The following is a 55,897-nucleotide window of genomic DNA, read 5'->3' as shown; positions in this document are numbered from 1 at the left end:
ATGCTCCTCTTCCTGGCCCTGCCGCGCGTGGACACGAAGCCGCATGCCAAGCGCCTGATCCAGCGCTTCGGCAGCTTCGCCCGCGCCATCACCGCGCCCGAGGCCGAGCTGCGCGCCGTGGAGGGCATCGGCGACACCGCCATCGCGGCGCTCCGGCTCGTCCAGGCCACCGCCGTCAAGCTCCTGGCCGCGGAGGTCCGCGACCAACCCGTCCTCAACAACTGGGACCGCCTGATCGCCTATCTCTCTGCCGCCCTCGCGCGCGAACCGGTGGAACAGTTCCGCGTCCTCTTCCTCGACAGCAAGAACCGCCTTCTCGCCGACGAGGCCCAGGCGAAGGGCACGGTGAACCACACCCCCGTCTATCCGCGGGAAGTCATCAAACGCGCCCTCGAGATCGGCGCCACCGCCCTTATCCTCGTCCACAACCACCCATCGGGCGACCCCACCCCGTCGCGGGCCGATATCGAGATGACCGCCGAGATCCGCCAGGGCGCCGCCACCCTCGGCATCGTGGTCCATGACCATCTGATCATCGGCAATGGCCGCCACCTCTCCTTCCGCCGCGAAGGCCTGCTCTAACTCTCCAACCGCGAACCTCCCTGGCAGTCTCCGAACTGCTCGACGGGCACCAGCCAGACAGGGAAGGCCTGCTATCACGGCCACCGCCGGTCCTTCGCGATCTCCGCATGGAAGCGCGGCCTCTAACCCAGGTTATTGGCTTGCCGCCAAGTGGCGACCTAAAGCGCCCCCTTCGCAGTCTGCCCTGGGCAAAACGCGAAAGGCAGGTTCGAACCCCTTTCGGAATTCTGCGCATGGTCTTCCGCAACAGCTTCCTGCAAGACTAGGCGAATGACACGCACGCTCGCCGAAATGCTCCATGATGCGGACGCCGCCGTGCCGCGGATTACCCCGCGCGAGGCCGCACAGCTCATTTCCGACCGCGCCGTCGTCGTCATCGACGTGCGCGAGGCGTCGGAAATCGAGCGCTCCGGGAAAGTGAAGGATGCGCTCCATATTCCGCGCGGCCTCCTCGAGTTCCAGGCCGACCCGGCTTCGGCGTCCCGCCATCCGCTCCTGAGGCCAGACAGGCCCGTGCTGCTGTATTGCGGCAGCGGCGCAAGGGCCGCCCTTGCCGGCCAGACCCTGAAGGAGCTGGGCTATCTCAGCGTGCGCAACCTCGGCGGGTTCGGGGACTGGGTCGCGGCTGGCGGGGAAACAGAAACAGGACAAATCCCCGCGCCCGTCAGTGGCGGTCAGCAGAACGCGGATCTTGCGGCCGCAGCCGCACCGGGACCTCTCGCGCCCGGTGATGATCTCGCCGCGCGTCAGGATCAACTGCTGGACGAGGCCGTGCAGGAAACCTTCCCCGCAAGCGACCCGATCTCGCCCAAGCGGATCACATAGATCACCTCGTCAAAGGCGAAGCCGCAAAAGCGACGAGCCATTCCCAGGTGATGTCGTCCGGCCCGGCACGCCTCCCGCAGCTTGTTGCGGGCGAAACAGGAGATGTGTGCCGGAAATCTCCGCCTATGGCATGATGGTGCAGTCCAACAACGAATCATAATGGAGCAAGTCTTGCCGCCCGGAACCGTCCCGGAGGTGGCCGACATCGCCTATGACGCGGCAACGGGCGGTGCGTCCTGGAACGAGGTCGGCCTCGCCCTGAAGCAGGCCATCGGCGCCCGCACTGCCACGCTCTGGACCGGAGACCCGGCCGAGGGCCGTGTGGAAATCCTCTACGCCGAAAACATCCCCGCGGCGGCGAACCAGGCCTATACCGCCCGCTTCCATCGGCTCGACCCCTGGGTGAAGCGCTGCGCCGCCATCGCCGCCAGCATGCCTGCGGGCGCCCTTCCCCCCGCCATGTTGGGCCAGCAGATCATCGCCGATGATGAGCTTTGCCGCAGCGAATTCTACCAGGAATTCGCCCGGGATCTCGGCCTCCACCACATCGTCTGCACCGTCACGCCACTGGGCGAGGCCGGCATCATGCCCCTCGGCCTGCAACGGCCCGAGGACGCGCCCCCCTTCGGCGAGGCCGAGCGGCAGGTGGTCGATGCGCTCCTCCCGCATTTCCGCCGGGCCCTGCGCCTCCGCCACCGGCTTCAGCAGGCGGCGTTCCGGCCGGCGACCGGCGACGCGCTTGATATTCTGCCCATGCCCGCCCTGGTGGTGAGCGCCGATCTGCGCGTGACCTATGCCAACTCCGCAGCAGAGGCACTGGCCGCTGCCAGCAAGGGCCTGCAACTGATCCGGACCGGCCCCCCGCCCTCATCCGTCCTGCTCGCCGCCATGCACAATGCCGAAGCCGCCGTCCTCGCCCGCCTCGTGCGAGAGGTCGCCCTCCGCATCTCGCCCGGCGGCGGCCTGCGACTGACCGCTCCAGGCAAATCTGGAAAGCCCGGTCGCGGCGGCATTGCCCTCCTCGCCATGCCTCTGCCGGCCCGGCTGGCTACGCCGGCCCAGGATGCGCCCGTCCCACTGACCGGCCAGGTCCTCCTGATGGCGCGGGATCTCAGCCAGCTCAGCCGTCCCCGGCCTGGCCTGCTCGCCGACCTTTTCGGCCTGACGAAGGCGGAGGCGGAAGTCGCCGCCGCCCTCGCCGGTGGCGTGACAGCCGAAGCCGTGGCAGCCCTGCGCGGGGTGGAACTGCCCACGATCCGCAGCCAGGTCCGCATGGTGCTGGAAAAGACCGGCGCCACGAGCCTGCGCGATCTCGAACGCATCCTCGCCGCCCTGGCGAATCACTGAATGCCGCCCGCTTCAGACAGTGAGCAGCGCCATCATCCTCTCCAGATCCCGCAGGCCGTGCGCGCCGGTCTTCTGCAGGATCGACCGGATCTGCGCCCGCACGGTCCCTATCCCGACCCCGCGCTGTGCCGCCACCACCTCGGCCGCAACGCCGCCCGCCAGCGCCGCCGCCACCTCCGCCTCCACCGCACCCAGCCCGAACACCTCCCTCAGGAGTTCCAGAGGCGGCGCCCGTCCGCCTAGGGACCGTGCCAGCAGCAGCACCAGCCCCGGTGGCGGCGGTCCGTCGCGGCCCGCCAGCCGCGACGGAAGTGGCAGCACCACCAAGGCGTGGCATGCCCCATCCTCCGCCGTCACCCGCACACCTCCGCCCGGGGTTACGCCCAGCGCCACCGCACGCACCAGCCGCTCCAGCAATCCCTGCTCCGCGCGGTGCGCGGCCGTCAGCGATGTCGGGCCGACCAGCACTCCGCTCCGATGCTGACGCAGTGCCCCGCCCGGCGTCAGCATGGCCAGCGCCGCAGGATTTGCGTGCAGCAAACGCAACTCCGCATCGAGCACGATGGCTGGCAAGGACAGCGCATCCAGCGCCACCAGCGGCAAGGCCGCGGCGCCGCGTAGCCGGTAGCGCAGCCGCAATGCCCGGCGCAGATGCGGCAGCACGGCATTCAGCAGGTCGCGCTCCCGTTCCGTGAAGGCGGCCTCGTGCTCCGGTCGGTGAATCCCGAGCGAGAAATACCCCACCTCGCCGACTGGCGAGGCATTTCCGACCATGTGGAAAAAGCCGAAATGACGCATGTAGTCGACATAGATCTCACTGCGCCTGAGCGCCGCGGCTGACACCAGCTCCTGCCCGAGCATGGCCGAGGTCGCCGCACCCGCCCCCCGCGCCCGCATCGCCTCGGCCATCCCGAGCGACCAGATATCCTTGCGGTGATAGTGGTCGATATAGGCTTGCCGCGCCGGTTCAGGCACGCCCGCGTCATCGAGGAGTTCCACCTCTCCCCGCGCGGAGTCACCAACCCACAGCGCCGTCGTGCGCCCACCCACAAGTTCAGCCAGTGCGTGCCCCACCATTGGCCACAGCGCGTCGTCCATGGCCGCGTCATAGGCAAGGCCCGCGACATCGAGCATGCGCTCAGAAACCAAATGGGCACCCTCCGGCCAGCCGGCGCCACCCCGATATGATTTCGCTTTCATTATCTCATTATCATATCAGAATCGTACCATGGCGCGCGAACAGGATCCGCGTCGCGGGACGGATTGACCATCCACCCACGCTGCGCCCACCTTTCGCGAATGCGTCTTCCCTCCGTCGCGGTCCTTCCTGTTCTGCTGCTCGCCGGCATGGCGGGCCTGCCCCAGCCAGCCCAGGCCCAGAAGCCTCCGCCGGCTGATGCCCCTGGGGCCCCACCCGCCACGCCTCCGGAAGCAGGTGGCCTCCCAGGCAAGCCACCGCCCCTCTACGACATGCCGGACCCTGCTCCGCGCCGCCCCGGTCCCCCTTCGCGCCCCGAGACCCGGCCACAAGCGCCGCAGCCGCCCCGCGGCGGCGAGCCGACGACCAAGCCCCCGCCCCTCGCCCCCGGCGAGGCCACGCCCCCCAACACGCGGGAGGTCTCCAGCGGCACCGGCTTCATCATTGCCGAGCGCCAGGCCCTGACCAACGAGCACGTCGTCCGCGGCTGCCGCGCCGTCCAGGCCCGCAACGCCCAGGGCCGGGAAGTTCCCGTCAGCGTCCGCGCCCGTGATTCGCGACGCGACCTTGCCCTGCTTGATTTGCGCGAAGCCGCTGGCCCGCCCCTGACCTTCCGCGCCAGCCCGGATATCCGCCGTGGCGATTCCGTCGTGACTTACGGCTTCCCGCTCGCCGGGATGCTTGCCTCAGGCCCGACCCTCACCACCGGCGACATCTCGGCGCTGGCCGGCCTGGCCGATAACCGCATGCATTTCCAGATCAGCGCCCCGGTGCAGCCCGGCAATTCCGGCGGCCCGCTGCTCGACCTGTCGGGCCATGTCGTCGGCATCATCACGAGCAAGCTGAACGCCCAGCGTGTGGCCCAGCGCACCGGCGACATCCCGCAGAACGTGAACTTCGCGGTGAAGGCCGGGGAAGCCCTCGCCTTCCTGCGCGAAAACCGCGTCCAGCCCCGCACGGCCCCCAGCGAAGTCACCCGCAACGCCGCCGAGGTGGGCGAAAAGGTGCATCCCTCCGTGTTGTTCCTGCGCTGTCTGGCCTGATGGCCGCAGGGGGCCCCCACCTCCCCGGCCTCCCGGATGAGACCCTTGGCTGAGCCGCGGCAATGACCCGGCTTCCGCCTCAGGTTCCCGGAATGGCCTTGGCCCGGGGCTATAAGGCCGCCGGGGAGGCTTGCCCCTCGGCGCGTTCCGACTGAACCGCAAACAAGCCAAAGACCCGTCCAACCGCCCGTTAGAGGATTCAGCTAGACGGGATCTTTCCGGGATAGCCGGTCCGTTACGCTCCGCGAGCGGCGGCGGCGATCTCCGCCGCGAAGGCCCGCGCATCCCCGACCGAGCCGCCACGGGTCGGCATCGTCACCTGCACCCGGAGGAAGCGGCCCGCTGCCGCGCCGACACAAACTTGCCGCTCCACCTGGGTCCGCCCGAAGCGGCCCTGCAGCAGCGCACAGCTCAACTCGCCGCCGCGCGCCGGCACCGGGTCGCGGTCAGCCACCGACAGCTCCCGCCCGGTCCGCTCCGTCGGAAGCGCCGTTCCCTCGCGTACGGCCCGCTCCACCTCCGGCGGCAGATCCGCCTCGGTCACATTGGGCCGCCCAAGGTCGTAGACGAAGACATAGGCCACAGCCACGCGCCGGGGCGTCGCGTATTCCACGACCTTCCCCGCGCCAGGATCGCCAGGCGCCACGTCCTGCACGGCGCCCCGCTCGAATCCGGCGGCGGCGGCCGGCAGCCGCGCCAGCACCTCCTCCACGGGCGGCCGCGCGCGCGCGCGCGCCGCGGCCTCATCCTCGGGGGTGACGCAGCCGGCCAGCAACGCCGGCAGCGCCACGAGTGCGAGGCGGCCCAGCGCCGCCCCGCAAGTCCAGGTCACCCTCAACCCGCCGCCCTCAATGGGCCGGATGGGGCGCCGGCAGCGGCAGCCCAAGGGTCAGCGTGGCGTTGGCGATCACAAGGCCCTCCCACAGCAATTGCAGGCCGATCCATGCGATCAGCGCCACGCCCAGATACGCGATCCACTTGTAGCGATCCAGCACCCGCGCCAGCAAACCGCCCAGCAGGCCCATCATAACGATCGAGACCACCAGGCCGATGATCAGCAGCGTCATGTCGTTGCGCGCGACCGCCGCCACCGCCAGCACGTTGTCGAGCGACATCGAAACATCGGCCACGACGATTTGCCAGAGCGCCGCCATCAGCGTCTTGTCGTGATGCGCAACGCCCTCCGTCCCCTCCTCCTTTTGCGAATGCCGCAACTCGGAGAGGAAGTTCCAGGCGATGTAGAGCAGCGCCAGGCCGCCCACGAGATCGATCCACCACAGCGCCAGAAGCTGCTGCGCGATCAGCGAGAAGACAATCCGAAGCACCGCGGCCGCCGCGATGCCGAACATAACGGCCTTGTTGCGCTGGCTCTCCGGCAGCCCGGCCGCCGCCAGCCCGATGACCACCGCATTGTCGCCCGACAGAATGATGTTGAGCCACATGATCTGCAGCAGCTCTGGGATCGCGTTCGCCAGGAAGTCCATGAACGTCTCCGGTCAGGCCTCCGCAGCGCCAACGGGCGCCGCGCAGGCTCGGCTTGATAGGGAACCGGGCGCAGCCCCGCGATATGGGGGCACGCGCCCGCGCACGGACCCTAGCCGCCACCCCCCGGACGCAAAAGCGCCGCCCGGTCTCCCGGGCGGCGCCAAATGTGTTAAATTACATCATCTTAATCGCTCCGCCACATAGTAGCGGAAGAGGCCTCAATGAGCTGATGCTGCGGGCGCGGAAGGCGTGCCGTTGAAGAAGTTCAGCACCTCGCCCGAACCCGCATAGATCATCTCCACCGCCACATAGAGGATAACCAGCAGGCCCACCCAGGCGATCCAGCGATGCTTCTCGAGAAGCCGCGCGATGAAGGTCGCCGCGACACCCATCAGCACGACGGAGATCGCCAGGCCAATGACAAGCACGTCCAGGTGCTCCTTCGCCGCGCCGGCCACCGCCAGCACGTTGTCGAGCGACATGGAAACGTCCGCGACCAGGATCTGGATGATGGCCTGAGTCAGCGTCTTCCGCTTCCCGCCACCATCCACCGCATCCGCGCCGTGCCCGCCCGCCAGCGCCTCGGCGCCCGCATGCTGCTCATGCGGCTGCCGGAGCTCGCGATACATCTTCCAGCAGACCCAGAGCAGCAGCAGCCCGCCGAACAGGGTCAGGCCGATGATGGCCAGAAGCTGCGTCGTGATGGCCGCGAAGCCGATCCGCATGATCGTCGCGGCACCGATGCCCCACAGAATCGCCTTGCGGCGCTGGTCCGGCGGCAAGCCAGCCGCGGCCATGCCGACCACGATGGCGTTGTCGCCCGCGAGCACGAGGTCGATCAGCAGGACCTGCCCGAGGGCGATGAACCAATCCGCTCCCATCGGCGATCTGTCTCCTTTCCGGCCCCGGAGGCTGGGCACCGGTCATAAATGAACGCGTCCCCATCTCCTGGATGGGAACGCCGGCCGCGCCCTCGCGGCTGTCCGCGCATAAACAATCGGCAATGCCTCGGCAACCATCCTCCCTGCCAGAGCCCGGTCACGGCCATTGCGACCCCGCGCAACAAACCGTGGGAAGACCAGATCCGCCCCGTCACGGCCGCAGGATGGCGGCGGGGCGATTCTCGATTCCGACCGCCCTGCCGGCCCGACTCAGGCCTGGCCCGTTCCTGCCATGGGCCAAGGGCTGGTTGACGCGGCCCCGCCCCCCGGATACCGCCCCGACGCCCCGCCCCCAACCGCCGCCCGCCCCAGGAGGCCCATAATGGTCCCGCGCTACACCCGCCCCGAGATGGCCGCGATCTGGTCCCCCGAGGCCCGCTTCCGCATCTGGTTCGAAATCGAGGCGCTGGCCGCCGAAGCGATGGCGAATCTCGGCACCATTCCCCGCGAATCCGCCGAGGCCATCCGGCGCGAGGGCGACCGCCGCATCGCCGCCATCTCCCAGGCCGACCTGGACCGCATCGACGAGATCGAGCGCGTCACCCGCCACGACGTCATCGCCTTCCTCACCTGGCTCGGCGAAACCCGGCCGGACGGCTCCGGCATGGGCGAGCATGCCCGCTTCATGCACCAGGGCATGACCAGCTCCGATGTCCTGGACACCGCGCTGAACCTCCAGCTCGTGAAGGCCGCCGACCTCCTCATCGCCGATATGGACGCCCTGCTGGCCGCCCTCCGCCGCCGCGCCGAGGAACACGCGCTCACCCCGACCATCGGGCGCTCCCACGGCATCCATGCCGAGCCGACGACCTTTGGCATCAAGCTCGCCGGCCACTGGGCCGAATTCGCCCGCTGCCGCCAGCGCCTCGTCGCGGCGCGCGAGGAAGTGGCGACATGCGCCATCTCCGGCCCTGTCGGCACCTTCGCCAGCGTGAACCCACAGGTCGAAGCCTTCGTCGCCGAACGCCTGGGCCTGCGCCCCGAGCCCGTCTCCACCCAGGTCATCCCGCGCGACCGCCACGCCGCCTATTTCTGCGCCCTGGCCGTCGCCGCCTCCGCTATCGAGCGCCTGGCCACAGAAGTCCGCCACCTCCAGCGCAGCGAGGTCCGCGAGGCCGAGGAATACTTCCATCCCGGCCAGAAGGGCTCCTCCGCGATGCCCCACAAGCGGAACCCGGTCCTCTCCGAGAACCTGACCGGCCTCGCCCGCCTCGTCCGCGGCTACGCCATGCCCGCGCTGGAGAACGTCGCCCTCTGGCACGAGCGCGACATCTCCCACTCCTCGGTGGAACGCGTGATCGGCCCCGACGCCACCATCGCCCTCGACTTCGCCCTGATGCGCGCCGCCGGCATGATGGAGAAGCTGACGGTCTATCCCGAGCGCATGAAGGCGAATCTCGAGAGCCTCGGCGGCGTCGTGCACAGCCAGAAGGTGCTCCTCGCCCTCACCCAGGCCGGCATGAGCCGCGAGGACGCCTATGCCACCGTCCAGCGCAACGCCATGGCCACCTGGGAGAACCTCGGCAAGCCGGAAAGCCGCACCTTCCGCGACAACCTCCTCGCCGATCCCAAAGTCACGGCCCTCATCAAGCCCGAGGAACTGGACGACGTGATGGACCCGCAGCGCGACTTCACCCATGTGCGCGCCACCCTAGCCCGCGTCTTCGCCAGCGCTGCCTGACGAATTCCCGCCCGGGCGCCCCCGCGCCCGGGCAGGCCCCGCCGACCTCCCGCAAGCTTGACCACCAGCCGCCGCAATGCGGCGCCCCCCGCCTCCGTTCTGCCCTCTTGAATGCCCATCTTCAGGCGTTCCCGGCCGGTCCACCGGCCGAAGAAGGAGCCAGGAAATGTTCCGTCCCACACCTCGCGGCCTGCGCGCCGCCCTCGCCGCCGGCGCGGTGCTGGGCGCCCTCGCCGCGATTCCCGCCCAGGCGGCGCCCGCCGCCCCGGTCCTGACCGTGTCTCCGGCCAGCCCGCTGGCCCAACCGGTCCAGTATTATTACGCACCGCCGCCGGCCTATTACGTGCCGCCGCCCCCGCCGCCGCCCGGCTACTACTACCGGCCGCGCTGGCGCCATCGGCGGCCGCCGCCGGTCTATTACGTCCCGCCGCCGCCCCCACCGCGCTACTACGCGCCGCGTCCGGGCGTCGGCATCTACCTGGGCTACTGATCCGGCGGTCCGGCGCCCCCTCCTCGTAACGTCCACTCTGGCCAGCGCCGCCCCCATCCGTCACCCTGGGCGCGGCGCAGCGTGGAGAAGCCGATGCGGGTGATCGTCGTGGGGGCAGGTATCCTCGGGGCCAGCACCGCCTGGCACCTCGCGCGGGCCGGCGCGGAAGTCGTGGTGCTCGACCCCTTCCTCCCCGGCCGTGCCACCGCAGCCGGCGCCGGCATCATCTGCCCCTGGCCCTCCGCCCGCACCGACCAGGGCTGGTACGCCATCGCCGCCGCCGCCGCCCGCCATTATCCCGCCCTGATCGCCAACCTCGCCGAGGAAGGCGAGACCGACACCGGCTATGCCCGCAGCGGCGCCCTCGTCCTCCCGGGCCCGGAAGGCGACCTCGACGCCGCCGAATCCCGCCTCCGCGCCCGCCTTCCCCAGGCCCCCGAGGCCGGCACCCCGCAACGCCTCGCACCCGCGGAGGCACGCGCGCTCTTCCCGCCCCTCGCCCCCGATCTGCCTGCCCTGTACATCCCCGGCGGCGCCCGGGTGGATGGCCGCCGCCTTGCCGCCGCCTTCCTCCGTGCGGCCCAGCGCCGCGGCGCCACCCTGCACGAGGCCGCCGTCACCGACCTGACCGCGCGCGGCACCCGCATCACCGGCGCGCAGACGCAAAGCGGCGTCATCGAGGCCGACGAGATCCTCCTCTGCGCCGGCGCCTGGGCCCCACCCCTCCTCGCCCCGCTCGGCCTGGCCCTTCCCGTCCAACCCCAACGCGGCCAGATCCTGCACCTCATCCTGCCCGGCCAGGACACCGCCGCCTGGCCCGTCCTCCTCCCCCAATCCAGCCACTACCTCCTGGCTTTCGAGGATTCCCGCGTCGTCGTCGGCGCCACGCGCGAAACCGGCTCCGGCTTCGATCTGCGCCTGACCGCCGGCGGCGTCATGGAGGTGCTCCGCAACGCCCTGTCCATCGCCCCTGGCCTCGCCGAGGCCACGCTGCACGAGACGCGCATCGGCATGCGTCCCATGGGCCCGGCCCTCTCCCCCATGCTCGGCCGCGCACCCGGCTTTGAGGGCCTGACCATCGGCAACGGCCTTGGCCCCAGCGGCCTCACCATCGGCCCCTTCGCCGGCTCGCTGCTGGCGGAACTCCTCCTGGGCGGCGCCTCCGCCTTTCCGCTCGCCGCCTACCCGCCCTTCCCGGCCTGAAAATGCGAAAAGGGCGGCCCCCGGAGGGGCCGCCCCATTCTTCAGCCGATCAGCGAAGGCTCAGACGCCGCCACGACGCGTCGGGTTAGCGCCCGTCGTGTTGGTGCCCAGCGTCTTGTCCGCCGCGCGCCCCGCAGCCGTGCCCGGAGGATTGGCCGGGGTACCGTCGGACTGGCTGGGGAAGGCCCCGGAGACATTCGTCTCCGCCGCCTGATCAAAGGCGCGGGTTGCCGCCGTGCCCGGCGGGTTGGACGAGCTGTCCACGCCGGAGGCGGTGCCCATCCCGGTCCCGGTGCCCATGCCCGCACCGGTCATGCCGGAGCCGGCGCCCATGCCGGAGGACCCGCCCATCCCCGAGGAGCCGCCGATGGTAGAGGCGGTGCCGACACGATCCCGCTCCGCATGGCTCATCTCATTCTCCGGATGCGCGCCGGAGATGTTGGTGCCCGCGACATTGTCCACGGCGCGGCTGGCCGCGGTGCCCGGAGGATTGCCCGGCGTGCCGTCCGGCGCGCCGCCTGTGCGGCCCTTCGGATATACCGTCGTCTCCGCGCGGCTCACCTCGTTCTCGGGATGCGCGCCAGAGACGTTGGTGCCCGCGACCTTGTCCACGCCGCGGCTGGCCATCGTACCCGGAGGATTGCCCGGCGTGCCATCCGGCGTGCCCCCCATGGTCGAACCCATGCCGCCCATGGCCGCGCCCGTGCTGCCCATGGTCGAGCCGGTGGTGCCCTCCTGGTAGCCGCTCCAGCCGGAGGAACGGTAATCCGTCTCCCGGGTGGTGGCGTCGACGGGGTTGTAGCGCGCCAGGATCGACTCCGCCTCGCCCGCGCGGCTCTCATCCACCCGCACGGTCACCAGGCTGCCGCCACGGCGCACGCCCTCGGAATAGACATGCGCGTCGCGCTCCTCCACGCCCGCGCCGACCAGGCTGCCCAGCAGGCCGCCCGCCGCCGCGCCGGCACCCGCGCCGGCCAGCGCCGCCACCAGCCACCCGGCCGCGACGATCGGGCCAATGCCCGGAATGGCCAGGGCGCCAATGCCGGCCAGCACGCCCGCGCCGCCGCCCAGCACCGTGCCGATCGTCGCGCCCGTACCGGCGCCGCTCGCCGCCTCATCATGGTCCGCCACGGTACCCGAGGTGTCGGCCACATCCGTGGTGGAGCGGAGGCCACCGGCCGAGCCCGCGCCCTCATTCGCCACGATGCTGATGTCGTCCCGCGTGAAGCCCGCAGCCTCCAGCGCATTCACGGCGGAACTAGCATCGGCATAACTGTCGTACAGGCGGGCAATGGTCCGCATAGCCATGAAATCTCTCCTTATGATTCGTTCAGGTCAGGACGATGGTCTGGCTCAGCGGGCCGGGGCGTTGCCCGTCACGACATTGCCCTGATAGTCCAGGCCCACCTCGGCCGTCTGGCCGCCGCGCATCGCGCGCCCGCGCCACACGCCGGACTCGTCCTTCTTCAACTCCTGCACACCGGTGAAGCCCGCAGCCTCGATCCGGCTCCGCGCCTGGCCCTCGGTGAAGGAATTGGCGCCCGCCGCCGGCGTCGTGGTCGTCCGTGGCGCATCGCCGGGATTGTCCGTGCGCACGGCCGCCTGGTTGTCACGGCCCGCGCCGCTGCCCGCGCGATCGCCCGAGGCGGAACGGTCGGTCTGGCCGGCCGCATTTCCGGCCGCGCCGCCGGTCATGCCGGAGCGGTCGGTCTGGATGGTCGAAGTCCCCGGGGTGCTGCCCAGCGGGGCACCCTGTGTCGCCGTGCCCGCACGGGACTGGGAGGCCGCGGGGCCAGTCGTGGTGCCCGGCGCGGCGGAGCCGCCGGAGGGCTGGGTCGCCGGCGCCATGGTGAAGCCGGAGCCCCCCGTGGTTCCCTGCGAGCCGGGATTCGCATTGTTTCCCTGCTGCGCCAGGGCCGGCGTGGCCAGGGCCGCGGCCAGAGCGAGGGCAGCAACACTCGTGCGCATAGCGGTCTCTCCCAAGTGATTCGTGAAGCGCTTGACAGTCGGAGAACGCGGCGTATCCGCATCCTGCTTTGGGTTAACGCGCCGGAACCGCCCCAGGTTGTCCGGGGCGCACGCACCCGTGAGTCCAGGCCATGCCGCAACCCCTGCCCTGGCCCCGGGGCCGCCCTGCATCCGGGGCGGTGGCCCTGCCCCGCCCCCCCTGCTATACGCAGATCTCAATCGCCGCCGTGAACCGGACCAACTGGCCCGGATTCCGGCGGCCGCACGAATTTCGGAGCCCCCCATGGCCCGCAGGCGACAGCTCTACGAAGGCAAGGCAAAGGTCCTGTTCGAGGGACCGGAGCCCGGCACCCTCGTTCAGTACTTCAAGGACGATGCCTCCGCCGGCAACGGCACGAAAAAGGGGATCATCACCGGCAAGGGCGTGCTCAACAATCGCATCAGTGAATACCTGATGATGAAGCTGGGCGAGATCGGGGTCCCCACCCATTTCATCCGCCGACTCAACATGCGTGAGCAGCTGATCCGCGAGGTGGAAATCATTCCGCTTGAGGTGGTGGTCCGCAACATCGCTGCCGGCGGCCTCTCCACCCGGCTCGGCATCCAGGAAGGCACCCGCCTCCCGCGCAGCATCGTCGAGTACTATTACAAGAACGATGGCCTCCAGGATCCGCTGGTGAGCGAGGAGCACATCACCTGCTTCGGCTGGGCCAGCACGCAGGATCTCGACGACATCGTCGCCCTCGCCCTCCGGGTGAACGACTTCCTCACCGGCCTCTTCCTCGGCGTCGGCATCTCCCTCGTGGACTTCAAGCTCGAATTCGGCCGCCTCTACGAGAATGACGAGATGCGTATCGTCCTGGCCGACGAGATCTCGCCCGATAATTGCCGCCTCTGGGATGCCAAGACCGGCGAGAAGATGGACAAGGACCGTTTCCGCCGCGATCTCGGCAAGGTCGAGGAGGGCTACCAGGAGGTCGCCCGCCGCCTCGGCATCCTGCCCGAGGCCGGTATCCGCGACCTCAAGGGCCCGGAGCTCATGCAGTGACCGCCAAGACCACCAAGGCACGTGTGTTCGTGATGCCGAAGAACGGCGTCCTCGACCCCCAGGGCAAGGCCATCGGCCATGCCCTCGGCACCCTCGGCTTCGAGGGCATCGGCGAGGTCCGCACCGGCAAGATCATCGAGCTGGAATTGGCGGAAACCGACCCCGTCGCGGCCAAGGCCGCGGCCGAGGAGATGGCACGCAAGCTTCTCGCCAATACGGTGATCGAATCCTTCCGCGTCGAAATCGCCTGACGGCCCGGCAGGCCGTTACAGCGCCATGATCAAGCTCAGCCTCGTCATCATGACCGTGCTCACGGTCCTGATCGCGATGCTCCTCTCATGGCGCGAGCGCCGCATGGCCGTCGCCCGCCCTGCGCCGCCCCCCATGACGGCACGCGGTCGCCGCGCCCAGCGGGCCCCCGGCCTCATGGCCCGGGGCAAGGCGAATCTCGATCGCTGGATCACCGCCGCAGCCATCGCGGCCATGCTCACCATCGCCGTGCTTGGCGGCCTCCACTGGATCAGGGTGTTCCAACAATGAACGCGACCATCCTCCTCTTCCCCGGCACGAACCGGGAGCGCGACATGGCCATCGCCCTGCAGCGGGCCACCGGGAAGAAGCCCAGCATCACCTTCCACCGCGAAACCGAGCTGCCGAAGGGGACCGACCTCGTCGTCCTGCCCGGCGGCTTCTCGCATGGCGACTACCTGCGCTGCGGCGCCATGGCCGCCCAGTCCCCTATCATGGCCGCCGTGCGCGACTTCGCGGCCAAGGGCGGCCATGTCCTCGGCGTCTGCAACGGCTTCCAGATTCTCTGCGAGGCCCAGCTTCTTCCCGGCGCCCTCCTCCAGAATGCCGGCCTCCGCTTCCTCTCCATGGACACGGTGCTCCGGGTCGAGCGTGCCGGCACGCCCTTCACCAGCCGCTGGCAGCAGGGCCAGACCTTCCGCGCCCCCATGGCCCATGGCGACGGCAACTACTTCGCCGATGACGAAACCCTGGACCGGCTGGAAGGCGAAGGCCTCGTCGCCTTCCGCTACGCGGACAAGAACCGCAACGGCGCCGCCCGGGACATCGCCGGGATCCTTTCCCCGAACCTCCGCATCTGCGGCCTCATGCCGCATCCCGAGGACATGGTGGACCCGCTGATGGGCGGCGAGGACGGCCTTCCCCTCTTCCAGAGCCTCGCCGAGACCCTCGTCGCCGCCTGACGCGCGAGAGCGCCCTCACCTTTCCGGACGGTCCCGCCCGGAAGCGATTTGTTCCAGGGCCTGAACGGGGGAGGCACGTTCCTCCCCCATGCCGGCCAAAACCTCGCTCCCGCCGCGGACTGTCCCGCGCGCCAGGGCCTTCGCCAGGAACTCCTCCGCCGGCATCGGCCGGCCAAAAAGGTAGCCCTGCCCCTCGAGGCAGCCGGCTGAAGCCAGGAATTCCACCTGCGCCTCCGTCTCGACGCCCTCCGCGATCACCTCCAACCCCAGGCTGCGCGCCAGCACCAGCACCGCCTCCACGATGGCCGCGTCATGCGCCGCCTCCGGCAGGCCGGAGATGAAGCTGCGGTCAATCTTCAACCGCGTCAGCGGAAAGTTCCGCAGCGTGGTCAGCGAGGCAAAGCCCGTCCCGAAATCGTCGAAGGCGATCCCGACGCCCCGCGCCCGCAGCGCCCGCAGCGGCGCCAGCGTCTCCTCCTTGTCCTGGCGCAGCGCGATATTCTCCGTCAGCTCCAGTTCCAGCATCTCCGGCGGCAGTCCCCAGCGCTCCAGCGCCGCCTCGATCACCTCCGCCAGATCGCTTCCCTTCAGCTGCTCGCCGAACAGGTTCACGCCAAGACGCAGGCGCAGCCCGGCCTTCCGCCATACCGCCGCCTGACGGCAGGCCTCGTCGACGATCCATTCGCCCACCGCACGCGCGTCGCGGCTGCACTCCAACGCCTCCAGGAACAGGCCAGGGCCCAGAAGCCCGGCTGTCGGGTGCCGCCAGCGAAGCAGCGCCTCCGCCCCCACCAGCGCCCCGTCCTCAAGCCGGACCTGCGGCTGGTAATGCAGTTCGAACTCCCCCTTCTCAGCGGCCCGCCCCAGCTCATCCTCCAACTGCCGCCGGGCCTCATAGGCCGCGCGGTCCGCGTATCTGTAGCTCCGGCACACCCCACCCCTGGCGCCCTTGGCCCGGGAAAGGGCCAGATCGGCATTGGCGAGCAACGCTTGGGGATCGGCCGCCTGACCCGGCGGAACGCAGACGAGACCAGCGCTGGCCGTGATCCGGAACTGCCGGCCCCGCACCGGGAAGGGCCTCTCCTCCACCACGGCCAGCATGTCCTCCGCGATCGCCTCGCCCGCCGCGGGCCCCTTCCCCCCGAATAGCAGCGCCGCGAACTCATCGCCGCCCAGCCGCGCCAGCCGTCCCCGCTCGCCCAGCCGGCCGGCCAGCCGGGATGCGGCGTCACGCAGCACCTCATCCCCGGCGTGGTGGCCCAGCGTGTCGTTCACATGCTTGAAGCCATCCAGGTCGAGCAGCACCAGGGCCGTGGGCATGCGCCCCTCCACCCCTTGGGCGGCCATCTCGTCGAAGCCACGCCGGTTCGGCAAACCCGTCAGCGGATCGTGATAGGCCAGGTGCCGCAGCGCCTCCTGAGCCCGGACCTCGTCGGTCACTTCGCGCATGAAGAGGGTGACGCCGCCATCCGGCGAGGGAAAGATATTCGCCTCGAAATGCCCGGCCAGCGGTGCATAGAAGAAGGTAACCTGGACCGGAACCCGCTCGTCCATGGCCCGGTGGAACGCCCTCCAGGCCGGTCCGCCCTCCAGGTCGGGAAAGGCGTCCCAGGCGCTCCGGCCAAGTAGATCGTAACGCTTCATCCGCGCCTGGGCACGGCGGTTCAGATAGGTCACGCGCCAATCCCGGTCGAAGGCCCACACGGCGTCGGTCGTGCTCTCCAGCATGTCGGTCAGGCGCCGCTCGCGCTCGGCCACCGCCTCGGCCATGGCGTCGAAGGCCCGGCCGAGCTGGCCGATCTCCGAACCCTGGTCGATCTGCCCGGCCCGCGCCGTCAGGTCGCCCTGGCGCCAACGCCCGGCCACCGCCGTCAGCCGCGCGATGGGCCTCCGGATGAAGCGGGACGCGAAGAACCAGGCCACCAACAGCGCCACGGCCAGCACAACGGCCGAAATCGCCAGCGCCCTGGCGCCCCTCCGGCGGGCATCCCCCATGAACTGCTCGTGGTTTAGCCCAAACGCGACGAGGAAGGACGCTCCGGGGCCGGCCGTCGTAGGAACATAGGCCACCACGTGGCGGACACCGTCGATCCACTCCGTATCGGCCACACCGGACCGGACGGCCCGAAGGATCGGAAGCAAGCGTTCGGGAAGTCCCTGCCCGACACGCTTCCCGGACGGCAGGTCGACCAGCACGGTCCCGTCCGGGTCCGTGACGGTCAGCGTCGCGCCCGGCGGCATCTCGGTCCGAGCCAGGTCCGCCGCCAGCCGCTCCAGATCCAGCCCGGCCGTGAGCACGCCAGCAAGCCGCCCGTCCCGGTCATGAATCGGCATGGAGAAGCTCAACACGCGCCGGCCCGTGGAGCGGCCCAGCAGATAGCCGCTGACGATGAACCCCTCGGCCTCCACCGCGCGCCGGAACGCCGCGCTGTCCGAAACATCGACATCGGGCGTGCCGCTGCTGCTGCACCAGATCCGCCCATCCGGTCCGGCCACCCCGATCAGCGTATAGGCCGGAAACTGCTCACGCAGACGCCGCATCGTCGGGCCGCAGCGCGCTGCGTCCCTATCCCGGATGATGGGCAGCATCGACAAGGCTGTGAGCAGTTGGCTCGCGCCCTCGACGATACGCCTCTGCTCCGCGGCCGCCAACTCGGCCTGGCGCAAGGCCCGGCTCGGAACTTCGGAAAGAATCTCCTGCCGATCCTCTGCGGCACGCCAAGCCTCAAGCATGGCCGAGGGCAGGACGCTCAACGCCGCCAGGATCATCAGGCGGAAAAGAAAGCTCACGGGCGCGTCCTCGGATTGGCCGTCCCTCCGGCACTAAGACTGCACATGACGGAAAGGTTTCCGCCGTCAACCAGCAACGCCCCGGCACATCCTGCCGCCGGGACCCCTGGCAGTGTCATGCGGCATCAACCCCGCGTCAGGCTCGCGGGGCGCACGTCCATGTCAGCCGGACACCCCCGACCCAGCCTGCCCGGTGAGTGGCGTCCAACCGGTTCTCATGCCACGCTCATTCCCAACACCGCCTGGAGCGGTGACATCCGGGAGTCCCGAAATGAAGCGTCGAGCCCTCCTCGCCGGCCTGCCAGCCGCCGCCCTTCCGCTGGCAAGCGCGCAGTCGCAGAGCAGCCGGCAGTCCAGTTATCCCGACCGCCCGATTCAGATGATCGTCGCCTATCCGCCCGGTGGCGGCACCGACATCGCTGCCCGCACCCTCGCCCAGTTCATGGAGCGTGAGCTCGGCGGCAGCATCGTCATCCTGAACCGCGCCGGCGCCGGCGGAGAGATCGGCTTCGGCGAGCTCGCCCGCTCCCGCCCCGACGGCTACACGATCGGCTTCATCAACACGCCCAACATCGTCACCATGCCGATCGAGCGCCGGACCTCCTACAAGCTCGACGACTTCGCCCCGATCGCCAATGTCGTGGATGATCCCGGCGGCTTCTTCGTCGCCAAGGAAAGCCCGCTCCACAACCTCGCCGATCTCGTCGCCTATGCGAAGGCGAACCCGGAAAAGGCCACCTATGCCACCACGGGCGTCGGATCCGACGACCACCTCGCCGCCCTCGCCTTCTGCCGCCAGGCGGGCATTCGAATGACCCACGTGCCCTATAACGGCGCGTCGCAGACCCGGAACGCGCTCCTCACCCGCGAAGTCACCCTCGCCTCGGTGAATATGAGCGAGGGCCTGCCCGACCAGCAGCAGGGCACCGCCCGCGCCCTCGGCCAGATGGGCGCCAAGCGCTGGGAAGGCATGCCCGATATCCCGACCTTCCGTGAGCAGGGCTTCGACATCATCCAGAGCTCCATGCGTGGCCTCGGCGCCCCCGCCGGCGTTCCGCCCGAGATCCTCAACCGCTTGGCCGACGTCGTCCGTCGCACGGTCGAGAACCCGGAATTCCGCCGCGTTGCTGCCCAGCAATCCCTGCCGCTACGCTATCTCGGCCCCGACGAACTCCGGACGGAGCTGGTCAACCTTCGCACCGAGTTCGAGAAACTCTGGGCCCAGCACCCCTGGCGGGATTGATCCGGTCGGCGGTTCCGGTTCGTCCATCCCGCATGAACCGGAACCAACCTCCACACCCCCGGCGATCACCCGGCTCGCAGCGATAGCCGCGCTATGGCATCGCCTCGGCTGAGGCAGCCTTGCGCGCGAGCGGCACCTCGATGTCACAAACCAGGCCCGTCGGTTCCCAGGCGAGCGACAACCTGCCGCTAAGCTGCTTCCGCACCGTGCCTTCCAACACCCGCGAGCCGAAGCCCCGCCGATCCGGCGGGCCTGGCACCGCCGGCCCGCCAGCCTCGGCCCAGCGCAGCCGCAGCGTTCCCGGCGGCCCGCCCTCCAGCCCCCACGATACCCTGACACAGCCCGTCGGCACGGAGAGCGCGCCGTGCTTCACCGCGTTGGTGGCGAGTTCATGCATGGCCATCGCCAGTGGCTGCGTGGCATCGGCCGGCAGAACCACTGACGGCCCCGTCAGCTCGACTTGCGATCCCTCCCCGGTGTCGAGGAATGCGGCCATCTCACCGCGCAGAAGGGAGTGCAGGTCCGAGCCCGCCCAGCGATCGCCAGCCAGCAGCGTTTGCGCCCGCGCCAGCGCGCTCACACGCCCCTCAATGGTTCGCACGAATTGCGGAAGGTCTGGCGCCTTGGTCAGGCGGAGCGCCGCCTGAACCACGGCGAGCGCGTTCTTGGCCCGGTGGTCCACTTCACGCGACAGAAGCGCCCTCCGCTCCTCATCCGCCCTGCGCTGGGTGATATCCAGGAACAGGGCAGCGAAGCGCCCCGGTTCCGTTCGGTAGGCGAAGACCTCGTACCAGCGGCCGATCGAGGCGATCCGCTCCTGGACGTGCACGGGCTTGCCGGTCCGGACCACATCCTCATAGGTCCGTATCCAGAACTCCTCGATATCGCCGAAAAGTTCCTTCGCCGTACGGCCGGTGCTCTCGGGAACGGGAAGGCCAGTCAGCCGCTTCCAGGCCGCATTCAGCTCGATGTACCGGAAGTCCACGGCACGTCCGTCAGGGGCATAGACCATCTCGCACAGTGCGAACCCCTCATGCATGTTCTCGAAGATGGCGCGCCAGCGGGCCTCGCTCTCGCGCAGTGTCGCCTCAGCACGCGCCCGCTCGACCGCCGCCCAGGTCTGCTCAGCAACCTCCCGCACCAGGGCGAGATCCTCTTCGGACCACCGCCGAGGTTCGGGATGGGCAGCGTAGAGATAGGCGGTCAGGCGTCCTGCCTTGACGAGTGGCACGATGATGAAGGCGCGAAGAGAGATCGCGGCATAGGCGGCGATTGCATCTGGCGAGGAGGTCCGGGCGTCCTCCCACACGTCGTGCACGACGACAGTCCGGCCTGCCGCCATGTCGGCCGCCATCGCCGGGCCGTAATCCTCCAGCCGGTACCGGCCGGCCCGAAAGCTCGGCATGCGCCCGTCATGGAACTCTCCCCCGGTGGTGGCGTGCCCGTCGGCGCAGACCTCGGCATAGCCGACCTGCGCTGCGTCCAGGTGCCGCCCCAGCGCCTCAGCCGCCCTGGCCATGACGTCCCTCGGGTCGGACAGATCGCGCAGCTCATTCTCAAGCCCAAGCCGGAAGGCCTGCCGGCGATCGGCCAGCACCTTGGCCGTCGTCTCCAGGCATGGGCAGAAGACGCCGGCCACCTGTCCCGTCTCGTCGCGCACCGGCGTGTAGGAGAAGGCGAAATGCGTCTCCTCCGGGCGGCCATGCCGGTGCATGATCAGCGTGATCTCATCCATCTGTATCGGCTCGCCGGCGTAGCAGCGGGCCATGATGGGCTCGACCTCCTCCCAGATCTCCGACCACACCTGGTCAAAGGGCTGCCCGAGCGCCCCGGATGCTTCAGCCCCAGGATCTCCGCATAGCTGTCATTGTAGAGCATGATGCGCCGGGGCCCCCAGCCGATGAACATCGCCTGCTTCGAGGCGAGCAGCACGCCCACCAGCGTCTTGAGCGGCTGAGCCCAGCTCTCGGGCACCCCCAGCGGTGAGGCCGACCAATCAAAGGCACGCATCCGCGCGCCCATCTCGCCGCCGCCGGCAAGGACGCCAGGCATCACGACGCCAGGCATCACGACGCCAGGCTGGGCTTCAGCCTCGATCGGGTCCATTTCGGACTTAGCCTTTGCGCTCAGCCGAACCCACGCGCACCTCCACGAGCCACAAGGCAACGCCGACCACCCCACCAGCGCTGCAAAAGCGCCCCAATGCGTTACGGGAGGCGCTGTTCAGGCATGGCCGCGGGGCGTCGCCCCCGCCGGCACGCCGCCAGCCCCTCACCGCCGCTCCCCCGCCATCCGCGCCCGCACGCCGCCATCCACCCCCGTGCCCTCGGGCGTGGGCTCATGCACCGAACCCGCGGTGATCGGCCCCGGCGGCGCCCTCTCGATCTGGGACCGCTGCACCAGCTCCGCGGCAAAATACTCCGCCGCTCCGGGCCAGATCTGGCTCCCCAGCACCGCCGCCTGCGCCTTCAATCCCACCGCATATTCCTTCACCGGATAGACGGAGCCCCGGATGATCGCCTCCACCACCTCCTCCGGCCCATCCATGGTCGCGACCTCCGAGACGCGCCCGGTATAGTTCCCGGCATGCTCCCAGAAGGGCGTGTCCACCGCCCAGGGCAGCACCGACGCCACCTTGATCGTGGACATCCGCGCCAGCCGCATCTCCTGGTTCAGCGCCGCGCCCAGCGCCAGCAGCGCCGCCTTCGTCGAGGCATAGCTCGCGTGATAGGCCATCGGCACATGCCCCTCGACCGAGGAGATGTTCACCAGCACCCCGCCGCCCTGCTGCCGGAACTGCCGGATCGCCGCATGGCTCCCGAACATCGCGCCTTTCAGGTTCACATCCACGATCCGCGCGTGATCCGCCACCGGGATCTCCTCGAACCGGCCGATCGACGCCACGGCCGCGTTGTTGATCCAGACATCGATCCGCCCGAAGCGCTCCACCGCAGCCCGCGCCAGCCGCTCCACCGCCTCGGCATCGGCCACATCCACCGGCACCACCAGGGCCTGGCCGCCCCCGGCCCGCACCTCGGCCGCCACTTCCTCCAGCACCGCGGCCCGCCGCGCCGCCAGCACCACATTTGCCCCCAGCGCCCCCAGCCGGACCGCAACCCCGCGCCCGAACCCGCTCGACGCGCCTGTCACGACATAAACCTTGCCCGCCACCCGTCGCTGGTAGTCGCCGGTGAAGGGCGACGGCCCCGCGCAGCCCGAAACCAGCCCGCCAACCAACGCCAGCATCGCGAAGGGCAGCATATGAAAGGGCGGCATGACCCAGGCCTCCGGCAGAATTCAGACGTGCCGCCACTCGAAACGGACGCTACCCGCATAACCCGCAACCTCGCGCCGCGTTCCACCGCACAGACCGATCGGGCCGCAAAACACCCCACGCTCCCCAACACAGCCCCGTGGGAAGTCACATAGGCCAAGGACCGCCTAGCCCTTGCGCAGCGCAGCATCCTCCCCGGACGGGGGCTTCTTCACGCCCTTATTCCCGGAGCCCTTCGCGGAGCGGGTGATCGTCAGCACCGGCGCCGGCAGCGGCATTGCCCTGTGACAGCAACCGCGCGCCGGGATGAGCGAGGCATCCACGAACCCCATCCCCCGCGCAGAAAGGCTTCTACGTCGAGGCCAACAAGCATCCCGTGACCACGGCGGTGATCCTGGGCGTCGCAACCCTTCTCCTGAGCAACGCCCTGCATCGCCGCTTCGGGTGGTCTGCTTCCACCACGGGGGAAGGCACAGCTGCCTCCCCCCGAACCCTCCACCTCACCGCATGGGCGGCGCGTATTGCAGCCCACCCTTGGTCCACAAATTGTTAATCCCGCGCTGCACGCCCAGCGGCGTGATGTTGCGGTCCCACATCTCACCGAAATTGCCGACCTGCCGGATAATCTGCACGGCCCAGTCCGGCTCAACCCCCAGCGATTTCCCCAGATCCCCCGTGGCGCCCATGAAGCGCTGGATTTCCGGGTTCGGATTGCCCCGGAACGACTCCCAGTTCTTGCTCGTGATCCCCAGCTCCTCCGCCGCCACCTGCGCGAAATGGGCCCAGCGCACGATGTCGAAGAACTTCCAGTCCCCTTTCCGGACCATTGTCCCCAGCGGCTCCTTCGAGATGATCTCCGGTAGCAGAAGATACTGATCGGCATTCGCCCCCTGCGCATACCGGAATGAGGCCAGCGACGACGCATCCGTCGTGAAGGCATCGCACCGCCCGGCGATGAAGGCCGCCCGCAGCTCCTCCAGATTCTCAATCACCAGCGGCTGGAACCGCATACCATGCAGACGGAAATAGTCCGTCAGGTTCAGCTCCGTCGTGGATCCCGGCTGCACGCACACCGTCGCGCCATCCAGCCCCCGCACCGAGGCCACGCCAGACGCCGTCTTCACCATGAACCCAGTGCCGTCATAGAAATTGATGCTCGCAAATTCGAGCCCCAGCGCTGCCTCGCGCCCCAGCGTCCAGGTCGTATTCCGCACAAGCATGTCCACTTCACCCGACTGCAGCGCGGTAAACCGCGTCTGCGTCGTCGTGTTGATGAACCGGACCTTGTTCGCATCTCCCAGGATCGCAGCCGCCACGCTCCGGCATCCATCCGCATCCAGCCCGCGCATCACCCCCTGGCTGTCCGGCAGGCTGAACCCCGCCACACCGCCGGCCACCCCGCAGAGCACTGAACCCCGCGCCCGGATCGCCCCTATCGTGTCCGAGCCCGGCGATTGCGCCCAGGCACCCCCCGCCAGCCCCAGCCCCAGCGCAACGCCTGCCATCGCGCGCCCAAGCACGCCGCGCATTCCCTGAATCATCACGCCATCCCCGCCTGTCGTTATCGGATGCGCGTGACCGGCCGCCGTCCCCGGGCCATGTCCCCAGCCCTACACTCCGAAGGCTACCGGCAGGAATCATGCCCCGGCAAGCGCCGCCGCCTCCCGCCGGCCGGCCCTCCAGTGCCGTCCAGAACAGACCCAAAATGAGATTAAGAACGGATTAAAAATAATTCGTTTGGCCCTGAATGAGTGACGCAAATTGATGCAACCTGCGCGTTGTTGGACGGCCGCCTGCTTCCAGGCCGCTGCACCATCGGTGCGACTCAAAAAATCAAACAAGGAACGCCATGCCCACCCCAACCAACGGTAAGGACAGGCTCACCTACGGCGACGAAGACGACCGCTTCGACGCATTGGACGGCAACGATGTCGTCTACGCAGGTGCAGGCGCCGACTTCTTCACCGGAGGCAACGGTAAGGACCGCCTCTACGGCGAAGCCGGCGGCGACGTCATCTTCGGCGGCCTCGGCAGTGACAAGATCTACGGCGGCGAGGGCGACGACTACCTCGTCGGCGGCTTCGAGGGCGAGAACCAGTTCAACATCGACCCCGGCAAGGACGAGATCCACGGCGGTCTCGGCAACGACACCATCTTCGGCGGCGGCGGCAAGGACCGGCTCTACGGCGACGAAGGCAACGACCAGATCAATGGCTGGCTCGGCGACGACACCGCCTATGGCGGCACCGGCGACGACAGCATCGAGGGTGGCGACGGCAAGGACACCCTCCACGGCGAGGCCGGCAACGACACGATCGACGGCGGCAACGGCGATGACCGCCTCTATGGCGGCGACGGCGTTGACATCATCTATGGCGACGCGCGCATCGGCGGCGGACGCGGCGGCAACGACACCATCGATGGCGGCGACGGCATCGACTACGCGGTCTTCCGTGGCAACTCCACCGACTTCCAGATCACCATATCCTCCAGCGGCGTCACCACTGTTCGTGACCTGCGCCAGCCCTCCAGCGAATACGACATCGTCGACGGCAAGGACCGCCTGGTGAACGTCGAGCGCCTCGTCTTCGAGGATAAGACGATCACCCTCTCCGACCCTGACACGGATGCCACCTTCGCCGGCGCCAATGTCGTCGCCCCCGGCGAGCTCGCGGATGGCAGCTTCACCGCCAGCGCATCGATCGACCTGCCGGACGACGTGGACATCTGGAAGGTCTCCCTAACCGAGGGCCAGACCATCAAGGCCTTCACCACCTCGGATCCGATCAACCAGCCCCGCACCAACATCTCGGTCTATGACGCCAACGGCCAGTTCCTCGCCCTGAACTGGGACGACAACCGCGACGACCCGGACGAGGGCTACCCCGACCTGACCCTGACCTTCACGGCAAAGGCAACCGGCGACTACTACTTCGCCGTCGCGGGTTACGCCCACATCCCGACTGGCAGCGACGACCCGACCGCCCCGAACTACACCGGCTTCTCCGGCCAGAGCGGGGACTACATCTTCAACATCACGGCCTGACAAGAAGAAGGGCCGCCGGTTCCCCGGCGGCCCACCACCCCGGGCGCCAGTGGCGCCCCGGGCGCCCGCGGCGCCCTCAGCGCCGCACGAACTTGAAGAAGCGGCTCTCCTTCCCGTCCGCCGTCTTGTCCTGGTGCAGGAAAGCCAGCTTCCGGTCCTCGAAGGTCTGGAAGAACTCGTCCCAGGAGATCTCCTCCAGCTTGTCCTCCTTGGGCCCGAAATCGACGCGCAGAATTCCCTCCCCGTCGTCTCCCTCAGTCCCCGCCACCACGCTCGGCCGCCCGCCGCGCGCCTCGATCCATTCCTTGATGACCTTGTGGTCGGTGGTGGTGTCGCCCTGGCTCATTGCTGCCCTCCTTTCTCAACCCTGTGTCATGGGAGAGTTGCCCAGGCGGGGAACACAGGCACCAGGGCGGCGTTGCGTCACAAGGATGCGCGACATTCATCTGCGGCGTGCTGCCAACTCGGGTCGAAAGCAGATTTTGGAGCGATGCCTGAGCGACTTCTTCTGGGTCAGAATCGCTCCCGACAGGCGACTTGCCTCGATCCGACCCGGAGAGTGACTCACTCCCGCTGCGGCCCACATCGCATCCGCGGCTCATGAGGCGATGAGCGAGGCGCCCGCAGGGCGTTCCCGGAAGCTTTGCGGCCAGGAAGGCGGTCGGAAAGCCCGGGCGGGCAGCGCGAATTCGGGGCCAGCCGATCCGGACTGCTCCGCGTTAAGGAGCAAAGCCCGGGCATCCCGCCCCGGGTGTTCCGCGGGCTAACCCCGGACTGCCGCACGGAAGGGCACCGTTGGAACCCTATATCCTCGTCCTCGCTGGCCTCGGCGGCCTCATCCTCCTCACGGCTTGGCTGCCGATGCTGCTGAAGGAGGCTCCGCTCTCGCTGCCCATTGCCTGCGTGATCATCGGCGCAGCGATCTTTGGGCTGCTGCCCATTCCGGGAGGGCCGCCGGACCCCGCAGAGTACCGCTCGGTGACGGAGCGGATGACGGAGCTCGTCGTCATCATCTCCCTCATGGGGGCTGGGCTGAAAATTGACCGGCCCTTCGCTCTGCGGCGTTGGAACATCACCTGGCGCCTTCTGGGACCGGGGATGGTGCTGACGATCGTGCTGCTGACGGTCGCCGCGCATCTGCTGCTTGGCCTTGGAGCAGCGGCCGCCCTTCTCCTGGCGGCCTGCCTCGCGCCGACCGACCCGGTGCTGGCCAGCGACGTTCAGGTCGGGCCGCCGCGCTCCGGGGAGGAGGATGAGGTCCGCTTCGCCCTGACCTCCGAGGCCGGGCTCAACGACGGGCTGGCTTTCCCCTTCGTGTTGCTGGCCGTCATGCTTGCGGGCGGGGACCGCGGCGGCGAGGGCTGGTGGAGCTGGTTCACCTATGCCGTGCTCTGGAAGATCGCGGCGGGCACGGCGGCTGGCTACCTGCTTGGCCGCGGCCTGGCCTGGGCGATGTTCCACATGCCGAACCGGGCCAATCTGTCCCGCACCGGGGCGGGTTTCGTCGCGCTGGGAGTCACGCTGCTGGTGTATGGGGCGACGGAGCTCGTCGGCGGTTACGGTTTCTTCGCCGTCTTCGTCGCCGCCCTCGTGCTCCGCGCCTCGGAGCCCGGGCACGAGTACCACAAGAAGCTGCACGACTTTGCCGAGGAGCTGGAACGCCTCCTGATGATGGCACTGCTCGTGCTGCTTGGTGGCGCCGTGGCGGCAGGCGGGCTGCTGGCGGCGGTGGACATCCGGGTTGTCGTCTTCGCGGTTGTCGCAATCTTCGTTGTCCGTCCGCTGGCCGGCTGGATTGCCCTGTGGGGCACCGGCCGTCCAACCGAGGAGCGGGCAACCATTGCCTTCTTCGGAATTCGCGGCCTCGGTTCCTTCTACTATCTTGCCTTCGCCCTGGGTCATGCGGAGTTCCAGGCCGCCGGAACCCTCTGGGCAACGGTCGCCACCGTTGTCCTCATCTCGGTCTTCCTGCACGGCACGACGGTAACACCGGCGATGACCGCGCTCGACCGGCGCCGCGAGCGGCAGTTGGACCTGCCTCTGCAGGATCAGGCCTGACCGAGGCCGATGCCTGCCGGCCTGCACCTCCGGAAAAGATCGGAGGAAGCAGGCAAAGGAGAGATAGTCATAAGATTCTTGACTTATAAAGGAATTTATTTCTAAATTGCCTCATGTTCCTCCCCCGCGCGCCGCGCTTAACCCCGCCCCGCCCCTGGTCCCCCCTCACCGATCTCCAGTTCCACGCCCTCCTTCCCTATCTCCTCTCTCGCGCCCCGCAAGGCCGCCACATCGCTGATCTCCGCGCCCGTATGGACGCCATCTTCCGCACCACTTCCGCCCACGCCCCCTGGCGCGAAACCCCGCCCGCCTACGGCAAGCCTGACACCATCGCCCGCCATTACCGCCGCCTTACCCACGCCGGACTCTGGGAACGTCTTCTTATCGGCCTGGCCGATTGCGAGCCCGACCACCCCCTCCGCCAGATCGAACACCTGATCGTCCGTGCCTGCCGCCGCGCTCACCGCATTCTGGGAATCGGCTTCCTCGTCCTCATCCGCCGGATCGGCCTCCGCTCCGCCCTGAACGGCCCGCCCTGGCTCCTCCCCGATCCCGATTTGTCCGAACGCCTCTCGCGCCTTCCTATCCCTCTGAAAATCCCGGCAACCCCGGCCGGGCAACGTGAAAGAACCGATTATCTTCGCGCCCTGAAGCACCTTTTCAGGGCCGCTGAGGGCCGCGCCCGCATTCCCCGCTCCGTCCGCCAGGCCTGGCCGTGACCGCACCCATGCAACAGCCGCCCACCCCCACCCCAGAAAGGCCCCTCGACAAGCTGCGTCCCCCTGCTCAAAAACCGCCCATGCCGAACCCGCCCTTCGAAACCCCCGCTGCCCTGCTGGACGAGCCCAAGGCTCGCCAACTCGCCAAGGAATTCGGCCTGAAGGGCGATGAGTTCGACCGAGTCCTCACTATCCTCGGCCGGAACCCCTCCCTCACCGAGCTCGGCATCTTCTCGGTGATGTGGTCGGAACACTGCTCCTATAAGTCCAGCCGCGTCTGGCTGAAGGAACTTCCCACCAAGGCCCCCTGGGTCATTCATGGCCCCGGCGAGAATGCCGGCGTGATCGATATCGGCGATGGCCTGGCCGCCATCTTCAAGATGGAAAGCCACAACCACCCGAGCTTCATCGAGCCCTACCAGGGCGCGGCCACCGGCGTCGGCGGCATCCTGCGCGATGTCTTCACCATGGGCGCCCGCCCCATCGCCAACCTCAATGCCCTCCGCTTCGGCGATGTGAACCACCCCCGCACCAGGCAGATCCTGGATGGCGTGGTCCGCGGCATCGGCGGCTACGGCAACTGCGTCGGCGTCCCCACCGTGGGCGGAGAGGTGAACTTCCACCCGGCCTACAATGGCAACCCCCTGGTCAATGCGATGACAGTCGGCATCGCCCGCAAGGACCGGATCTTCCTCAGCGCGGCGGCGGGCGTCGGCAACCCCGTCGTCTATGTCGGCTCCAAGACCGGGCGTGACGGCATCCACGGCGCCACCATGGCCAGCGCTGAATTCTCCGAGGATGCGGAGGAAAAGCGCCCCACCGTCCAGATCGGCGATCCCTTCGCCGAAAAGCTCCTCATCGAGGCCTGCCTGGAGCTGATGGAAACCGACGCCATCGTCGCCATCCAGGACATGGGCGCCGCCGGCCTCACCTCCTCCTCGGTCGAAATGGCCGGCAAGGGCGGTGTCGGCATCGAGCTGAACATGGATGCCGTGCCCCAGCGCGAGGAGGGCATGACCGCCTATGAGATGATGCTCTCCGAGAGCCAGGAGCGCATGCTCATGGTCCTCAAGCCCGGCCAGGAACACGTCGCGCAAGCCATCTTCGAGAAGTGGGAGCTGGACTTCGCCGTCATCGGCCACCTCACCGATACCGGCCGCATCACCCTCCGCCACAAGGGCGTGCTGGAAGCCGACATCCCTCTCGCCCCGCTGGAATCCGAGGCCCCGCTCTACCGCCGCCCCACGGCGGAAACCCCGAAGCAACCGGTGCTGGATGCCGCCAGCATCCCCGACACGACCGGCATCGGCCCCGCCCTGCTGAAGCTGGTCGCCTCCCCCGATCTCTGCTCCCGCCGCTGGATCTGGGACCAGTATGACAGCACCGTCGGCGGCCAGACCGTCCGCCGCCCCGGCGCGGCGGATGCGGCCATCGTGAGGCTGGAAGACAGCCCCCGCGCCCTGGCCATGACCACCGACGTCACCCCCCGCTACTGCGCGGCGGATCCAGAGGTCGGCGGCGCCCAGGCCGTGGCCGAGACCTGGCGCAACATCACCGCCACCGGCGCGAAGCCCCTGGCGATCACCGACAACATGAATTTCGGCAACCCCGAGCGCCCGGAGATCATGGGCCAGTTCGCCGCCTGCATCCGCGGCATGAAGGCGGCCTGCGAGGCGTTGGACTACCCCGTCGTCTCCGGCAACGTCTCCCTCTACAACGAGACGCGCGGCAACGTGGCCAACCCCGTCTCCATCCTCCCCACCCCCGCCATCGGCGGCGTCGGTGTGATCGAGGATGCCAGCAAGGCCGTCGGCATCGCCCCCATGTCCGGCCGCGAACTCGTCCTGGTCGGCGAGACGAAGGGCCATCTCGGCCAGTCCCTCTGGCTCCGGGAAATCGCCGGCCGCGAGGAAGGCGCCCCCCCGCCCGTGGACCTTGCCGCAGAGCGCCGCAACGGCGACTTCGTGCGGGAGAAGATCCTCTCCGGCGCCATCACTGCCTGCCATGACTGCGCCGATGGCGGCCTCCTCGTCGCCCTGGCCGAAATGGCGCTGGCCGCGAATTGCGGCATGAACATCGAGGCCCCGCCCCCCGGCATCCCCGCCCACGCCTTCTGGTACGGCGAGGATCAGGCCCGTTATGTCTGCGCCACCCCCGACGCCCCGGCCCTCCTGGCAGCCGCGAAGCAGGCCGGCATCCCCGCCATGCGCATTGCCCAGCTCGCCGGCACGACCAAGGCCTTGGCGCTGCCCGGCCATCCCGCCATATCCTTGGACGAGCTGCGCACCGCGCATGAGGGCACCCTTCCCGCCCTCATGGCCGAGCGCTGAGGAGACCCACGATGGCGATGCCCGCCGCCGAGATCGAAGCCCTGATCCGCGCCGCCCTTCCCGACGCCCAGGTCACGATCGAGGATTTGGCCGGGGACGGCGATCACTACGCCGCCACCGTCATCTCCTCGGCGTTCAAGGGGCTTCCCCGCGTCCGCCAGCACCAACTCGTCTATGCGGCCCTGCAGGGGCGCATGGGCGGCGAGTTGCACGCCCTTGCCCTGCAGACCTCGGCACCCGAGTGACAGGAATCCCCGCCATGTCCGACAATCCCGTCTTCCAGCAGATCCAGTCCGAGATCGACGCCAGCCCCGTCACCCTCTTCATGAAGGGCACGCCGGTCTTCCCCCAATGCGGCTTCTCCGCCCGCGTGGTGCAGATCCTCTCCCACATGGGCGTCCCTTTCCGGGGCGTGAACGTGCTGGAGAACATGGAGATCCGCGAGGGGATCAAGGCCTTCTCCAACTGGCCGACGATCCCCCAGCTCTATGTGAAGGGCGAGTTCGTCGGCGGCTGCGACATCGTGACCGAGATGTTCCAGTCCGGCGAACTGGCCACGCTGCTCTCCGAAAAGGGCGTGCCGCACACCCAGGCGGCCTGATCCCGGTCCAGCCTTGAGTCCGAAGGACATCCCGGGCGGCGGCCCGCCGCCTGGGAGCCTCGCGGACGCCTCCTGGAAGCTCGCGCTGTCCGTCACCCTGCTGATGCAGACGGTGGCGGCCTTCCTGAACCAGTGCGTGCCCGTGCTCGCCCCGCTGCTCACCGGCAGCGCCGGCCTGCCGCCCGAGGCGGCCGGCCACCTGGCGGCGCTCGGCATGCTCGGATCGCTGGTATTCCTCATCATGGGCGGGCCGATCCTGGCCCGGCTCGGCCCTGTGCGGACCCTCCAGGGCGGCGCCCTGGTCGCGGCTGCCGGCATGGCCGTGGCCGCGCTCGGTGGCATGGTCGCACTGGGCACGGCGGCTTTCCTGATCGGTGTCGGCTACGGCCCCACCCCGCCGGCCGGCAGCCGCATCCTGGCCGCCACCGCCCCACCGCGCCACCGCTCCCTCATCTTCTCCGTCAAGCAGGCCGGGGCACCGCTGGGCGGCGTGCTGGCGGGCCTGCTGATCGCGCCCGCCGCCACCGCCTTTGGCTGGCCCGCCGCGCTGGCCCTGGCCATCGGCATCGCGCTCGCCTGCGCAGCATTGATCCAGCCCAGCCGCGCCTCGCTGGACGTGGAGCGGGAGCCCGGGCGGGATATCGGACTGCGGGCCCTGCTGGGACGGGGCAACATCATCGGCCCGTTCGCGGCGCTCCGCCTGCATCCGCTGCTTCCACCCCTGACCCTGCTCGCCTGCTCCCTTGCAACCGTGCAGGGCTGCTTCTTCGCCTTTGCGGTGACCTGGCTGACCGAGACACGGGGGATGAGCCTCGTGCAGGCGGGCGTTGTCTTCGCGGCCATGCAGCTGGGCGGGGTGCTGGCGCGCATCGTGCTGGGCTGGATGGCGGACCGCAGCGGCCATGCGGCGATGAACCTGGTAGGCCAGGGCCTGGGCGGAGCGGCGGCCGTGACGCTCTTCGTCCTGCTGCCGCCACTGGGCTTCGGCTGGACAGCGCTGCTGGGCCTGGTGGCGGGGTCACTGGTCGCAAGCTGGAACGGGATCTATCAGGCGGAGGTGTCGCGGCTCTCGCCGCCTGGGCGGATCGCAGAGGCGACCGCAGGCTCCACGACGCTGTGCTTCCTAGGATACTTGATCCCGCCGGGGATCTTCGCAGTGCTGGTGACACTAACGGGAAGCTGGCTGCTTCCACAGTTGCTGGCGGCGGGGCAGCTGGTGGTGGTGGCGCTGGCCGTGCTGCCACGGCTCAGGCGAGCGGATTAGAGCCGCCACTAGCGCGGAACCGCCCGGCAGCGTGGCGGTGCAGCGCAAAGCGAGATACTTCGGTCAGGCCCGAAACATCACTCCGTTGGATCACGGGAGACTACGCAGGAACAGCGTAGCGGATCGCCCCATGATCACCTCGGCCCCAGCCCTCCCCGGCTTCGCTTCAATGGAACATCCTGCATCTGCGCATTGCGGACGCCGCGTCGGTCCGGCGCAAGAGGGCGCCTTTGCGCGGGCGCTGCGCTGGATCGAGGACCACCGGCGTCTGGCGGCGATGGACGACCGCCTGCTGCGCGACATTGGGCTGACGCGCGAAGACCTGTGCCGCGGGCGGCCATTCGGCTCACCTGGGCCATCCTGCCCGGCTACGCCGGCAACAGCTTCGGCCGGTCTCTCCGATCGCCGCAGCGGCCTGGTCCGCCTCGGGCTCTTCCAGGCACGCGGCTGGCAGCTCAAGCTCTACGCCCCGGCCGCCGGAGCCGCTGGCCTTTGCCGCGAGGACCTCGCTGCTGCGATGCGTGCATTTCGTGCCGTCCTTGCCGAGCCGCGGCCCGAGCCCGCTGCGGGCTTTGCCATGCTCGATTCTGCGCCGGACATGGCGAGCGGCAGTGGCTCCCTTGTGCTGACAGCGTCTTGGTGGGAGGGCGCGGTGCTTCAGCGGGCCAGTCTGCTGCTGCCGGGGAATGAGCCACCGCGGCGCTTGCCTGACCACGCGAGCAGTGCCGCTGAAGTCCTGCTCGCGGCCCGTGAGTGCCGTGCCTGGCATCATCATGTCCTGCAGGCGTCGCATCCCTCTTTCGCCGCCTATCTTGCGGAAGACTGCGCGTGATCGCCGTCAGGTGCCGCTGCTCTCGGCCGCCATCACCGCAGCCTTTCACCTGCGGCGCCTTCACCGCGGGACGTCTTGACGCCCGGAGCACCCGCCTGCCTGCCTGATCCGAGCCCTGCGCTGATTCCTTTCCTTCTGTGGAAATGTTGCCGATACTGACGGGGAGGAAACAGTCCGGGAAAAATCCCATGTTCGTCACCCGCCGCCATGCGCTCGGCCTGGGCGCTGCCGCGCTGGCCATGCCTGCTCTTGCCCAACGGGCCTTCCCCGACAAGGCCATCCGCATGCTGGTACCCTGGGCTCCGGGCGGCACCACGGATGTGCAGATGCGGGCCTTCTGCGAGCAGGCCGGGAAACGGCTTGGCCAGCCCGTGGTGGTCGAGAACAAGCCGGGCGCCGGAGGCATCCTCGGCGCACAGGCGCTGCTGAACGAACGGCCGGACGGCTACACGCTGGCGCAGATGCCGATCAGCGTGTTCCGCGTGCCCTATATGAGCCAGCGCCCGCCTTTCGATCCGCTGACCGACTTCACCTATGTCTCCCACCTGACCGGCTATTTGTTCGGCGTGGTGGTGAGGGCGGATGCGCCCTGGCCCGATTTCAGGTCTTTCCTGGCGGATGCCAAGGCAAATCCGGGCAAGTTCAATTACGGCACGCCGGGTGTCGGTACATCCCTGCACATCACCATGGAGCAGATCGCCGGCAAGCAGGAGATCAGCTGGGTGCATGTGCCCTTCCGCGGCGTGGCGGAGAACATGCAGGCGCTGCTGGGCGGCCAAATCCACGCCACGGCCGACAGTTCCGGCTGGGGGCCACTGGTGGAGGAAGGGCGGCTGCGTCTGCTGGTAACCTGGGGGCCGGAGCGGGCCAAGCGCTATCCGCAGGTGCCGACGCTGAAGGAGCTGGGGATCGATATCGTCTCCACCTCTCCCTATGGCGTGGCCGGGCCGAAGGGGATGGATCCCGGCGTGGTGGGGACGTTGGACACGGCCTTCAAGGCGGCGGTGGCCGATCCCGCCCATATGGCCGTGCTGGATAAGTTCGACATGCCCCCGATGCATATGGGGCCGGAGGAGTACACCAACTTCGTCCGCAGGACGGTGGAGGATGAATCCGCGATGGTCCGGCGGATGGGGCTGAGGATTTAGGTGCCCCCAGCCCGAAGACAGAGATGAGAGAAGCCAGGGGGAGGATGCCTTCTCCCCCGGCCTTTTCCTCTCAGCGCATCGGCAGGGCGTAGAGCAGCCCGCCATGGGTCCAGAGATTGTTCGGGCCGCGGGCGAGGCCGACCTGGGTCTTGGGCCCCATATGGCGCTCATACAACTCGCCGTAATTGCCGACGGCCTTGATGATATTCACCACCCAGCTCGGGTCCAGCTTCAGCGAAGCGCCGAGTTCCGGCGTGACGCCGAGCAGGCGGCGCGTGTCGGGATTGGTGGTGGTGCGCTTCACCTCGTCCACATTGGCCTGGGTGACGCCGCTCTCCTCCGCCTGGATCACGGCGTTCACGTACCAGCGCACCACGTCGTACCACTCGTCATCGCCGCGGCGGACATAGGGGCCGTAGGGCTCCTTGGAGAAGCGCTCGTCCAGGATCTTCCATTCGGACGGGTTAGGCATGGTGGAGCGGACGGCGGCGAGCTGGGAGGCGTCGGTGCCGAAGGCATCGCAGCGATTGGCCTGGAGCGCGTCGGAAGCCTGGTCGTTGCGCTGGAAGAGGACGGGGGTGAATTGCAGGTTCTGGCTGCGGAAGTAATCGGCCGTCACCTGCTCGTTCGTGGTGCCCTGGATCAGGCAGATGGTGGCGCCGCCCATCTCGGACGCCTTGTTGATGTTGGCGTTGGCACGGACCATGAAGCCGTGGCCATCATAGAAATAGGGCGTGATAGCGCGTAGGCCGAGGGTGACGTCGCGCAGCATCGTCTCCGTGCTGGTGCGGAAGAGCACATCGATCTCGCCGGAGCTGAGCGCAGTGAAGCGCGTGGAGGAGCTGAGTGGGGTGAAGCGCACCTTGCTCGGGTCGTTGAAGAGCGCGACGGCGAGGCCACGGCAAAGATCGGCGTCGAGGCCTTGCCACACGCCCCGGGAGTCCGGGATGGCGAAGCCGGCAACGCCGGTGTGGATGCCGCAATAGAGCTGCCCGCGGGCGCGGATGGCGTCGAGGGTGGCGCCGGCTTGGGCCGGGCGGGTGCCCGCGCTGAACAGGGCCGCCGCCACCGCGACGGTAGCCAGGATTGCACGCTTGAGCATGTTGTCTGCCTTCCCTGATTGGTGGGGGCAAGCGTGCGGAGGGCCCAGGGGACCGTCAACGAGGTGTGCGGGCCGGATTGCGGCCGCGAAACAGGCTGGCGCGCAAGGGAGAGGCATCCGGGCGCCGATTGCACAAGATCAGGTCGCTTCGCGGAGGCCCAGGGCCGCTGCCTCTCCTCTCTGGCGCAGTGGCAGGCCTGGCGCGCGGGAGGAGATTCGCCCGGCGCTCAGGCGGGCATGGGCAGGTCGCGCCGGCGCTGCCAGGTGACGGCGACGATCAGGGCGAACATCACGGCGGCGGAGAGGGCGGCCGGGATGTTCACCCCGTTCACCCCGAGATTGGCCGCGACCACGCCGATGAAGGCCCAGGCGACGGCGACGGAGAACCAGAGGGCATCCTGGCGGAGCAGCCAGGCGATGGCCGCGGCCGCGCCGCCGGCGGCGAGCAGGATCACCACGGCGGCGAGCGTCGCGGCGAAGCCGTTTTCCGGCAGGATGTTGGCAGCGCGGGCGGCGCTGGAGAGGTTCACGAAGCTGGCCGCCGTCAGCCAGCCCGCCAGCAGGCCGGTGAGCGGGGCAACGATCCAGTGCGGGCCGAGGCCGGGCTCCCGCGCGCTGCGGGCGAGGAAGAGGGCCGTGATGGCACAGGCGGTGCCGATGAGGATGATCACCAGCAGGCCGAAGCCAACCTGGCCGGAAAGCTGGGAGACAAGTTGCCAGAGGGTGTTGGCGGCGAAGGCGCCGGCCAGCGGCCACCCCGTGCGGCGGGCCAGGGTGCTGTCCCGGTTGGCCGGAAGGAATTGCCAGATCCCGTAGGCGACGCTGAGCACGAAGATCAGGGCCCAGATGGAAAAAGCATAGCCTGCGGGCACGACCGGGGTGCGGGAAGCCGCGGAAACGGCAGCCATGGAGGAGCCGAGACCGAGGAATGGAAGAAAGGCCACCAGGATCTGCGCCCAGGGCAGGAGCAGACAGAGGAGGCGGCGGAGATGGTCCTGCGGCACGTTCGGCGTCTCCCGGAAACAGGAACGGCCGGAGGGTGGTCCCCTCCGGCCGTCCGGGCAACGCCTTGGATCAGGCTGGGTTTATCAGCGCGAATAGAACTCGACGACCAGGTTCGGTTCCATCTGCACGGGATAGGGCACATCCGACAGCTTGGGGGCGCGCACGAAGCTGCCCTTCATCTGGCGATGGTCAACCTGGATGTACTCGGGGACGTCGCGCTCACCGGACTGCGCGGCGTCGAGCACGGCGGTCAGGCCCTTCGACTTCTCCTTCACCTCGATGATGTCGCCATCCTTGACGAGGTAGGAGGGGATGTTCACGCGGCGGCCATTCACGGTGACATGGCCGTGATTGACGAACTGGCGCGCGGCGAAGGGGGTGATCGCGAACTTCATGCGGTAGATGACCGCATCCAGCCGGCGCTCCAGCAGCTCGATCAGGTTCTCGGAGGTGTCGCCCTTCCGGCGCACGGCCTCGTCGTAATACTTGCGGAACTGCTTCTCGCCGATATTGCCGTAGTAGCCCTTGAGCTTCTGCTTGGCCATCAGCTGGATGCCGAAGTCGGTGGGCTTGTTCTTGCGGCGCTGGCCGTGCTGGCCGGGGCCGTATTCACGCTTGGCGATCGGGGACTTGGCACGGCCCCACAGGTTCACGCCAAGGCGGCGGTTGATCTTGTACTTGCTTTCCGCGCGCTTCGTCATGCGGCGGGTCCTTTCGTCATCTGTCCGGGCTGGCGCCGTTCCGGCTGTTGCCCGTGGTGTTGTCCCGGTAGTCCTCGGCCAGAAGGCTGAAGCGGGCGCGCGCCTCGGATGGGGCTTTCGCCCCTGGGCACGTCCACGTTCCCGGGAAGAGGGGCGGCGGATAGGGGATGTGGCGCGTCTTGTCAAACCTCGCGGGGACCCGTAACGGGCGCGGCATGGGATTGCGCGCGGATATCCTCGTTCTCGGGCTGACGGCCGGGGTGATCGGAGCCCTGGTGGGCGGGCTGATGCTCGCCGTGGGGCTGGGCATGGTGACGCAGAAGGTCCATCTGGGCTGGGTGCTGGTGCTTCCGGCGGCGCCGGTGGCGGGCTGGATCGGCAAGGGGCTGGGGCAGCGGCTGGTGAAGAGGCTGGAGCGCGAGGGGCGGATCTAGGGCAGATCGCCGGAGGGCGGCCCCGTCCGGAAGCGTAAATCTACCCTGGCGATCTTCCTTCCCTCTCTCACCGGCACTCCAGGGTGAGATGGGCCAGTTCGTGCACGGGCTGCAGGCGCGCGCGGAGCTTGTCGGGCTCGGACGCGCCCGGGCCGGTGACGCTGATGATCGCGGCATGGGCCTCGGGGCCGATGCGCCAGACATGCAGGTCGGTGATCCGGACATCCCCGGGCCGTTCCATATACTGCCGCAACTCGGCCTCCAGCGCGGGGTCGGCGGTGTCGAGCAGGATGGCGGCCGTGTCGCGCATCAGGCTCCAGGACCAGCGGGCGATGACGAGGGCGCCGAGGATACCCATAGCGGGATCGAGCCAGACCCATCCGGTGTAGCGGCCGCCGAACAGGGCGGCGATGGCGAGGATGGAGGTCAGCGCATCGGCCAGGACATGCACATAGGCGGAGCGGAGATTGTTGTCCCAGCGCGTGCCGTGATGGGCATGGTCATGCCCGTGGTGATCGTGATGACCGTGACCGTGACCGTGGTGATGGTGGTGGTGGCCGCCTGAGAGCAGCAGCGCGCTGACGAGGTTCACGACGAGGCCGAGCACGGCGACGAGCGCGGCCTGGCCGAAGGCGACCTCCGTAGGGGCCAGGAGGCGGCCGACGGATTCGACTGCGATGCCGAGGGCGACGAGGCCAAGGACCAGGGCGGAGGCGAAGCCGGCGAGGTCGCCGATCTTTCCCGTGCCGAAGGTGAAGCGGCGGTCCGCGACGTGGCGGCGGGCATAGGCATAGGCCGCGGCGGCAATGGCCAGGGCGCCAGCATGGGTGGCCATGTGGAAGCCATCCGCGAGCAGCGCCATGGAGCCGAAGATGGAGCCGGCGGCGATTTCGCCGACCATCATCACAGCGGTGAGGGCGACGACCCAGCGGGTGCGGCGGGCATTTTCGTCATGCGCGGTGCCGAGGAAGTCGTGATCGTGATGCAGGGCGTCGTGATGCGCGTGCGGGGTCATGGGCCGGCCTATACGATCTGGAGTAGCGGCGGATGAAGGCGAGCAGTTGCCGGTCACCTCCGCCCCCCCCGGCGTCCGACGGGCCAGGATGGGCGACGTGCTCACGGAGAAGGTCCTCCGCGATCTCGTCCAACGGGCCGTGCAGCGCGCCATGCACGGCCGCCACGTGGTGGCGCAGGGCAGGTTCAGCTCGCCCGGGGCGCCTTCCGGCCGCAGGTGGGCCCGGCCTGCCGATGCAGGTCAGGCTGTTCGCTTCTGCGGGGCCGGCTCCGGCTGAAGGCCGCCGGCGGCGCCGAGGCATTGCATGGCGAATTCCGCAATGGCGGCGTCGTATTGCTCGCTCCTCTCCAGGAAGCCGGGATGGCCGGCCGGCGCGACCTGGACGAGCCGCGCGTCGGGGATGGCCGCTTCCATGGTGCGGCTCGCTTCGGGAAGGGTGAGCTTGTCGGAATCGCTGGTGATGATGAGCGTCGGGAGGTTGATGCGCGGCAGCGTCGCCGTCTCGTCCCAGCGCAGCATGGCCAGCATACCCTTGGCGATGACTGCCGGGGACATCTTGGCCGTGAAGCGCGTCGCGAAATCAAGCTGGCCGCGGCTTTCCCGGCCGCTGAAGGAGGTCCAGTTCGTCGTCCGGTGCGAGGATCCGCTGAGATAGCTCTGCCAGTTCATCAGCCAGACCAGGGGCGAGAGCCAGATGGTCAGATGCATCAGTGGCTCGATGACCGGCTTCTGGAGCGCACGCAGCAGGGCGCCGGCCATGACCGTGTTCAGCGGCTGGGTGTGGGTGGTGTTGACGAGCACGATGCCCGCCACCTCGCGGCCCAGCATCTCCGGAAAGAGGCGACAGAAGGTCAGAATCGTCATGCCGCCGATACTGTGCCCGACCAGCACCACGGGGCGCCCCTCCCCCGTGCGCTCCAGCACGGCGCGGAGGTCCTGCGCCATGCGCTCAAGGCTGTATTTTCCATCTGCGGGCTGGGTGGAGAGGCCGAGGCCGGGCAGGTCCCAGAGCACCAGGCGGAAGCGGTCCGCGAGGTGCTTCTTCTCGTAATACCAGGCGGTGGCGTCGAGGTCCCAGCCATGGGTCATCAGCAGGGTCGGCTGGCCGGGGCTGCCGTACAGCTCGACCTGGAGGGCGCTGCCATGCGGGCCGTTGACGCGGAGCTGCTGGCCGGTGCGCTCTGATTTCGGCTCATCCTCAGCCCCATGCCGGAACAGGAGGACGAGGTAGCGGCCGGCGACGGAGTAGAGGAGCATCGCAAGGCCGAGCACGAGCCATGCCGTCGCAACCAGCTCCCCGACATACCAGGCCCAGACGACATAGGCCCCGCCGCCAAGAAGGGCGAGCGACACCAGACCGGTGAGCCAAAGCAGGAGGAAAGGCAGCGGCAGAAACATGTCTGGATGTCTTCCTCCCGGCAGATCGGCGCGACCCGGCGCGGGTCGCGGTCGCGCCTCTGCAACGAGGTATGTAGGGGAAAGTTCCTCCTTTCTCGGGCCCGGCCGGAGGTTTGGCGCAGGAGCACCGGTCGGCGGGGCGGGAGAGGGTTGCTGATGCCATCCGCGGTTGCGGCCGCCCCTCGGGCAAGCGGCCAGTTGGGGCCAGGATATTCCTGGCCCCGTGCCTGCTGTCCCCGCGCCTCAGAACAGGGCGGAGGGCGCCACTGTGGAGCCCGTGCCGCCCTGGATCTTGAGCGGCTGCACCGCGAAGGCGAATTCATGCTGGCCACGCCGCGCCAGCAGGTCGAGCTTCATGTTCTCCAGCAGATGGACGCCATGGACCGCGAGCGCGAGCTGGTGCACGGGCAGGCTGGCATCGGGCATGGTTTTGGAGGGCGCGCACTCGACCGGCCAGTTGTCGGAGCCCATCAGCATCGGATTCTGCCGCAGTATCCACTCGGCGGCCGCGACGCCCAGGCCGGGGCAGGACGCGACGTAGCGCGCATTCTCCCTTCCCCAGAGCAGGCCCCAGCCGGTGTGGATGATCACCGCGTCGCCTTCCTCGATCCGCGTGTTCTGGCGGCTGAGCGCGGCCTGGAGGTCGTCGGGGGTGATTTCGTAGCTGTCGGGCAGCGTGGGCACGCCCTTGAGGGCGGCGACATCGATCAGGATGCCGCGGGTGAGGATCGTGCCGACGGTGTCGACCCCCATCTCGGTAAAGCCGCCCCGGCTCATGATCCGGGGGATGTTGACGCAGTTATAGCCTTCATCGCCGATGGTTTGGTGCGGGAAGGCGTCTAGCTGCGTGCCGACCTGGCCGATTTCGGCCACCACCAGCTCCTCGTTGGAACCGCGGCGATTGGCCTCCGGGTTCATGAAGGTCTGCTTCAGGTGGACGTCGAAGCGGCGGGTGCCGAAGAAGGGCATGCGCTGGTTCAGCGTCTGGCCGCATTCCACGATCTCGCCGGTGCGGATCAGGCTGGCGGCGCGCTTGGCCCGTTCCGGCGTCATGAGGTTCATCGAGCCACGCCGGTCGGCGGCGCCCCAGCGGGAGGGGCAGCGGTCGGCGCTGGCTGGCGGGCTCCATCTCTGGGGCGTCTGGCCCTGGGGCGTTTGGGCGACGGCGGTGGCAAGCAGGCCATGCCCGCCGATGCAGGCGCAGGCTGCGCCGAACAGGGCGCGTCGGCGTGAAAGGAAATTCATCGGACTGGACCTCCTGCGGCACGCTCTCCGGCCGCGGGGCGCGACTTCGGACGGGCCTGCCGGGAGAATGGACTTCAGCCGAACAGGGTGGCCACCAGATTCTGTCGGCGATGCAATTTCCGTATGTCCCTGCGGGCCCCGCCATCATGCGCCGGATCCATCGCAGGCCCCGTTCCCCGAAGGCTGCCATGCCCGGGGCGGGCCTGTTCCCCGCGATCCGCTCTAGCCGTCGATCTGCGGGTCCACTGCGGCCGGCCCGCCACGCGCGACGCGGCCGCGGGAGAGTTCCGTCACCACGCCATGCAGGGTGCGGAGTTCCTGCTCCGTCACCTCGCCGCGTTGGAAGAGGTGGCGGAGATTGCGGACCATGCCCGGGCGCTTGGGCAGGTTATCGAGGAAGCCGCAGGCGTCGAGCTCCTTCACCAGCCGGCCCAGGAAGCCCTCCAGCTCGCCCTTGGTGGCGACGCGGGTTTCGTTGGTCATGAGGGCGCGGGGTGGGGTGGGCTCCTCGGCCATCCACCACTCATAGGACAGGATCATCACGGCCTGGGCGAGATTCAGGCTCATATGGGCGGGGTTGAGCGGGTAGCGGACCAGCGTGTCGGCGCGCGCCATATCCTCGTTATCCAGCCCGGCGCGTTCGGGGCCGAAGAGGATGGCGGCGCGGAGGCCCCGGGAGTTGATCTCGCGCAGGTCCTCGGCGGCAGCCCGGGCCGTGCGGACAGGGATAATGACGTGCCGCGGGCGCGGGCAGGTGGCGAAGACGCGCTGGCAGTCGGCCAAGGCGTCATCGACCGTATCGTGGATGGTGGCGGCATCCAGGATGCGGTCGGCGCCAGAGGCGGCGCGGTAGGCGACCTCCTGCGGCCAGCCATCGCGCGGGGCGACGATGCGCAGGTGGAAAAGGCCGCCATTCGCCATGGCGCGGGCCACTGTGCCGATGTTCTGCGCCATTTGCGGCCGGACGAGGACCACGATGGGGCTCTCGCCGGGCGGGGGTTCCAGGGCGGCGCCGCCCTCTTTGCCGGTCATGCGCGGGGGATGCTCCCTGGCGGCTTCTTGGACAAGGGCTGAGTGCGGGCCCCTGCCCTGCCCGCGCAGCAGGCGGGCGTCAGGCGCCCGGACTGGGCGGCACCGCACCCGGGCCGGGGAGTGACCGGCCCGGCCAAGCGGCGCAACCCAGATACCCAGCGGTTGCCGGACGGCCCAGGCAGGCTCCGCCTTTGAATAGGCTCCGTGCGGCACCATGTTGCAGTGCAGCATAGCAACCCGGCACACGCCGTCGGGCAAGGAACGCATTCATGAAGCCCAAGCTTGATCTTTCGGCACTCCTCCGGGCCCAGCGGCACTGGCGCAAGGCGGCGCAGCAGGCCGGCCGCGAATCCCAAAGCGACGGGCAGCTGGCGGAGGTGACGGGCTTCGGATCCAACCCCGGAAACCTGCGGATGCTGGCCCATGTCCCGCCTGGCCTGCCGAAGGGTGCGCCGCTGGTCGTGGCGCTGCACGGATGCACCCAGACCGCCTCGGGATATGACCGGGGATGCGGCTGGTCCGACATGGCGGATCGGAGCGGCTTCGCGCTGCTGATGCCGGAGCAACAGCGGGCGAACAACGCGCATCTCTGCTTCAACTGGTTCGAGCCCGGCGACACCGCGCGCGATGCGGGCGAGGCGCTCTCAATCCGCCAGATGGTCGCGCATATGGTGCGAGAGCACGGGCTGGATCCGGCCCGCGTCTTTATCAGCGGGCTTTCGGCTGGCGGGGCCATGACCTCGGTGATGCTGGCAACCTATCCCGAGGTCTTCGCCGCCGGGGCGGTCGTGGCGGGCCTACCCTACGGAGCTGGGCATGGGGTGGCTGATGCGCTGCGGGTGATGGGCCGGCCTGACTCCCTGCCGGCGCGGGTTCGCGGGGATGCGGTGCGGGCGGCGAGCGCGCATCGGGGCCCCTGGCCTCGTGTCGCGGTCTGGCATGGTGATGCCGACCACACGGTCCAGATCGCCAATGCCGAGGAAACCGTGAAGCAGTGGCTGGACCTGCACGGGCTGGACGGCGTGATGCCTGTCGAGGGATCGGGGCGCGCGGGCCATATGCATCGGCGCTGGAAGGGCGCGGATGGCGTGGCGCGGGTGGAGAGCCATCGCATCGCGGGCATGGGCCATGGCGTTCCGCTGCATCCGGGACGGGATGCGGGGCAGTGCGGCGAGGCCGCCGCCTATCTGCTGGATGTGGGTGTCTCCTCCACCCATGGGATCCTGGCCTTCTGGGGGCTGGAGACAGCGGGTGCCGCCGAGCCGGAGGTGGAGATCATCTCCCCGGCGGCCGCCAGGGCCTCCGACCAGAACAAGGCAAGGGCTCAGGCATCCGACACGGCTTCGCCTGGGGGAGCTGCTCCGGGCATGGGAATGGGACCGGAGGGGGGGCCGGGCGCGGTGATCGCCAGGGCGCTCCGGGCGGCCGGACTGATGGGGCGCTGAACGGCCGCTGTGGAAACGGGCGTGGCGGGAGACCGCTCAGCGCCCGATCCACAGTGTCGTTTCCACGGTGCCCCAGACGGCCACGGCCATGACGGCGGCAAGCGCCAGGGATGCCACCATGGCCAGGAGCAGGAGCACCCCGTCCTCCTCCAGATAGGCGATGGCCATCAGTACGACGAGCAGCGCTGGCGGGACGTTGCTCAGCGGGAGGGGTACCAGGAGGCAGGCGCCGAGGACCATGACAGCGAGGCCCACCGCGCGCTTCGTGAGCCGGAAGGGCGTCTGCCATCGGGGCCGGACGAAGCGCTCGATGAAGCGGAGCACCGGAATGGCCCGCCTGATCAGGGCGTTGAACCGGGCCGTGGCTATCGGGCGGCCAGCGATGCGCCGAGGAAAGCTTGGGGTTGGGCGGCCCAAGGCCATCTGGAAGGCTGGGATCGCCAGAAGAAGGCCGGCAACCGCGGACACGCCAGGAAGCAGGCCGGCCGTTCCGAGAAGCAGTAGGACGATCCCGAAGGAACGCTCCTTCAGGCTCTCCAGAAGCCAGCCCAGCGTCACGCCGTCGGCCAGAGCCTCGCTCCTCAGGCGTTGCAGCACCGCGGAGGTGGCTTCATGCGGGAGCGGCGCGTCTCGCCCCAGGTCCATCGCAAGGCGCGGCGGCTACGGGCTGTCCTCGTGGGATGCGGCCAGCGCGATCTCCATCGCCTCCATCTCGGGCAAGGTTTTCAGTTCACCGCTGGCGACCATGGCATGCATGCGCCCCAGAAGGTTAGCAGCAGCCTCTGCGATCCGCTCATAGTCGCGCCGGGCCCCATCGCGTTCGCGGCGCAGCCGCTCTACATCATTCGGCTGGTTCGTGATCACGGTGGTGCATTCCCCTGCTGCATGGTGCCGGACGCTGGCCGGGACCTTCCATGCCCCGGCCCACATCAACGCGAAAGATCAGTTTCCGACGGGGGAGCGGCAATGCCGCGCCTGCCATTCTGGGCGTAGCATAGACATGGTGACGAGAGCGACGCGCGTGCCGTCCGTCCGCAGGCGGGCTTCGCGGAGCTGGCCTTCCTCGGTGAAGCCCTGCGCGGCATAGACGTGGCGAGCGCGGGGGTTGTCGGCAAAGACGTAAAGCCAGACGCGGTGGGCATGCGGGCAGCCGAAGGCCTGGTCGATGACCGCGCTGAAGAAGGGCGCGCCGAGGCCCCTGCCCGGCTCCGCCATGGCAATGCGCTTGAGGCAGTGATTGCCATGGGCGTCGTCGCGCTCCGACAGCATCGCGAAGCCGGCGGGGGCGCCGCCGGGGCCGAGCGCGATGAAATAGGCATAGGACGGGTTCGGCAGGGCCGCGGCGTGCTGCTCCTCCGACCAGCGCTGGATGAAGGCGTCGTGGCCGGGGATGCGCTCCACCGAGAGGATGAAGGGAATGTCGGCGGCCGTCGCGGGGCGCAGGGTGGTGGTCACGCCCTGCGCCAGGTGGTCGTCCCCTTGCCGTCCTCGAGCACGACTCCCCGGGCGGCGAGATCGGCGCGGATGCGGTCGGCCTCGGCCCAGTCCTTCGCGGCGCGGGCGGCGAGGCGGGCCTGGATGGCGGCCTCGATCTCCGCGTCGTCATCCCCAGCCCCACCCTGGCGCCACGCCTTCGGGTCGGACGGCAGGAGGCCGATGGCGGCGGCGGCCTGTCGCAGCGCGGCGCCGGCCTGGCCGGGCTTCGGGTTCCAACCGCGATCGGCGCGGGACAGCACGGCGGTCATGGAACCGCCGACCTGCATGACATTCTCCAGCGCGCGCAGGTCGCGCAGGCGAGCGATGACGAGCGGCGTGTTCAGATCGTCGGCGAGCGGTTCCAGCGCCCATTCGACCATGTTGGCGACGGTCTCATCATCCGCCTCGGGTTCCGGGAGGTCGCGCACGAGAAGGGCGTAGTGGTCGTCCAGCTCAGCGCGCGCCTCGTCCAGCCGCTCGGCGGTGTAGTCGAGGGCGGCGCGGTAATGGGTCTTGAGCAGGAGCAGGCGGAAGGCCTCGCCGGCCCAGGGGCCACGCTGGAGGATGTCGCGCACAGTCATGAAGTTGCCGAGGGATTTCGACATCTTCTCGCCATTCACCAGCAGCATGCCGTTATGCATCCAGAGATGCGCGAAGCGGCTGCCGGGGAAGGCGCAGCAGGACTGCGCCACCTCGTTCTCATGGTGCGGGAAGAGAAGGTCGGCGCCGCCGCCGTGAATGTCGAACTCCTCGCCTAGATGCTTCCAGGACATGGCGGAGCATTCGATGTGCCAGCCCGGGCGGCCACGGCCCCAGGGGGAATCCCAGCCAGGCGTGTCGGCGTCGCTGGGCTTCCAGAGGACGAAGTCGCCGGGGTCGCGCTTATAGGGCGCGACCTCCACGCGTGCGCCGGCCAGCAGCTCGTCCGGCGCACGGCCGGAGAGGTGGCCGTAATCGGGATAGGAGGCGACGGAGAAGAGGACGTGGCCTTCGGCGGCATAGGCGTTGCCGTTGGCGATCAGCCGCTCGATCAGCGCGATCATCTCGGGGATGCTGCCGGTGGCGCGCGGTTCCACATCGGGCGGCAGGCAGTTCAGCGCGGCCATATCCGCGTGGAAATCGGCCGTGGTGCGCGCGGTGATCGCGGAGATCGGCTCGCCGCTCTCGCGGGAGCGCGCGTTGATCTTGTCGTCCACGTCGGTGATGTTGCGGACATAGGTGACGCGCGGGAATTCGCGGCGCAGCAGGCGCGCTAGCACGTCGAAGACGACGACGGGGCGCGCATTGCCGAGATGGGCGAGGTCATAGACCGTCGGGCCGCAGACATAGAGGCGCACATGGTCCGGGTCGATCGGCTTGAACTCGACCTTGTGGTGATGTGCGCTGTCGTGGAACTGGAGTTGCATGGTCATCCGCCGAAGGAGCGTTGCAGGCGCGTCGCGGCGCGGGTGCGGCCGATCAGCGGCAGGAAGGTCTTGAGGTCCGGGCCGTGCTCCTCGCCCGTCAGGGCGCGGCGCAGCGGAAGGAAAAGGGCCTTGCCCTTCTTGTCCGTCGCCGCGCTGACGGCGCCGGTCCAGGCGGACCAGGTGGTGCTGTCCCAGGGGTCAGGGGGCAGGGCTTCGAGCGCGGCCTTGAGGAGCCCGGATTCCTCGGGCTGCTCCGGTACAGTAATGTCGCCGCGCACCACCTCGAACCAGTCGCGCGCCTCGGCCAGCAGGTCGAGATTGCCGCGAATGGCCAGCCAGAATTCCTCGTCTGCGCCTTCGGGCAGGCGGTCCTTCACCTGATCGAAGCTCAGCCCGTGCAGGTACTTCCTGTTGAGGGCGAGAAGCTGCTTCGTGTCGAAGCGCGCGGGGGAGTGGGAGACGCGAGTGATGTCCCAATCCGCGATCAGGTCCCGCGGCGTGGCGGCGACAGGATCGCGCGAGCTGCCGAGGGCGGCGAGATAGCCGGTGATGGCGGCGGGCTCGATGCCGTCGCGCCGGAACTGGCGGAGCGAGATGCTGCCGAGGCGCTTGGAGAGCTGGCCGCCCTCCGCATCCATCAGCAGTGGCATATGCGCGAAGTGGATCCGGTTTGGCCGGCCGCTCAGCGCCTCGATGATGTCGATCTGGATGCCGGTGTTGGTGACGTGGTCCTCACCCCGGATGATGTGGGTGATCCCCGTCTCCAGGTCATCGACGACGCTGGTGAAGGTATAGAGGAAGGAGCCGTCGGCGCGGATCAGCACAGGATCCGAGAGGCTGGGCAGCTTCACATTGCGCTCGCCCAGCACGCCGTCGCGCCAAGTGACGGTGCGGGTGTTGAGCTTGAAGCGGTAATAGGGCGTCTTGCCATTGGCCAGGGCGCGTTCGAGCTGCTCCTGCGTCATCTTCAGCGAGCCGCGGTCGTAGATGGGCGCGCGGCCCTGCTTGCGGCGCTGCTCGCGCTTGAAGTTCAGCTCCTCCTCGCTCTCGAAGCAGGGGTAGAGCAGACCCTTCTTCTTCAGCACTTCGGCAGCGGCCGCGTAGCGGTCCAGGCGGTCGGACTGGCGGAAGAACTCGTCCCAGTCCAGGCCGAGCCAGCGGAGGTCCTCCTCAATGCCCTGGGCATATTCAGGCTTGCTGCGCTCCGTGTCCGTGTCGTCCAGGCGCAGGATGAAGGTGCCGCCGCGCTTGCGGGCCTCCAGCCAGTTGGCCAGGGCCGGGCGCGCGTTGCCGACATGCAGCCAGCCCGTGGGGCTGGGGGCGAAGCGGACCTTCATTCGCCCTCTCCCTCCCCTTCCCCGGCCGTATCGTCATCCTCATTGGCGAGGTGCTTGCGGGGATCGAGGGCGCGCCAGTCGCGCTCGGATTTGGTGCGGGTGGGCTTGGCGGCGAAATTCCGGATCTCGGCGGCGCTGGTCCAATGCTCGCCATCCAGATCCAGGGCCTCGGCGTCCTCGCCGAAGGCGAACCAGGCGGCAAGGACGGCATCGGCGTCCATGCCGGGGGCGCGGCAGCGCTCGACGCTGTCGCGCACATAGCGGCGGGCGAAGGTGGCGGCGTCGGCGACGGTGGCGAAGCCGCGGATCTCCTCCACGGGCTCGTCACCATTGCCGCCGGAGAGATCCCTGATCCGGACGAAGGGGCCGGTCGGGGCTGGGTGCGGGGATGTCGTCGTCATGGCGCCGGAATTCCGTCGGGGTTGAGGGGCGCCGGTCAGGTCCTGAAAGCGCGGGGGGCGATGTTCAGACCGGGCGGTGAGTGGCGGCGCTTGTAATCCGCGCGGGCGAGACTTTGCCAGAGGGCGGGGCCATGTCCGGCGGGGGTGGCTTTGTTCATCTGGGGCGTCCCGGCCGGCTGGTCGAGTGGGAGGGCGACCTGTTCGGGTCCAAGAAGGCCGGGCGGCCGATGGGCATTGCGCCAAACCGCAAGGGCGCGGTGCTGCGCCGGGGAGAGGTGGCGCAGGGGGGCGAAGGCGGTGGGGGTGGTGCCCGGCCCGGTGAGGATCGGAAGGGCTTTGGTTGCTTCCGCGAGGGCCTGGATCACAGCCTGGGAGAGCGCGGCCACGAGGCAGGACGCAGCCTGCGGGACGGCGGCGGCCAGGGCATCTCCGGCGGGAGCGAGGTCGAGGGACTCCGTGGCGAGGGCCAGTTCGCGGGCGGCCTCGGCGGCGGAGGTATCGTGCTGGTGATGGAGGGCGCGCAGGGCCGCGGGGCCGAAGGCATCGGCGGCGAGTGTCGCGGCCAGGAGGCTTTCGGGCGTGGCGGCGAGCGGGAGGAGGAAGGCCCCTGCCCCATGGCGCGCGGCGTGGTCGCGCAGGGCGAGGAGGAGGGCGCGCCAGAGCTGCTCCTCTGACGGCATGGCGGGCGGGGTGGGACGGGGCACGCAGCGCCAGGTGGCGCCGTCCTGCGTCCATTCGGTGAGGGTAAGGGACTCGGCGAAGGGTGGAAGCTGGAGGGCCGGGCTGCGGTCGGCGTTGAGGATCAGGGCGGCGCCGTCATGGACGTCCTCCTCCTCGGCGCCCAGGCGGTTGAGGAGGAGGAGGGGAAGGTCATTCTCCACGACGCGGGACAGGGCGGCCTGCAGGCGGCGTTCCTCGCCGCCTGTCTCGAACGGAAGGGAGTCGAGGGCGATCAGGATCTCGGCGCCGGTTTCGGCGAGGGTTTCGGCCGTGGCGGGGCCGCGCCAGTCGCGCCCGGCCATCAGGCCGAGGCGGATGCCTCGGAACGCGACGGGGCCTGGAACGGGGCCGGGGTCAAAGCCCGGGCGGGGTTCATGAGCGGCGCGGCGGGCGCGGATGGAGCCGCCCTCCAGCAGGGCCAGGGCGTCGTGCAGGTGGAGGCCGTCGCGCCAGGGGGCACCCAGGATAAGGGCGGGGCCGATGCCCGAAGTCTCAGCGGCAAGGTCCATGAGGGCGGCATCGCAGGCCGCGGCAAAGTCAGGATCGGCCGCCAGGGTGGCGGGGACGGCACCGGAGAGAGAATGCTCGGGGGTGAGCAGGAGGTCGGCGCCGTGGGAGGCCGCCTGGGCGCGTAGGGCGCGCAGGCGGGCGGCATTGGCCTCGATATCGGCCATGCGCGGGTTCGTCTGGGCGAGGGCGATGCGCAGGGCGGACATGGGGCGCGAAACTTAGACGACGCGCGCGGCACGGCAAGCCGCGCGCGGCCTGCGGTTCAGCCGGACCGCTTCGCCGCGTCGCGCAGGAGGAACTCGCGACCGATCTTCACGCGCGGCACGCCGTCATAGGAGACGATGTCGGCGGTGGCGTAGGTCTCGCTCCAGCTGTCCGGGATGAAGCTGCCTGTGCCGATGACGTCGATCGGGGCCTTGGCTTCGGCCATGACCCGGCACTTCGCCACGCCGAAGCCGGAGGAGGCGATGATGCGAACCTTGGGGAAGCCGGCTTCGTCCAGCGCCTCGCGCATGCGCCAGATCGCGGCGGCGGAGACGCCGGTCCCGACGAGGTGGCGCAACTCGGACTCGCTGCGGTAGCGACGGATGGCGCCGGGAACATGGCGTTCCAGCACCGCATAGGATTCGGCGGGGTCGAGGCCTTCCAGGAAGCGGCCGCCATGCGTGTCCAGCCGGACGCTCAGGCGGCCCTGGGCGGCGAGATCGGGGAAGCGGCGGCAGACTTCCAGCCCGTCCGTCACCTCACGCCCGAAATAGTCGGTGAGAACGGTGAGGTTCTCCTCCGGAAAGGTCTCGTGGAACATCTCGGCGGCACGCAGGGTAGAGCCGGCATAGCCGATCAGGGCATGGGGCATGGTGCCGCCGCCCTGCTTCGCGCCGTAGTAATGGGCCGTGGCGTCGTTGGCGTTGCCGATAAATCCCCGGGCGCCCTCTTCCTTCGCGGCCTTGCCGCCGACGGCCGAGGCATAGGCCATCATCTCCTGCATCTCGGCACCGGCGCAGTGGCGGGCTTCCATGGCCAGGAAGGTCACATGCGGCAGTTCCAGGCACATCTGGTAGGCGTTGTGCGCGGCGACGCAGGCGGCGCCAAGCTTCTGCAGGAGCAGGGTTTCGAGATCGGCGAGATGGATAAAGGAACCGGTGACGTAGAGAATGGGGTCACCGGCGCCGACCCAGGTGCCCTCGGGATGCATGAGCTGAATCTCGATCTCCGCGCCGCGCTCCGCAGCGACGGTGCGGAGCCAGTCGGTCATCAGTCGCGGGGCGGAGACGACGGGGCGGCGCAGGAAGATGGCATAGGTGACGCGCGCGTCGCCGAAGCGCTGCACGATCATCTTGGTGCGCTTGAAGTAGACGTCGGTGCGCGCTGCGATGTCGGCTTCGAGCGACTTGTCCATCGTCATGTCCTGCCCCGCGCCTACTGGGCGGCCTGGAGGTGGATCGAGGCGGCGCGGCGGGCCTTCAGCTCCTCCGCGACGAGGAAGGCCAGTTCCAGCGATTGCTCCGCGTTCAGGCGGGGGTCACAGAAGGTGGCGTAGTTCTCGGCCAGGTCGGCCTCCGTCAAGCGATGCGCGCCGCCCAGGCATTCGGTGACGTCGCGTCCCGTCATCTCCACATGCACGCCGCCCGGATTGGTGCCCTCGGCATGGTGGATGTCGAAGAAGCCGCGCACCTCTTGCAGGATCGCGTCGAAGGAGCGGGTCTTGTAGCCACCTGCGCTGTGCGTGTTGCCATGCATGGGATCCGACAGCCAGGTGACCTTGCGGCCGTGCTCCTGAATGGCGCGGATCAGGGGCGGCAGGTGCTTTTCCAGCTTCGCCGCACCCATGCGGGTGATGAGGGTGAGGCGCCCGGGGGTGTTGTTCGGGTTCAGGCGGTCCGTCAGGCGGAGAAGATCGTCCACCTCCGTGGTCGGGCCGACCTTCAGGCCGATGGGGTTCGCGACGCCGGAGAGGAATTCGACATGCGCGCCATCCGGCTGCCGCGTGCGGTCGCCGATCCAGAGGAAATGGGCGGAGCAGGCGTAGTGGCGGCGCGGATGCGTCATCGGCTCGCGCGTCAGAGCCTCCTCGAAGGGCAGGAGGAGGGCTTCGTGGGAGGTGTAGAACTCCGTCTCCCGGATCTGCGGCGCCGTGAGGCTGTTCATGCCGCAGGCGGCCATGAAGCGCAGCGTCTCATCGATCCGCTGGGCGATGTCGGCATAGCGGTCGGCCAGCGGGGAACGGGCGACGAAGCCCAGATTCCAGCGATGGACCTCATGCAGGTCGGCGAAGCCGCCGGTCGCGAAGGCGCGCAGCAGGTTCAGCGTGGCCGCCGATTGCAGATAGGCGAATTCCATCCGCTGCGGATCGGGGATGCGAGCCTCGGCGGTGAATTCGGCGCCGTTGATGATGTCGCCGCGATAGGAGGGAAGCGTCTGGCCGCCCTGGCTTTCCGTGTCGCTGCTGCGGGGCTTGGCAAACTGGCCGGCCATGCGGCCGAGCTTCACCACGGGCAGCCCGCCGCCGAAGGTGAGGACCACAGCCATTTGCAGCAGGACGCGGAAGGTGTCGCGAATGTTGTTGGCGCTGAAATCGGCGAAGCTTTCGGCGCAGTCGCCGCCCTGGAGCACGAAGGCGCGGCCCTCGCCGGCCTCGGCCAGCAGCTTCGTCAGGCGGTCGCACTCACCCGCGAAGACGAGCGGGGGAAATCGGGCAAGCTTCTCCTCCATGGCCCGCAGGCGGGCCTGGTCCGGGTATTCGGGAACCTGGCGGATCGGCATGTCGCGCCAGGAGGCGGGGTGCCAGGAGGAGGTGGGCATTGCTGTGACGTGTCCAGTGTGGGCAGGCGCGCCCTCTCTCGGGGCGGTCGGGCACCATAGCGAGGGGGACCGGGGGGGCAAGGGTTGATGCGGCCTGCCTGCCCCGCGTGGACCGCTACCCCCTTGCCGGCCCGGCTGCTCAGGCCGTTTCCAGCTGCCCGGTCGGTCCTGGCGGAAGGGGCGAGGGCTCCATGCCGATCTGCCCCTGTGCCACCAGGGCCTCAACTGGCACGGGGTGGCCGGTCAGATAGCCCTGGACCTCGTCGCAGCCTTCGGTCCGGAGGATGGCGAGCTGGCCCTCCGTCTCGATACCCTCGGCGAGCACCAGCATGCCGAGGCTGCGGCCCATGGCGAGAACGGCGCGGATGATGGCAACGGCCTGGGGGCGGTCCTCCACCTCCCGCATGAAGGAGCGGTCCAGCTTGATCTTGCTGAATCGGAAGGCGCGCAGCGTCTCGAGCGAGGAGTAGCCGGTACCGAAATCGTCCAGCGCGACCTGGACGCCGAGGGCCCCGATGCGATGGAGCGTCTCCACCGCGTGCTCCCCGCTGCCGAGGATCATGGTCTCGGTCAGCTCCAGTTCCAGCCGGTCCGCCGGGAGGCCTGTTTTCTGCAGGATGTCTTGGACGAGTTGGGGCAGGTTGGGATTAGCCAGCTGGGCGGGGGAGAGGTTGACAGCGACCTTGCAGGCCGGCTGCCAGCGGGCGGCATCGGCACAGGCGCGGCGAAGCACCCATTCGCCGATGGCCTCGATCAGGCCGTTCTCCTCCGCCAGGGGGATGAACTCGGCGGGGTGGACAGGGCCGCGGCTGGGATGCGTCCAGCGCAGCAGCGCCTCGAAGCCGCGCAGCTCACTGTTCCAGACGGCGAACTGGGGCTGGTAGTGCAGGGTGAGTTGATCCGTACCGATCGCGGCGCGCAGATCCGCCACGAGCTGGCGACGGGTCCGGGCGGCTTCCTCCATGGAGCGCTGGTAGAGATGGAGCTGCCCTCTTCCCTCGACCCTGGCGCGGGCAAGAGCGAGGGCGGCGCTGCCGACAAGGCCCCCCGCTGCCTCGGCATCCTCGGGGAAGAAGGCGACGCCGATGCTCGTGCTGAGAGTGACGGCCTGGCCGCGCAGCTGGACCGGCACGGCGACGGCGGCGTGAAGGCGTTGAACGAAGCCGTCTATCTGCATTCCCTGGTTCAGGCGCTTGACCGCCACGAACTCGTCCGCCCCGATCCGGGCGACGAACTCGCCTTCCCGCAACAGGCTGGTGAGGCGGGCGGCGAGCTGGCGCAGCGCCTCGTCTCCGGCCGAGTGGTCATGGGCGTCGTTGATCTCGCGGAAGCCGTCCAGGTCCAGGTTAAGCAGCGCGATGCGCTGGCCGCCCCGGGCGGCCGCCGCGACCTCCTGCTCCAGCCTTTGGCGGAAGGCCTCCCGGTTCGGCAGGCCGGTCAGGCTGTCCGTCAAGGCAAGGTGGTGAAGCTGGCGGGTGGTCTCGGCGCGGGAGCGGTCGTCGATCAGGTAGCTGGCGATGCCCGCACCGACCACGATGAGCGCGACGACCGAGACCGCGAGGGCCAGGGCGGCCTGCGCAGCCGGGTCGGCAAAGTCACCCTCGATCTGCATCGGTGTGATGGTAAGGGCGGCCATCCCACTGAAATGCAGGATGAGGACGGAAAGCATCAGGCAGGAGGCAGCAATGGCCATATTGGGCCAGCGGGGCTTCCGTGGGGTGAAATGCAGCGACAGGGCCGCGAAGACCACGGCGCCCGCCACGGAGGCGGCCACCATCGCGGGATTCCAGGTGATGAGCCCTTGAACGCGGTAGGCCATGATTCCGGCATAATGCATGGCGGACAAGGTGATGCCGAGAATGGCGCCGCCGATCATGGGTGCCGCGTGCCCCCGGCCACCAGCCGAAACGCTGAACCCCAGATAGGCGCCAACGAGAGCGATCAGCAGGGAGACGATGGTGGCCACCGCGTCGAAGGCGATGGGAACGCCTGGGTCAAAGCCCAGCATTGCCACGAAATGGGTGCACCAGATCGAGATGCCGGCGGCGACGGCGCTAAGGAAGTGCCAGCCGACGCGCTGAAGGCCGCCGACGCGGAAGGCGCGGCGGTGCAGGCGGATGATCGACCAGGAGCCGATGGCGCAGACAACCATCGCGACCAGAACGAGGGCCAGGTTGTGCCGATCCGTGACACAGGCGAGGACGGCAATCATGAATGCCAAGCTGCGGAGCAGCCCGCTGACGCGACGGGATGAGGCCTCCGCAGCATTGGGTTCCCGTTGGGGTCAGTGAGGCAACTGGGCCCAGCTTACAATTAAGCCGACAACTCACAATCACGATCATGGAATATTCGTTAGATTCGTTCCTCAGCGCAGAACGCACCAGAGGGCAGATGCCTTCTGAGGAGGGCGGAATCACCGCCGAACGAGGAACCTGCCGGATGGGCGGAGCCCTTCGGCCCTGAGGAGAGGAGAATGAGCGCGGCCGCTTTAGGCAGCCTTCGCGGCCCCCTCCCCCACGCGCCGCGTGGCGACGCGCATGGTCACGAATTCCTCCGCCGCCGTCGGGTGGATGCCGATGGTGGCATCCAGCTGCGCCTTGGTCAGGCGGTTCACCACGGCGACCGCAATGCCCTGCATGATCTCCGGGCTGTCCTCCCCCAGCATATGCGCGCCCAGCAGGACGCCCGTGCCGGCCTCCACCACCAGCTTCATCAGGGTCTTGCGGCCCTCCCGCCGGGTGATGGTGTGGCGCATGGGGGTGAAGCGGCTTGTGTAGATCTCGACAGGGCCGCGCAGGGCGGCCTCTTCCTCTGTCAGGCCGACACTGCCGATGGGGGGCGAGATGAAGACGGCCTTGGGGACGTTCTCGTAGGAGGCCTTCCGGGGCTTGGGGCCGAACAGCGTGTCAGCCAGGGCATGGCCCATGGCGGTGGCCACGGGGGTGAGGTTCACCCGGTCCGTCACATCGCCCAGGGCGTAAATATGAGGGACGTTCGTGGTGTGGTCGTCATCCACGGCAATGGCCGCGCCCTCCCGGCAGTTGATGCCGGCGGCGTCCAGGCCGAGGCCCTTGGTGGCGGGCTTGCGGCCGATCGCGAAGAACACGGCGTCAGCCTCGACCACCTTGCCGCTCGCCATGCGGACGAGGCGGGTCTCGCCCTTTAAGGTGATCTCGACCGGGGTTTCGCCGGCCAGGACGGTGATGCCATTCGCGGCCAGGGCTTCGGCCGCAGCCTCCCGGATCTCATGGTCAAAGCCGCGCAGGGGAAGCGATTGGCGATAGGCGAGCGTCACCTCGGCGCCCAGCCCATGGAGGAGGGAGGAGAACTCGCAGCCGATATAGCCGCCGCCGACGGCCAGGACGCGGCGGGGCATCTCCTTCAGGGCAAAGAGATCGTCGGAAATGAGGGCGTGCTCGGCGCCGGGAATGTCGGGGCGGATGGGGGTGCCGCCGGTCGCGATGACAATGCGGTTCGCGGTGACGGTCCTGCCGCCGCCGAGGCTCAACTCATGCGGGCCAGTGAAATGGGCATAGCACTC

General features: G+C 69.0%; 53 protein-coding genes (2 of these 53 cut by a window edge). 23 read left to right on the top strand and 30 right to left on the bottom strand.

Annotated elements, in window-relative coordinates; all coding sequences use genetic code 11:
- The 3 genes from radC to ACO1BU_RS03780 all read left to right on the top strand — a co-directional run.
- On the top strand, window positions 1-582 hold the 3' portion of the coding sequence (radC, locus tag ACO1BU_RS03790; RefSeq protein ID WP_424134561.1) for a RadC family protein. The gene continues 195 nt to the left of window position 1, outside the view; 582 of the gene's 777 nt are visible here — the last part of the coding sequence; the start codon falls outside the window, past its left edge; its stop codon occupies window positions 580-582.
- Between the two features lie 270 nt (window positions 583-852).
- Entirely contained in the window at window positions 853-1,407 is a 555-nt protein-coding gene (locus ACO1BU_RS03785) for a rhodanese-like domain-containing protein (RefSeq protein ID WP_424134560.1), read from the top strand.
- 159 nt (window positions 1,408-1,566) lie between these two features.
- On the top strand, window positions 1,567-2,754 hold the full coding sequence (locus ACO1BU_RS03780; RefSeq protein WP_424134559.1) for a helix-turn-helix transcriptional regulator: 1,188 nt from the start codon (window positions 1,567-1,569) through the stop codon (window positions 2,752-2,754).
- 12 nt (window positions 2,755-2,766) lie between these two features.
- Here ACO1BU_RS03780 and ACO1BU_RS03775 read toward each other — a convergent pair whose 3' ends face one another.
- Entirely contained in the window at window positions 2,767-3,903 is a 1,137-nt protein-coding gene (locus tag ACO1BU_RS03775) for a hypothetical protein (protein ID WP_424134558.1), read from the bottom strand.
- Between the two features lie 150 nt (window positions 3,904-4,053).
- Here ACO1BU_RS03775 and ACO1BU_RS03770 point away from each other — a divergent pair, with 150 nt between their 5' ends.
- Window positions 4,054-4,995 carry a S1C family serine protease gene (locus ACO1BU_RS03770; protein ID WP_424134557.1) on the top strand — a complete coding sequence of 314 codons (942 nt, stop codon included), beginning with the start codon at window positions 4,054-4,056 and terminating at the stop codon, window positions 4,993-4,995.
- A 235-nt stretch (window positions 4,996-5,230) separates the two neighbouring features.
- On the opposite strand, the gene ACO1BU_RS03765 is transcribed toward ACO1BU_RS03770, so the two are convergent.
- From ACO1BU_RS03765 to ACO1BU_RS03755, 3 genes are all read right to left on the bottom strand, one after another.
- On the bottom strand, window positions 5,231-5,827 hold the full coding sequence (locus ACO1BU_RS03765) for a hypothetical protein (protein WP_424134556.1): 597 nt from the start codon (window positions 5,825-5,827) through the stop codon (window positions 5,231-5,233).
- Window positions 5,828-5,843: 16 nt separating this feature from the next.
- Window positions 5,844-6,479 carry a TerC family protein gene (locus ACO1BU_RS03760; RefSeq protein WP_424134555.1) on the bottom strand — a complete coding sequence of 212 codons (636 nt, stop codon included), beginning with the start codon at window positions 6,477-6,479 and terminating at the stop codon, window positions 5,844-5,846.
- A gap of 219 nt (window positions 6,480-6,698) precedes the next feature.
- Complete coding sequence (locus ACO1BU_RS03755; RefSeq protein WP_424134554.1) at window positions 6,699-7,361, bottom strand: TerC family protein; 663 nt, start codon at window positions 7,359-7,361, stop codon at window positions 6,699-6,701.
- A 382-nt stretch (window positions 7,362-7,743) separates the two neighbouring features.
- On the opposite strand from ACO1BU_RS03755, the gene purB reads away from it, so the two are divergent.
- The 3 genes from purB to ACO1BU_RS03740 all read left to right on the top strand — a co-directional run bounded on the left by purB (window position 7,744) and on the right by ACO1BU_RS03740 (window position 10,795).
- Window positions 7,744-9,102, top strand: coding sequence for an adenylosuccinate lyase (gene purB / locus ACO1BU_RS03750; protein ID WP_424134553.1), 1,359 nt, complete (start codon window positions 7,744-7,746; stop codon window positions 9,100-9,102).
- A gap of 166 nt (window positions 9,103-9,268) precedes the next feature.
- Window positions 9,269-9,592 carry a hypothetical protein gene (locus ACO1BU_RS03745; RefSeq protein WP_424134552.1) on the top strand — a complete coding sequence of 108 codons (324 nt, stop codon included), beginning with the start codon at window positions 9,269-9,271 and terminating at the stop codon, window positions 9,590-9,592.
- A gap of 93 nt (window positions 9,593-9,685) precedes the next feature.
- Window positions 9,686-10,795 (top strand): NAD(P)/FAD-dependent oxidoreductase, encoded by a 1,110-nt coding sequence (locus ACO1BU_RS03740; RefSeq protein ID WP_424134551.1) that lies wholly within the window; start codon window positions 9,686-9,688, stop codon window positions 10,793-10,795.
- A 60-nt stretch (window positions 10,796-10,855) separates the two neighbouring features.
- Here ACO1BU_RS03740 and ACO1BU_RS03735 read toward each other — a convergent pair whose 3' ends face one another.
- Window positions 10,856-12,103 (bottom strand): hypothetical protein, encoded by a 1,248-nt coding sequence (locus ACO1BU_RS03735; RefSeq protein WP_424134550.1) that lies wholly within the window; start codon window positions 12,101-12,103, stop codon window positions 10,856-10,858.
- A gap of 45 nt (window positions 12,104-12,148) precedes the next feature.
- Entirely contained in the window at window positions 12,149-12,763 is a 615-nt protein-coding gene (locus ACO1BU_RS03730; protein ID WP_424134549.1) for a hypothetical protein, read from the bottom strand.
- 283 nt (window positions 12,764-13,046) lie between these two features.
- On the opposite strand from ACO1BU_RS03730, the gene purC reads away from it, so the two are divergent.
- Genes purC through purQ form a run of 4 tightly spaced genes read left to right on the top strand, consistent with a single transcriptional unit; the run spans window position 13,047 to window position 15,022 of the window.
- A complete protein-coding gene (gene purC, locus ACO1BU_RS03725) occupies window positions 13,047-13,811 on the top strand; it encodes a phosphoribosylaminoimidazolesuccinocarboxamide synthase (protein WP_424134548.1) in 765 nt (254 codons plus the stop codon).
- The gene (gene purS, locus ACO1BU_RS03720; RefSeq protein WP_424134547.1) at window positions 13,808-14,062 is read left to right on the top strand and encodes a phosphoribosylformylglycinamidine synthase subunit PurS; all 255 of its coding nucleotides are present in this window, start codon (window positions 13,808-13,810) and stop codon (window positions 14,060-14,062) included. Before purC ends, purS begins: the two co-directional genes overlap by 4 nt.
- A 25-nt stretch (window positions 14,063-14,087) precedes the next feature.
- Complete coding sequence (locus ACO1BU_RS03715) at window positions 14,088-14,351, top strand: hypothetical protein (protein ID WP_424134546.1); 264 nt, start codon at window positions 14,088-14,090, stop codon at window positions 14,349-14,351.
- Complete coding sequence (gene purQ, locus ACO1BU_RS03710) at window positions 14,348-15,022, top strand: phosphoribosylformylglycinamidine synthase subunit PurQ (RefSeq protein ID WP_424134545.1); 675 nt, start codon at window positions 14,348-14,350, stop codon at window positions 15,020-15,022. Before ACO1BU_RS03715 ends, purQ begins: the two co-directional genes overlap by 4 nt.
- 15 nt (window positions 15,023-15,037) lie before the next feature.
- Here the strand turns inward: purQ and ACO1BU_RS03705 are convergent, their stop codons facing one another.
- Window positions 15,038-17,812: a bifunctional diguanylate cyclase/phosphodiesterase gene (locus ACO1BU_RS03705; RefSeq protein ID WP_424134544.1), complete on the bottom strand. Its 2,775-nt coding sequence runs from the start codon at window positions 17,810-17,812 to the stop codon at window positions 15,038-15,040.
- Between the two features lie 271 nt (window positions 17,813-18,083).
- Here ACO1BU_RS03705 and ACO1BU_RS03700 point away from each other — a divergent pair, with 271 nt between their 5' ends.
- Window positions 18,084-19,055, top strand: a complete 972-nt coding sequence (locus tag ACO1BU_RS03700) for a tripartite tricarboxylate transporter substrate binding protein (RefSeq protein WP_424134543.1) — start codon at window positions 18,084-18,086, stop codon at window positions 19,053-19,055.
- A gap of 91 nt (window positions 19,056-19,146) precedes the next feature.
- Here ACO1BU_RS03700 and ACO1BU_RS03695 read toward each other — a convergent pair whose 3' ends face one another.
- From ACO1BU_RS03695 to ACO1BU_RS03680, 4 genes are all read right to left on the bottom strand, one after another.
- Window positions 19,147-20,859 carry an HWE histidine kinase domain-containing protein gene (locus ACO1BU_RS03695; RefSeq protein ID WP_424134542.1) on the bottom strand — a complete coding sequence of 571 codons (1,713 nt, stop codon included), beginning with the start codon at window positions 20,857-20,859 and terminating at the stop codon, window positions 19,147-19,149.
- Window positions 20,772-21,161 carry a hypothetical protein gene (locus ACO1BU_RS03690; protein WP_424134607.1) on the bottom strand — a complete coding sequence of 130 codons (390 nt, stop codon included), beginning with the start codon at window positions 21,159-21,161 and terminating at the stop codon, window positions 20,772-20,774. The genes ACO1BU_RS03695 and ACO1BU_RS03690 overlap by 88 nt, the downstream gene beginning before the upstream one ends.
- A 165-nt stretch (window positions 21,162-21,326) precedes the next feature.
- Window positions 21,327-22,331 carry an SDR family NAD(P)-dependent oxidoreductase gene (locus tag ACO1BU_RS03685; RefSeq protein WP_424134541.1) on the bottom strand — a complete coding sequence of 335 codons (1,005 nt, stop codon included), beginning with the start codon at window positions 22,329-22,331 and terminating at the stop codon, window positions 21,327-21,329.
- 498 nt (window positions 22,332-22,829) lie between these two features.
- Window positions 22,830-23,870 carry an amino acid ABC transporter substrate-binding protein gene (locus tag ACO1BU_RS03680; protein WP_424134540.1) on the bottom strand — a complete coding sequence of 347 codons (1,041 nt, stop codon included), beginning with the start codon at window positions 23,868-23,870 and terminating at the stop codon, window positions 22,830-22,832.
- Between the two features lie 308 nt (window positions 23,871-24,178).
- On the opposite strand from ACO1BU_RS03680, the gene ACO1BU_RS03675 reads away from it, so the two are divergent.
- A complete protein-coding gene (locus ACO1BU_RS03675; protein WP_424134539.1) occupies window positions 24,179-25,375 on the top strand; it encodes a calcium-binding protein in 1,197 nt (398 codons plus the stop codon).
- Between the two features lie 76 nt (window positions 25,376-25,451).
- On the opposite strand, the gene ACO1BU_RS03670 is transcribed toward ACO1BU_RS03675, so the two are convergent.
- Window positions 25,452-25,721 (bottom strand): hypothetical protein, encoded by a 270-nt coding sequence (locus ACO1BU_RS03670; protein ID WP_424134538.1) that lies wholly within the window; start codon window positions 25,719-25,721, stop codon window positions 25,452-25,454.
- 449 nt (window positions 25,722-26,170) lie between these two features.
- On the opposite strand from ACO1BU_RS03670, the gene ACO1BU_RS03665 reads away from it, so the two are divergent.
- From ACO1BU_RS03665 to ACO1BU_RS03630, 8 genes are all read left to right on the top strand, one after another.
- Window positions 26,171-27,433, top strand: coding sequence for a cation:proton antiporter (locus tag ACO1BU_RS03665; protein WP_424134537.1), 1,263 nt, complete (start codon window positions 26,171-26,173; stop codon window positions 27,431-27,433).
- 113 nt (window positions 27,434-27,546) lie between these two features.
- Complete coding sequence (locus tag ACO1BU_RS03660; RefSeq protein WP_424134536.1) at window positions 27,547-28,152, top strand: transposase; 606 nt, start codon at window positions 27,547-27,549, stop codon at window positions 28,150-28,152.
- Between the two features lie 80 nt (window positions 28,153-28,232).
- Window positions 28,233-30,482 (top strand): phosphoribosylformylglycinamidine synthase subunit PurL, encoded by a 2,250-nt coding sequence (purL, locus tag ACO1BU_RS03655; RefSeq protein ID WP_424134535.1) that lies wholly within the window; start codon window positions 28,233-28,235, stop codon window positions 30,480-30,482.
- Between the two features lie 11 nt (window positions 30,483-30,493).
- Window positions 30,494-30,727 (top strand): BolA family protein, encoded by a 234-nt coding sequence (locus ACO1BU_RS03650; protein WP_424134534.1) that lies wholly within the window; start codon window positions 30,494-30,496, stop codon window positions 30,725-30,727.
- 14 nt (window positions 30,728-30,741) lie between these two features.
- A complete protein-coding gene (gene grxD / locus ACO1BU_RS03645; protein WP_424134533.1) occupies window positions 30,742-31,083 on the top strand; it encodes a Grx4 family monothiol glutaredoxin in 342 nt (113 codons plus the stop codon).
- 13 nt (window positions 31,084-31,096) lie between these two features.
- Window positions 31,097-32,347, top strand: coding sequence for an MFS transporter (locus tag ACO1BU_RS03640; protein ID WP_424134532.1), 1,251 nt, complete (start codon window positions 31,097-31,099; stop codon window positions 32,345-32,347).
- A 169-nt stretch (window positions 32,348-32,516) separates the two neighbouring features.
- The gene (locus tag ACO1BU_RS03635) at window positions 32,517-33,179 is read left to right on the top strand and encodes a DUF1127 domain-containing protein (RefSeq protein ID WP_424134531.1); all 663 of its coding nucleotides are present in this window, start codon (window positions 32,517-32,519) and stop codon (window positions 33,177-33,179) included.
- Between the two features lie 188 nt (window positions 33,180-33,367).
- Complete coding sequence (locus ACO1BU_RS03630) at window positions 33,368-34,327, top strand: tripartite tricarboxylate transporter substrate binding protein (RefSeq protein ID WP_424134530.1); 960 nt, start codon at window positions 33,368-33,370, stop codon at window positions 34,325-34,327.
- A 70-nt stretch (window positions 34,328-34,397) separates the two neighbouring features.
- On the opposite strand, the gene ACO1BU_RS03625 is transcribed toward ACO1BU_RS03630, so the two are convergent.
- The 3 genes from ACO1BU_RS03625 to rpsD form a co-directional block, all read right to left on the bottom strand.
- Window positions 34,398-35,429 (bottom strand): amino acid ABC transporter substrate-binding protein, encoded by a 1,032-nt coding sequence (locus tag ACO1BU_RS03625; protein WP_424134529.1) that lies wholly within the window; start codon window positions 35,427-35,429, stop codon window positions 34,398-34,400.
- Window positions 35,430-35,656: 227 nt separating this feature from the next.
- A complete protein-coding gene (locus tag ACO1BU_RS03620; protein WP_424134528.1) occupies window positions 35,657-36,433 on the bottom strand; it encodes a hypothetical protein in 777 nt (258 codons plus the stop codon).
- Between the two features lie 84 nt (window positions 36,434-36,517).
- Window positions 36,518-37,135, bottom strand: coding sequence for a 30S ribosomal protein S4 (gene rpsD / locus ACO1BU_RS03615; protein WP_424134527.1), 618 nt, complete (start codon window positions 37,133-37,135; stop codon window positions 36,518-36,520).
- A gap of 179 nt (window positions 37,136-37,314) precedes the next feature.
- Between rpsD and ACO1BU_RS03610 the strand changes: the two genes are divergently transcribed.
- Window positions 37,315-37,569 carry a hypothetical protein gene (locus ACO1BU_RS03610; RefSeq protein WP_424134526.1) on the top strand — a complete coding sequence of 85 codons (255 nt, stop codon included), beginning with the start codon at window positions 37,315-37,317 and terminating at the stop codon, window positions 37,567-37,569.
- A 67-nt stretch (window positions 37,570-37,636) separates the two neighbouring features.
- Here the strand turns inward: ACO1BU_RS03610 and dmeF are convergent, their stop codons facing one another.
- From dmeF to ACO1BU_RS03590, 4 genes are all read right to left on the bottom strand, one after another.
- The gene (gene dmeF, locus ACO1BU_RS03605) at window positions 37,637-38,584 is read right to left on the bottom strand and encodes a CDF family Co(II)/Ni(II) efflux transporter DmeF (protein ID WP_424134525.1); all 948 of its coding nucleotides are present in this window, start codon (window positions 38,582-38,584) and stop codon (window positions 37,637-37,639) included.
- A gap of 240 nt (window positions 38,585-38,824) precedes the next feature.
- Window positions 38,825-39,982 carry an alpha/beta fold hydrolase gene (locus ACO1BU_RS03600; protein WP_424134524.1) on the bottom strand — a complete coding sequence of 386 codons (1,158 nt, stop codon included), beginning with the start codon at window positions 39,980-39,982 and terminating at the stop codon, window positions 38,825-38,827.
- A 243-nt stretch (window positions 39,983-40,225) separates the two neighbouring features.
- Window positions 40,226-41,227: a cyclase family protein gene (locus tag ACO1BU_RS03595; protein ID WP_424134523.1), complete on the bottom strand. Its 1,002-nt coding sequence runs from the start codon at window positions 41,225-41,227 to the stop codon at window positions 40,226-40,228.
- Window positions 41,228-41,449: 222 nt separating this feature from the next.
- Window positions 41,450-42,259 carry an RNA methyltransferase gene (locus ACO1BU_RS03590; protein ID WP_424134522.1) on the bottom strand — a complete coding sequence of 270 codons (810 nt, stop codon included), beginning with the start codon at window positions 42,257-42,259 and terminating at the stop codon, window positions 41,450-41,452.
- Window positions 42,260-42,528: 269 nt separating this feature from the next.
- Between ACO1BU_RS03590 and ACO1BU_RS03585 the strand changes: the two genes are divergently transcribed.
- Window positions 42,529-43,704: an extracellular catalytic domain type 1 short-chain-length polyhydroxyalkanoate depolymerase gene (locus ACO1BU_RS03585; protein ID WP_424134521.1), complete on the top strand. Its 1,176-nt coding sequence runs from the start codon at window positions 42,529-42,531 to the stop codon at window positions 43,702-43,704.
- A gap of 36 nt (window positions 43,705-43,740) precedes the next feature.
- On the opposite strand, the gene ACO1BU_RS03580 is transcribed toward ACO1BU_RS03585, so the two are convergent.
- From ACO1BU_RS03580 to gorA, 11 genes are all read right to left on the bottom strand, one after another.
- Window positions 43,741-44,349: an exopolysaccharide biosynthesis protein gene (locus ACO1BU_RS03580; RefSeq protein WP_424134520.1), complete on the bottom strand. Its 609-nt coding sequence runs from the start codon at window positions 44,347-44,349 to the stop codon at window positions 43,741-43,743.
- A gap of 15 nt (window positions 44,350-44,364) precedes the next feature.
- On the bottom strand, window positions 44,365-44,568 hold the full coding sequence (locus tag ACO1BU_RS03575; RefSeq protein ID WP_424134519.1) for a hypothetical protein: 204 nt from the start codon (window positions 44,566-44,568) through the stop codon (window positions 44,365-44,367).
- A 78-nt stretch (window positions 44,569-44,646) separates the two neighbouring features.
- A complete protein-coding gene (locus ACO1BU_RS03570) occupies window positions 44,647-45,159 on the bottom strand; it encodes a GNAT family N-acetyltransferase (RefSeq protein WP_424134518.1) in 513 nt (170 codons plus the stop codon).
- Complete coding sequence (cysS, locus tag ACO1BU_RS03565; RefSeq protein ID WP_424134517.1) at window positions 45,156-46,592, bottom strand: cysteine--tRNA ligase; 1,437 nt, start codon at window positions 46,590-46,592, stop codon at window positions 45,156-45,158. The genes ACO1BU_RS03570 and cysS overlap by 4 nt, the downstream gene beginning before the upstream one ends.
- A complete protein-coding gene (gene gltX, locus ACO1BU_RS03560) occupies window positions 46,589-47,923 on the bottom strand; it encodes a glutamate--tRNA ligase (RefSeq protein WP_424134516.1) in 1,335 nt (444 codons plus the stop codon). The genes cysS and gltX overlap by 4 nt, the downstream gene beginning before the upstream one ends.
- Entirely contained in the window at window positions 47,920-48,324 is a 405-nt protein-coding gene (locus ACO1BU_RS03555) for a hypothetical protein (RefSeq protein WP_424134515.1), read from the bottom strand. Before ACO1BU_RS03555 ends, gltX begins: the two co-directional genes overlap by 4 nt.
- A gap of 35 nt (window positions 48,325-48,359) precedes the next feature.
- On the bottom strand, window positions 48,360-49,760 hold the full coding sequence (locus tag ACO1BU_RS03550) for a nitrilase-related carbon-nitrogen hydrolase (protein ID WP_424134514.1): 1,401 nt from the start codon (window positions 49,758-49,760) through the stop codon (window positions 48,360-48,362).
- A gap of 56 nt (window positions 49,761-49,816) precedes the next feature.
- Entirely contained in the window at window positions 49,817-50,953 is a 1,137-nt protein-coding gene (locus tag ACO1BU_RS03545) for a beta/alpha barrel domain-containing protein (protein ID WP_424134513.1), read from the bottom strand.
- 20 nt (window positions 50,954-50,973) lie between these two features.
- Entirely contained in the window at window positions 50,974-52,356 is a 1,383-nt protein-coding gene (locus ACO1BU_RS03540) for a class II 3-deoxy-7-phosphoheptulonate synthase (protein ID WP_424134512.1), read from the bottom strand.
- Window positions 52,357-52,495: 139 nt separating this feature from the next.
- The gene (locus ACO1BU_RS03535; RefSeq protein WP_424134605.1) at window positions 52,496-54,568 is read right to left on the bottom strand and encodes a putative bifunctional diguanylate cyclase/phosphodiesterase; all 2,073 of its coding nucleotides are present in this window, start codon (window positions 54,566-54,568) and stop codon (window positions 52,496-52,498) included.
- A 276-nt stretch (window positions 54,569-54,844) separates the two neighbouring features.
- Window positions 54,845-55,897 carry the 3' portion of a glutathione-disulfide reductase gene (gene gorA, locus ACO1BU_RS03530; RefSeq protein ID WP_424134511.1) on the bottom strand. It continues 342 nt past the right edge of the window, so only the last 1,053 of its 1,395 coding nucleotides appear in the window; the start codon falls outside the window, past its right edge; it ends in the stop codon at window positions 54,845-54,847.

Origin of the sequence: Roseomonas chloroacetimidivorans (genome assembly GCF_049629625.1) — a bacterium.
GTDB classification, from domain to species: Bacteria; Pseudomonadota; Alphaproteobacteria; order Acetobacterales; family Acetobacteraceae; genus Roseomonas; species Roseomonas chloroacetimidivorans.
The sequence above is the reverse complement of the archived record's forward strand: the minus strand, read 5'-3'. Positions and strand labels throughout refer to the sequence as shown.

Coding starts and splice junctions, on each gene's coding strand:
- ACO1BU_RS03785 (WP_424134560.1), top strand. CDS start 853: ATGACACGCACGCTCGCCGAAATGCTCCATGATGCGGACGCCGCCGTG.
- ACO1BU_RS03780 (WP_424134559.1), top strand. CDS start 1,567: ATGGAGCAAGTCTTGCCGCCCGGAACCGTCCCGGAGGTGGCCGACATC.
- ACO1BU_RS03770 (WP_424134557.1), top strand. CDS start 4,054: ATGCGTCTTCCCTCCGTCGCGGTCCTTCCTGTTCTGCTGCTCGCCGGC.
- ACO1BU_RS03760 (WP_424134555.1), bottom strand. CDS start 6,479: ATGGACTTCCTGGCGAACGCGATCCCAGAGCTGCTGCAGATCATGTGG.
- ACO1BU_RS03755 (WP_424134554.1), bottom strand. CDS start 7,361: ATGGGAGCGGATTGGTTCATCGCCCTCGGGCAGGTCCTGCTGATCGAC.
- purB (WP_424134553.1), top strand. CDS start 7,744: ATGGTCCCGCGCTACACCCGCCCCGAGATGGCCGCGATCTGGTCCCCC.
- ACO1BU_RS03745 (WP_424134552.1), top strand. CDS start 9,269: ATGTTCCGTCCCACACCTCGCGGCCTGCGCGCCGCCCTCGCCGCCGGC.
- ACO1BU_RS03740 (WP_424134551.1), top strand. CDS start 9,686: ATGCGGGTGATCGTCGTGGGGGCAGGTATCCTCGGGGCCAGCACCGCC.
- ACO1BU_RS03735 (WP_424134550.1), bottom strand. CDS start 12,103: ATGGCTATGCGGACCATTGCCCGCCTGTACGACAGTTATGCCGATGCT.
- ACO1BU_RS03730 (WP_424134549.1), bottom strand. CDS start 12,763: ATGCGCACGAGTGTTGCTGCCCTCGCTCTGGCCGCGGCCCTGGCCACG.
- purC (WP_424134548.1), top strand. CDS start 13,047: ATGGCCCGCAGGCGACAGCTCTACGAAGGCAAGGCAAAGGTCCTGTTC.
- ACO1BU_RS03715 (WP_424134546.1), top strand. CDS start 14,088: ATGATCAAGCTCAGCCTCGTCATCATGACCGTGCTCACGGTCCTGATC.
- purQ (WP_424134545.1), top strand. CDS start 14,348: ATGAACGCGACCATCCTCCTCTTCCCCGGCACGAACCGGGAGCGCGAC.
- ACO1BU_RS03700 (WP_424134543.1), top strand. CDS start 18,084: ATGAAGCGTCGAGCCCTCCTCGCCGGCCTGCCAGCCGCCGCCCTTCCG.
- ACO1BU_RS03690 (WP_424134607.1), bottom strand. CDS start 21,161: ATGGACCCGATCGAGGCTGAAGCCCAGCCTGGCGTCGTGATGCCTGGC.
- ACO1BU_RS03685 (WP_424134541.1), bottom strand. CDS start 22,331: ATGCCGCCCTTTCATATGCTGCCCTTCGCGATGCTGGCGTTGGTTGGC.
- ACO1BU_RS03680 (WP_424134540.1), bottom strand. CDS start 23,870: ATGATTCAGGGAATGCGCGGCGTGCTTGGGCGCGCGATGGCAGGCGTT.
- ACO1BU_RS03675 (WP_424134539.1), top strand. CDS start 24,179: ATGCCCACCCCAACCAACGGTAAGGACAGGCTCACCTACGGCGACGAA.
- ACO1BU_RS03670 (WP_424134538.1), bottom strand. CDS start 25,721: ATGAGCCAGGGCGACACCACCACCGACCACAAGGTCATCAAGGAATGG.
- ACO1BU_RS03660 (WP_424134536.1), top strand. CDS start 27,547: ATGTTCCTCCCCCGCGCGCCGCGCTTAACCCCGCCCCGCCCCTGGTCC.
- purL (WP_424134535.1), top strand. CDS start 28,233: ATGCCGAACCCGCCCTTCGAAACCCCCGCTGCCCTGCTGGACGAGCCC.
- ACO1BU_RS03650 (WP_424134534.1), top strand. CDS start 30,494: ATGGCGATGCCCGCCGCCGAGATCGAAGCCCTGATCCGCGCCGCCCTT.
- grxD (WP_424134533.1), top strand. CDS start 30,742: ATGTCCGACAATCCCGTCTTCCAGCAGATCCAGTCCGAGATCGACGCC.
- ACO1BU_RS03635 (WP_424134531.1), top strand. CDS start 32,517: ATGGAACATCCTGCATCTGCGCATTGCGGACGCCGCGTCGGTCCGGCG.
- ACO1BU_RS03630 (WP_424134530.1), top strand. CDS start 33,368: ATGTTCGTCACCCGCCGCCATGCGCTCGGCCTGGGCGCTGCCGCGCTG.
- ACO1BU_RS03625 (WP_424134529.1), bottom strand. CDS start 35,429: ATGCTCAAGCGTGCAATCCTGGCTACCGTCGCGGTGGCGGCGGCCCTG.
- rpsD (WP_424134527.1), bottom strand. CDS start 37,135: ATGACGAAGCGCGCGGAAAGCAAGTACAAGATCAACCGCCGCCTTGGC.
- dmeF (WP_424134525.1), bottom strand. CDS start 38,584: ATGACCCCGCACGCGCATCACGACGCCCTGCATCACGATCACGACTTC.
- ACO1BU_RS03600 (WP_424134524.1), bottom strand. CDS start 39,982: ATGTTTCTGCCGCTGCCTTTCCTCCTGCTTTGGCTCACCGGTCTGGTG.
- ACO1BU_RS03595 (WP_424134523.1), bottom strand. CDS start 41,227: ATGAATTTCCTTTCACGCCGACGCGCCCTGTTCGGCGCAGCCTGCGCC.
- ACO1BU_RS03590 (WP_424134522.1), bottom strand. CDS start 42,259: ATGACCGGCAAAGAGGGCGGCGCCGCCCTGGAACCCCCGCCCGGCGAG.
- ACO1BU_RS03585 (WP_424134521.1), top strand. CDS start 42,529: ATGAAGCCCAAGCTTGATCTTTCGGCACTCCTCCGGGCCCAGCGGCAC.
- ACO1BU_RS03580 (WP_424134520.1), bottom strand. CDS start 44,349: ATGGACCTGGGGCGAGACGCGCCGCTCCCGCATGAAGCCACCTCCGCG.
- cysS (WP_424134517.1), bottom strand. CDS start 46,592: ATGACCATGCAACTCCAGTTCCACGACAGCGCACATCACCACAAGGTC.
- gltX (WP_424134516.1), bottom strand. CDS start 47,923: ATGAAGGTCCGCTTCGCCCCCAGCCCCACGGGCTGGCTGCATGTCGGC.
- ACO1BU_RS03555 (WP_424134515.1), bottom strand. CDS start 48,324: ATGACGACGACATCCCCGCACCCAGCCCCGACCGGCCCCTTCGTCCGG.
- ACO1BU_RS03550 (WP_424134514.1), bottom strand. CDS start 49,760: ATGTCCGCCCTGCGCATCGCCCTCGCCCAGACGAACCCGCGCATGGCC.
- ACO1BU_RS03545 (WP_424134513.1), bottom strand. CDS start 50,953: ATGGACAAGTCGCTCGAAGCCGACATCGCAGCGCGCACCGACGTCTAC.
- ACO1BU_RS03540 (WP_424134512.1), bottom strand. CDS start 52,356: ATGCCCACCTCCTCCTGGCACCCCGCCTCCTGGCGCGACATGCCGATC.
- ACO1BU_RS03535 (WP_424134605.1), bottom strand. CDS start 54,568: ATGATTGCCGTCCTCGCCTGTGTCACGGATCGGCACAACCTGGCCCTC.